Below are 54,779 nucleotides of genomic sequence, written 5' to 3'. Positions count from 1 at the left end.
CGTCAAGGTCGCGCGCGAGCACGTCGAGCCCGGCGTGCCGATGCTGGTGCTGGAAACCGCCTTGCCGGCCAAGTTCTCGGAAACCATCGAGGCCGCGCTGGGCCGTCCGGCCACGCCGCCGGGCAACCTGGCCAACCTGGAATCCTTGCCGCAGCGCGTCGAAGTCATGGACTGCGATGCCGCCGCCGTGCGCCGCTACATCGAGGCCCACGCCAAGGTGTAAAGGCAGCTTGCGGTTGTATGGGGTTGCAACCCCTCGCGGTGTGAGCCGCGAGGGGTTTTTTACTTTCACACGCATTTTGGCCACATGCCGTCACTTTTTCCCGGCGCGCATCCGATACAGTGAATCCACCATTCACACTCGGAGAACACGCCCATGAACCTGAAGACCATGACGTTGGCCCTGGTGGTGACCGGAGTTGGGGTGCTGGCCGGATGCTCGTCGCCCTCGGTCATTCAGCAACGGGACGGGACCTCGACCGTGACGCCCGACGCGCCGACCTACGACAAGAAGTCCGGCATGTACGAGTACGACAAGGACGGCAAGAAGGTCCAGATCAACAAGGACGATGTGAAGTCCATCGAAGAGGTCAAGTAACCCTTCGCCAAGCTGTTGACGAAAAAAAGCCCCGGCCTCGGCCGGGGCTTTTCGTTGGCGGCGCGGCTTACTTGCCCGCGTCCTCGGCGTGGTAGCGGCCCACGCGCTCGACTTCGTTCTTCGAGCCCAGGATCACGCTGACGCGCTGGTGCAGCTTGTCGGGCTGGATGTCCAGGATGCGCTCGGTGCCGTTGATCGAGGCGCCGCCGGCCTGCTCGATGAGGAAGCTCATCGGATTGGCTTCGTACATCAGGCGCAGCTTGCCGGCCTTGCCCGGCTCGCGCGCGTCCCAGGGATACATGAAGATGCCGCCGCGGGTCAGGATGCGATGCACGTCCGCCACCATCGAGGCGATCCAGCGCATGTTGTAGTCCTTGCCCAGGGGGCCGGTGGAGCCGGCCAGGCAATCGTCGATGTAGCGCTTGACCGGGGGAGCCCAGTGGCGCATGTTCGACATGTTGATGGCGAATTCCTTGGTGTCTTCCGGCACGCGGATGTTCTCGTGGGTCAGCACCCATGAACCCATTTCGCGGTCCAGCGTGAAGCCCACCACGCCGTTGCCGATGGTCAGCACCAGCATGGTCTGCGGGCCGTAGACGGCATAGCCGGCCACCACCTGCTTGTTGCCCGGCTGCAGGAAGTCGGCTTCACAGACCGGCGCGCCCGACACGTTGTGGGGGGCATGCAGCACCGAGAAGATGGTGCCGATCGACACGTTCACGTCGATGTTCGACGAGCCGTCCAGGGGATCGAACAGCAGCAGGTATTCGCCCTTGGGGTAGCGGTTCGGAATCAGGTGGATGGTCTCCATCTCTTCCGAGGCCATGGCCGCCAGATGGCCGCCCCATTCGTTGGCTTCGAGCAGGATTTCGTTGGACAGCACGTCCAGCTTCTTCTGCACTTCGCCCTGCACGTTCTCGCTTTCGAGGCTGCCAAGGACGCCGCCGAGCGCGCCCTTGCTGACCGCGTGGCTGATCGCCTTGCAGGCGCGCGCCACGACTTCGATGAGCAGCCGCACTTCGGGGGCCAGGGCCTGCGCGGAGCGTTGCTGCTCCACCAGGTATTGGGTAAGTGTTTTACGTTTCAAGAGGTTCTCCCTATGCTGCGAATTCTAAAGCCTTGGATACGATTTCCTGCACGTTGCGCGACAGCCCTTCGTGGGCGCGCACCCGTTGCAGGGCTTCCTGCATGGGGCCGCGCAGGGCGGGCACGTAGCGCGACCAGTTGTCCAGCGCGCGCGCCAGGCGCGCGGCGATCTCGGGGTTGAGGGCGTCCAGCGCCAGCACCTGGTCGGCCCAGAAGGCGTAGCCCGAGCCATCCGGGTGATGCATGCCGCGGGCGTTGTTCAGGCAGAACTGGAAAATCAGCGCGCGCGCCCGGTTCGGGGTGCGCAGCGTGAATGCCGGGTGCGTCATCAGGTCGCGCGCGGTCTGCACCGTGGTGTAGCGCGCCGCCGCCTGCAGCGCGAACCACTTGTCCACCACCAGCGCGTTGTCGCGCCACTTGTCGTAGAACGCGGCCAGCGCCTGTTGCGGGAACTCGCCCTGGCCGTAGTTGATCAGGGCCGACAGCGCCGCCATGCTGTCGGTCATGTTGCCGGCGTGTTCGTATTGCTGCTCGGCCAGGCGCTGCGCTTCGTGCTCGCCGGCGGCCATCAGGTGGCTGAGCGCCAGATTCTTCAGGGCGCGCTTGCCTGCCGGGACCGGCGCGGGGCTGTACTCGCCCGGCGTCTGGTTGGCGTCGAAGGCCTGGCGGAATTCCGCCGCCAGTTGCCGGCCCAGCTCGGCGCGCAGGAAGTCGCGCGCCACGGCCAGCGCCGGCGGGTCGACGGCCTGCATGCGCTCGGCCAGGGTCTTTTCCGACGGCAGCGCCAGGGCGCGGGCGCGGTAGGCGGCATCCAGCGCCGGGTCGGTCAGCAGCGCGCGCCAGGCGGCGATGAAGGCCGGGTCGGCGTGCAGCGTGCGGCCGGCCTGGCGCGCCTCGGCCAGCGCCAGGATCTGGCGGGTGGCCAGTTCCTGGCCGGCTTCCCAGCGTGCGAAGGGGTTGGTGTCGTGGGCCGACAGCAGCGCCAGTTCCTCGTCGGTCCAGTCGTAATCGACAATCACGGGCGCGGAAAAATCGCGCAGCAGCGACGGCACCGGCATCGCGTCGATGCCGTCGAAATGCCATTGCTGGGTCTGCGTGGTCAGTTCCAGCAGCGCCGTGTCGTGTTCCGCGCCGTCCAGGCGCAGGGGCAGGGCGCGGCCATCGCGGTCCAGCAGGCCGATGGCGAAGGGGATGTGGTACGGCGCCTTGACGAAACCGGCGGGGGCCTTTTTCTCGACGCCGACCGGCTGGCATTCCTGCGACAGCGTCACGGTGCAGCGGCGCGCGGTGGCGTCGTGCGTCAGCTTGACGGTCACGCGCGGCGTGCCGGCCTGGCGGTACCAGTTGCGGAACACCGAAAGATCGCGGCCCGGGTGCTGACGCGTGTAGACCGATTCCATGGCGGCGACGAAGTCGTCGCAGGTCACGGCCTGGCCGTCATGGCGGCGGAAATACTCGTCCATGCCGGCGCGGAAACCGGTCTCGCCCAGCAGCGTGTGCTGCATGCGGATGACCTCGGCGCCTTTCTCGTACACCGTGGCGGTATAGAAATTGCCGATTTCCTGGTAGCTGTCGGGGCGGATCGGGTGGGCCATCGGGCCCGCGTCCTCGGGGAACTGCGCCGCGCGCAGCGTGACCACGTCGTCGATGCGCTTGACCGCGCGGGCGCTGGCGGCGGCGGCCTCGTCCATGTCCTGCGCCATCATGTCGGCGCTGAACTCCTGGTCGCGGAATACCGTCAGGCCTTCCTTCAGGCTCAGCTGGAACCAGTCGCGGCAGGTGACGCGGTTGCCGGTCCAGTTGTGGAAATACTCGTGGCCGATGACCGATTCGATGCCCTCGTAATTGGCGTCCGTGGCGGTATCCGCGTCGGCCAGTACGTAGGCGGCATTGAAAATGTTCAGGCCCTTGTTCTCCATCGCGCCCATATTGAAATCATGGACGGCCACGACCATGAAACGGTCCAGGTCCAGTTCCAGGCCGAAACGGGTTTCGTCCCAGCGCAGCGCGCGCACCAGGGAATCCAGCGCCCATTCGGTCTTGGTCTCGGCGCCCGGGTCGCTATAGACCTGCAACAGCACGTCGCGGCCGCTGGCGGTCTTGACCGTGGTTTCGCGGTGGGTCAGGTTGCCGCCCACCAGGGCGAACAGATAGCAGGGCTTGGGGAACGGGTCTTCCCATTCGACCTCGTTGCGGCCGTCGGGCAGCTGGCGCGAGGCGACCAGGTTGCCGTTGGACAGCAGCACCGGGTAGACCGGCGCGGCGCGCAGGGTGACGCGGTAGCGCGACATGACGTCGGGGCGGTCGGCGAACCAGGTGATGCGGCGAAAGCCCTCGGCCTCGCACTGCGTGAAGAAATTGCCGCCCGAGACATAAAGGCCCATCAACGTCGAGTTGGCCGAGGGCTTGCAGCGGCTGACGATCTCGACGGTGGCTTCGGCGGGCAGGCCATACAGCGCCAGGCTGTGTTCGGACAGGTGGAAACGGTCGGCCGGCAGCGCCTGGCCATCCACCCCTACCGAGACGAGTTCCAGCTCTTCGCCGTCCAGCACCAGCGCGGCGTCGGCGCTGGCGTCGGCCTTGCGGCGGACCTGCATGACGCAGCGCACCTCGGTGCTGTCGGGCGCCAGGTCGAAGGCCAGGGAGACCTGCGGGATGTCGTAGGGGTAGGGCTGGTAATCCTTGCGGTATACGGTAACGGGCGTGTCTGTGCGCATGGGATTGCAGTCCTGTATGAACGAGAGTCCTATTGTAGTGTCAGGCCCGGCGGACGCAGGGACCGTGCGTGCCGGCCCCGGCGTAAACTTTCCGGGGCCCGCGCGGTCAAAGCTCAGTATGATGGGCGCCGTCGCGCAATGAGGAGTTGCAAATGTTCCGTTCTTCCCCGTTCAATACCGGCCGCTGGGCCGCCATCCTGGCTGTATTGGGGGCGCTGGTGCTGAGCGGATGCGCCTCCCCCACCGTGTCGGCGCGCGTCACCTCGTTCCAGCAGTGGCCGACAGGCGTCGAAGGCCAGACTTACCAATTCGTGCCGGCCGAACCGGCGCAAGCCAATAATCTCGAATACCAGTCATACCAGGACATGGTGCGCGCCGGCATCGGCGCCACCGGTCTGGTGGAAGCCCAGCCGGGCGCCAAGGCCCGCTTCGATGTCTCGTTCCGTTATGGCACGAGCCAGACGCAGGTCATGGTGCGGCGTCCGTATGACCCGTATTTCAACGGCGGCTACGGCTATGGCGGTTTCTACGGTCCGCGGCCGTGGGGCGGCTATTACGGCTATTGGGGGCCGGACTGGGTCGACGTGCCCATGGTGGTCCAGCGCAACACGCTCTCGCTGCAGATCCACGACAGCCAGCGCGGCGGGGCCGAGGTCTACCGTTCCAGCGCCTTCATACTCAGCGAACGGGACAACTTCGTGAGGATGATGCCGTATCTGGTGCGTGCAATATTTGACGGATTCCCGGGAAATAATGGCGCCGAGCGCGAAATCCAATTTCCGGTCCAGTAGTTTTTGCCACGACAAAAGACAGTCGTAAAATAAAAAGGCGCACCAAAATGGTGCGCCTTTTATTTTTTCTTACTGAATAATAGGTTTTATTCTTTGATAAGAAAACTGTCGCGCGTGGCGCCGGATGCTTCTTCGGCGGCGAGCCAGCGGGGGGCCTTGCCACGACCACTCCAGGTCTCCCCGGTTTGGGGATGACGGTATTTGGGGGCAACGGCGCGTTTGGCGGCGTTGGCCGGGCGGACAGCGGCGCCAGTCTTGCGGCGGCCGCTGGGCGTGGTGGCGCGGACGGGTTTGCCGGCGCCAAAGGCGGCGGCGATTTCTTCGGGGGTGATGTCGTACTCGCGCATCGACGTGATGATCGAGGCGATGACCGGTTTGCGGCGCTTGGTTTGGAGGACTTCAGCCTTCTTTTGGAGCTTGTTGATTTCCTTTTCGATCTTTGCTTGCAGAGCTGCGTAGGTTTCTCGGGCCATGTTTATTCCTGATTATGGAACTGCTTTAATCGCCGGCGGAGTTATGTTTATTTGTTGTGCTTCGCATAATACAGAAGTTGACGCCCCTCTGCCGCTGTCCTGGCCTAATTATTTTGTATCAAAACGGCCGGAAAGTCTTTAGGCTAGCGGGTTTGCGCTATGAACAAGTATTGGGAATGATATTCTCAAATTTGGGACTAAATGAAACAAAGGCCCCTTTGGTTCATGGGGCGGACGAATGCAACATCCCGTGTTGGAAAATGCACGGTTTTGTTTCATGAAGCGAGCGGATGCGCAGAAGTTGACCTCTTTTCAGGGCTTAGTAAGCTCGGCTTTTTGGTATGACGGAATGTTCCCGTTGCTAATGCGCGAGTTTCAACAGGTGGTAGGACGACTGGCTCCAACCCGCATGGCGCGGGGTTTCCAGGGGTATGCGGATTTTCATTCCCATCCATCGAGAACGGTATGCGCGCCCATTTGCGCGGGACATTTTTGTGCCATTTCCATTTTGTTGTCGAGTTGTATGACAAGTTCGACACATTGGTCTGGCAAGCGTGCCGGCCGCTCCGGCCGGCGAGCAATCGGCTCGGCGCCCGGGCAAAGGTTATTTTGCAAGAGGCGCCGCCGCAGTTTGGGACCGGTCCCCAATTGGTTAACTTGATAGACAATATTCGGCGGCCGCGACGCCGCCCCCGTGTCGGCGGTACGATAGAGCCTTGAGCGTCATGGCTGCCGCGTCCGTCGCGCCGGCGCCCCCGAACAGAGTCCTATGAAAATCATCGATCCCGCTATTGCATCCCTGGCCACCGCCAAATCGCTCCTGCTCGACCCGTGGGGGTTGACCGAGGCCGACATGGCGCGCGCCCTGGGCGAAATCTTCACGCACAAGGTCGACTACGCCGATCTGTATTTCCAGTACACCCGCAGCGAGGGCTGGAGCCTGGAAGAGGGCATCGTCAAGACCGGCAGTTTCTCGATCAGCCAGGGGGTCGGCGTGCGCGCCGTCAGCGGCGAGAAAACCGCGTTCGCCTATTCCGATTCGCTTTCGGCCGACGCCTTGCTGTCGTCGGCCCACGCGGTGCGCGGCATTGCCCGCCGCGGCGCCGGCAAGGTCAAGGTGGCGGCGCAGGTCGAAGCCGAAATGGGCCGCAGCCTGTATGCCGACATCGATCCGGTGGCGACCCTGAGCGCCCCCGAGAAAGTCGCGCTGCTCGAACGCGTCGAACGCATGGCGCGGGCCCGCGATCCGCACGTGATCCAGGTCATGGCCGGCCTGGGCGCCGAGTATGACGTGGTGCTGGTGGCCGGCAGCGATGGTCGCCTGGCCGCCGACGTGCGCCCGCTGGTGCGCCTGTCGCTGACCGTCATCGCCGAGCGCAATGGACGCCGCGAAATGGGCCATGCCGGCGGCGGCGGCCGCCTGGGGCTGGCGTATTTCACGGATGAAATGCTGCAAGGCTATGTCGAGCGCGCCGTGCACGAAGCCATGGTCAACCTGGAGGCGCGTCCGGCGCCCGCCGGCGAAATGACGGTGGTGCTGGGTTCGGGCTGGCCCGGCATCCTGCTGCACGAAGCCGTCGGCCATGGCCTGGAAGGCGATTTCAACCGCAAGGGCTCCAGCGTGTTCTCGGGCCGCATCGGCGAACGCGTCGCGTCCAAGGGCGTGACCGTGGTCGACGATGGCACCATTCCCGATCGCCGCGGCTCGCTCAATATCGACGACGAAGGCAACGCCACCCAGCGCAACGTGCTGATCGAAGACGGCATCCTGCGCGGCTACATGCAGGACACGCTGAACGCGCGCCTGATGAAGACCGCCGCCACCGGCAATGGCCGCCGCGAATCGTTCGCGCACCTGCCGATGCCGCGCATGACCAATACCTACATGCTGGCCGGCGACAAGGCGCCCGAGGAAATCATCTCGTCCGTCAAGCGCGGCTTGTATGCGGCCAATTTCGGCGGCGGCCAGGTCGACATCACCAACGGCAAGTTCGTGTTCTCGGCCTCCGAGGCCTACATGATCGAGGACGGCAAGATCACGTACCCGGTCAAGGGCGCCACGCTGATCGGCAACGGTCCCGACGCCATGACCCGCGTCAGCATGATCGGCGACGACCTGAAGCTGGATTCGGGCGTGGGCACCTGCGGCAAGGACGGCCAGAGCGTGCCGGTGGGCGTGGGCATGCCCACCGTTCGCATGGAAGGCCTGACCGTCGGCGGGACGGCCTGACCGGGCGCCAGGCGGCCGGCAGGGCCGCCACGCCGGGTTGCAAGCTGGCGTGACGGCCCGAAAAAATTGTGCTAGAGTCTTTTCCCATGAAATTCGCTTCCCCCGCCTTTTATTTTTATTTTTTTGGTTTTCTGAAGCCGCTGGCGGAGGAAGGGAAGCGCTCAATCTGAAGTTTGGAAAGAATCCCCCCCAAAAAAGCCGCCAGCGAACTGGCGGCTTTTTTTGTGCCGTCAGCTTGAGGAACACCCCGGGATGGATCCCGGTGGCGGGAAACCCAGGAGCAGTACCGTGTCACACAATACCGACGACCTTCGCATCCGAGAAATCAAAGAGCTGAATCCGCCCGCGCACGTCATGCGTGAGTTCGCGTGCACCAAGGAAGCTTCCGACACCGTGTTCGCCGCCCGCCAGTCGATGCATCGCATCCTGCATGGCATGGACGACCGCATGATCGTCGTGATCGGCCCGTGTTCGATCCACGACACCCGCGCCGCGATCGAATACGCCAAGCGCCTGAAGCCGGTGCGCGACCGCCTCAGCGCGGACCTGGAAATCGTGATGCGCGTGTATTTCGAGAAGCCCCGCACCACGGTCGGCTGGAAGGGGCTGATCAACGATCCGGACCTGGACGGCAGCTTCGACATCAACAAGGGCGTGCGCGTGGCGCGCGAGCTGCTGCTGGACATCAACAGCCTGGGATTGCCGGCGGGGTGCGAATTCCTGGACATGATTACGCCGCAATACATCGCGGACCTGGTCTCCTGGGGGGCGATCGGCGCGCGCACGACGGAAAGCCAGGTGCATCGCGAGCTGGCATCCGGCCTGTCGTGTCCGGTGGGTTTCAAGAATGGCACGGACGGCAACGTGAAGATCGCCGTGGACGCGATCAAGGCGGCGTCGCAGCCGCACCATTTCCTGTCGGTGACCAAGGGCGGGCATTCGGCCATCGTCTCGACCGCGGGCAATGAAGACTGTCACGTCATCCTGCGCGGCGGCAAGACGCCGAACTACGACGCCGTCAGCGTCGACGCGGCCTGCCAGGACATGTCCAAGGCCGGCCTGGCGCAACGCATCATGATCGACGCCAGCCACGCCAACAGCAGCAAGAAGCCCGAGAACCAGCCGCTGGTGATCGAGGACGTGGCGCGCCAGATGGAAGCCGGCGACGCGCGCCTGGTCGGCGTGATGGTCGAAAGCCATCTGCTGGGCGGCCGCCAGGACATGGTGCCGGGCGAGCCGCTGGTCTACGGCCAGAGCATCACCGACGGCTGCATCGACTGGGATGCCTCGGTTGCCGTGCTCGAGCGCCTGGCGCACGCCGTGCGTGAACGCCGCCGGGTCGCGCTGACCTCCGGCAAGTAAGCCGCGATTGCCGCAAGCCGTCCGTCCGGGCGGTTTGCGGCGCAGCAAGGCGGGCGGCGTAGAATAGTTGGATTCCCCCATCCGAGAACCCGCTGATCATGAACGCTCCCTTGCACGCTGAATCATTGCGCCGCGCGGTGCCGGCCGCCTGTCTCGAGGCCCTGCGCGCCCGCTTCGGCGACCGTTTCTCCGAATCCGCCGCGGTGCGCGAACACCACGGCCGCGATGAGTCGCCGTATCCGGCGATGCTGCCCGATGCCGTGGTCTTCGCCCAGAGCACCGAGGAAGTCGCCGAGGTCGCCAAGCTGTGCAACGAACACCGCGTGCCGCTGATTCCCTACGGCGCGGGTTCGTCGCTGGAAGGCCACATCCTGGCGATCCAGGGCGGCATCAGCCTGGACCTGTCGCAGATGAACAAGGTGCTGGCCGTCAACGCCGAAGACCTGACCGCCACGGTGCAGGCCGGCGTGCTGCGCAAGCAGCTCAACGAAGAGATCCGCAGCACCGGCCTGTTCTTCCCGATCGATCCGGGCGCCGACGCCAGCCTGGGCGGCATGGCCGCCACGCGGGCCTCCGGCACCAATGCCGTGCGCTACGGCACCATGCGCGAGAACGTCATGTCGCTGACCGTGGTCACCGCCGACGGCCGCATCGTGCGCACCGCCGGCCGCGCCCGCAAGTCGTCGGCCGGCTACGACCTGACCCGCATCTTCGTGGGCAGCGAAGGCACGCTGGGCATCATCACCGAAGTCACCGTGCGCCTGTACCCGCAGCCGGAGGCCGTGTCGGCCGCGGTCTGCAACTTCCCCACGCTCGACGCCGCGGTGCAGAGCGTGATCGAGATCATCCAGATGGGCGTGCCGGTGGCGCGCGTCGAGTTCATGGACGCGGCCAGCGTGCGCGCCGTCAACCTGCACAGCAAGCTGACGCTGCGCGAGACGCCGCTGCTGGTGTTTGAATTCCACGGCAGCCCGGCGGGCGTGCAGGAACAGGCCGAGACCGTGCAGGCCATCACCGCCGAACACGGCGGCATGGACTTCGAATGGGCCGAGCGCCCCGAGGACCGCAGCCGCCTGTGGACCGCGCGTCACAACGCCTACTTCGCCGGCCTGCAGCTGCGCCCGGGCTGCCGCGCCAGCACCACGGACGTCTGCGTGCCGATCTCGCGCCTGGCCGATTGCGTGCGCGACACGGTCGAGGAACTGGACCGCGCCAGCTTCCCGTACACCATCGTCGGCCACGTCGGCGATGGCAACTTCCATGTGCTGATGCTGCTGGACGCCGACAGCGAGCGCGAATGGCAGGAGTCCGAGACCATCAACCACAACCTGGTGCGCCGCGCCATCGCCGCCGACGGCACCTGCACCGGCGAGCACGGCGTCGGCCTGCACAAGATGCAGTTCATGGCCGAAGAGCATGGCGATGACGCGCTGGACCTGATGCGCAGCCTCAAGCACGCGTTCGATCCGAACAACATCCTCAACCCGGGCAAGATCGTGTCCTGGTAAGCCGTCCGCAGGGGCGCAATGACAAGGCCGGCGGGGCGACCCGCCGGCTTTTTTTTCGGCACCAGGAACAGGCCGGCCGGCGCGGCTGACAAGCATTCCCATCTCTTGGGAATGAGCCGGGGCGCGACCCGCCGCGCGCTTGTCCACGCCGCGTGAAGGGGCTTTACGGCTGGTTACGTCTGCGGCGCCGCGCGGCCGTTGGATGTACGCAGGATGCGGGTAAATCCCGGCCTGCGTCCAACCAGCGGTCGCGCTATTGTTGCGCTCATGAATTCACTGGTCGAAACCGGCCTGGCTCAAGCGCAGGCGCCTTATTCGTTGCAGCAACTCGTCGAGGCGTTGTCGGCCGCGCTGCCGTCGCATTGCGTGTTGTTCCGCGAAGAGGACACGCGGCCCTATGAGTGCGACGGCTTGTCCTTGTACCGGGCATTGCCGGCGGTGGTGGCGTTGCCGGAGACCGAGGAACAGGTGCAGGCGGTGATGCGCATCTGCAAGCGCCTGAATGCGCCGCTGGTGGCGCGCGGCGCGGGCACCGGCCTGTCGGGCGGCGCCATGCCGCACAGCCAGGGCGTGCTGCTGGGCCTGTCCAAATTCAATCGCATCAAGCACATCGACCTGGCCAGCGCGACCGCGGTGGTCGAGCCGGGCGTGCGCAACCTGGCGATTTCCGAAGCCGCCTCGCCCTACGGGCTGTACTACGCGCCGGATCCCTCCAGCCAGATCGCCTGTTCGATCGGCGGCAACGTCGCCGAGAATTCGGGCGGCGTGCATTGCCTGAAGTACGGACTGACGGTGCACAACGTGCTGCGGGTGCGCATGGTCACGATCGACGGCGACGTGGTCGAGCTCGGCTCCGAGGCGCCGGATGCGCCGGGGCTGGATCTGCTGTCGGTGTTCGTCGGGTCGGAAGGCATGCTGGGCGTGGTGACCGAAGTCACCGTCAAGCTGATCCCGAAGCCGGCCTGCGCCCAGGTGGTGATGGCCAGCTTCGCCAGCGTCGAAGCCGCCGGCAACGCGGTGACGCAGGTGATCGCCGACGGCATCATTCCCGCCGGGCTGGAGATGATGGACCGGCGCGCGACGCACATGGTCGAACCCTTCGTGCGCGCCGGCTACGACATGGACGCGCAGGCCATCCTGCTGTGCGAGTCGGATGGCACGCCCGAGGAAGTGGCGCACGAGATCGCGCGCATGGAAGCCATCTTCCGCGCGGCCGGCTCCACCCGCTGCCAGGTGTCGGCGTCGGAGGCCGAGCGGCTCAAATTCTGGGCGGGACGCAAGAACGCGTTTCCCGCCGCCGGGCGCGTGTCGCCCGATTACTACTGCATGGACGGCACGATTCCGCGCCGTCATCTCGCCCGGGTGCTGGGCGCCATCGAGCAAATGGAAGACGAGTTCGGCCTGCGTTGCGCCAACGTGTTCCATGCGGGCGATGGCAACCTGCATCCGTTGATCCTGTTCGATTCGAATAAACCGGACGAAGTGGAACGCGCCGAGAAATTCGGCGCGGCCATACTCGAACTGTGCGTGCAGGTAGGAGGAACCGTGACTGGAGAGCACGGTGTGGGAATGGAGAAAATAAATCAAATGTGCGTGCAATTCTCTCGCGAAGAACTCGACGCGTTCCTGGCGGTCAAGCGGGCATTCGATCCGCCATGCCTGCTCAATCCCGAAAAGGTCATACCTACGCTGGCCCGCTGCGCTGAATACGGCAAGATGCACGTACACGCGGGCGAGCTGCGCTTCCCGGATCTCGCACGCTTCTAGGACGTCCCTCTCATGGATTTCGTCCTGTCGGAATTGTGCGACCAGGTCATGACGGCTCGCGCCGGTCACAAGCCGCTGTTCGTCATGGGCGGCGGCAGCAAGGCGTTCTATGGCAACTACCGGCCGGTGACGCCGCAGGATGGCCATTGCCTGCTGGACATGACCCCGTATCGCGGCATCGTCAGCTATCACCCGTCCGAACTGGTGGTGACGGTCAGGGCCGGCACGCCGCTGGCCGAGCTGGAGGCGGCGCTGGCCGAGCATGGCCAGATGCTGGCCTTCGAGCCGCCGCATTTCTCGCCCGCCGCCACCGTCGGCGGCTGCGTGGCCGCGGGCCTGTCGGGGCCGCGCCGCATGAGCGCGGGCGCCTTGCGCGACTTCGTGCTGGGGGCGCAACTGCTGGATTCGGATGGCCGGGTGCTGTCGTTCGGCGGCGAGGTCATGAAGAACGTGGCCGGCTACGATGTCTCACGCCTGCTGGCCGGATCGCATGGCATCTTCGGCGCGATTCTCGAGGTTTCGCTCAAGGTCGTGCCCAGGCCGATGGAAGAACTGACGCTGGCGCTGCCGGCGACGCAGGCCCAGGCGCTGGCCAGCTTCGCGCTGTGGCGCGGCAAGCCGCTGCCGATCTCGGCCACCAGCTGGGCCGGGGCCGCTGACGAAGAGGGCCAGATGCACGTGCGCCTGTCGGGCGCGCCGCCGGCCATCGCCAGCGCGCGCCAGGTGATCGGCGGCGATCCGCTGGCGCCGGAGGCGGCGCAGGCCTGGTGGACCGGGCTGCGCGAACAGACCCATGCCTTCTTCGCGCCGGGCCGGCCGTTGTGGCGCCTGGCGTTGCCGCCCACCGCGGCCGCGCTCGGCAGCGGGCAGGCGCTGGTGGAGTGGGGCGGCGGCCAGCGCTGGCTGTCGGGGGCGCAGGACGCCGCCGAGTTGCGCGAGTTGGCGCAGCGGCTGGGCGGCCATGCCACGCTGTTCCGTCCGGCCGGCACGCGGCCGCCGGCCGATGGCGTGTTCCATCCGCTGTCGCCGGGCGTGGCGTTGATCACGCGCCGCCTCAAGCAAGAACTCGATCCGGCGGGGTTGTTCAATCCCGGCCGGCTGGTCCTGGAGCTATAGGCATCATGCAAACCAATCTGGCAGCCTGGGCCCGCGATACCGATCTGGGCAAAGAGGCCGATGCGATCCTGCGGCGCTGCGTGCATTGCGGCTTCTGCACGGCCACCTGTCCCACCTATCAGGTGCTGGGCGATGAACTCGACAGTCCACGCGGCCGCATCTACCTGATCAAGCAGGTGCTGGAGGGCGCCGAGCCGACCCAGTCGACCCAGCAGCATCTGGACCGCTGCCTGACCTGCCGCAATTGCGAGACCACCTGCCCGTCGGGCGTGGAATATGGGCATCTGGTGGACATTGGCCGCCAGATCGTCGAGGAGCGGGTGCCGCGGCCGTGGGCCGAGAAGGCCAAGCGCAAGATGCTGCGCCGGGCCATGCTGTCGCCGCTGTTCGGGCCGGCCATGCGCCTGGGGCAGGCGGTGCGCGGCGTCTTGCCGGAATCGCTCAGGCGCAAGGTGCCCGAGCGCCGTCCGGCCGGCGCGTTGCCGCAGGTGGAAGGCCACACGCGCCAGGTGCTGATGCTGGCCGGTTGCGTGCAGCCGTCGATGATGCCGTCGATCGACGCCGCCACCATCCGCGTGCTCAACGCCATCGGCATCGGCGCGCGCATCGCGCCCGGCGCGGGTTGCTGCGGCGCGGCCAGTTTTCACCTGGATGCGCAGGCGGCCGCGCTGGACCAGATGCGCGCCAACGTCGACGCGTGGTGGCCGCTGGTGCGCGATGGCGCGGTCGAGGCCATCGTCATGAACGCGTCGGGCTGTGGCGCCATGGTCAAGGAATACGCCCATCACCTGCGTCACGATCCGGCCTACGCGCAGCGTGCCGCGGACATCGTGGCGCTGGTCAAGGACGTGGCGGAAATCGTCGCGCCGCAGGCTGGGGAACTGCGCCAGCGGCTGGCGGACAAGCGGGTGCGGGCGGCGTTCCATCCGCCCTGCACGCTGCAGCACTGGCAGGGCTTGCGGCCCTTGTCGGAGCGGTTGCTGGCCGATCTGGGCTTCGAGCTGCGGCCGTTCGCCGAACAGCACCTGTGCTGCGGCTCGGCCGGCGCCTATTCGGTGCTCAATCCGGAGATTGCGCTGGCGCTGCGCGACCGCAAGCTGGGCGCCATCGCGCCGGCCGCGCCGGATGTGATCCTGTCGGCCAACATCGGTTGTATCGGCCACTTGCAGAGCGGCACCGGCACGCCGGTGCGGCACTGGATCGAAGTGGTGGACGAGCAGCTGGCCCGCGCCTAGGGCGGGCCGCGGCGTCGCGGGAATCGAATCCTCCGGAGCGCGTCGGGGAAAGACGCCGCGATGCGCGTGCATCGCGGCGCCGGCGCATCACTCCACGGCCTTGACCATGTCTTCCAGCACCTTCTTGGCGTCGCCGAAGACCATCATGGTGCGGTCCATGTAGAACAGTTCGTTGTCCAGGCCGGCGTAGCCGGAGGCCATCGAGCGCTTGTTCACGATCACGGTGCGGGCCTTGTAGGCTTCCAGGATCGGCATGCCGGCGATCGGCGACTTGGGATCGTTCTTGGCCGCCGGATTGACCACGTCGTTGGCGCCCAGCACCAGCACCACGTCGGTCTGGCCGAACTCGCTGTTGATGTCTTCCATTTCGAAGACCTGGTCGTAGGGCACCTCGGCCTCGGCCAGCAGCACGTTCATGTGGCCCGGCATGCGGCCCGCCACCGGGTGGATGGCGTACTTGACCGTCACGCCGCGCTCGGTGAGCTTTTCGGCCAGTTCCTTGAGCGCGTGCTGGGCGCGCGCCACCGCCAGGCCGTAGCCCGGCACGATGGTGACGCTTTCGGCGTTGGTCATCAGGAAGGCCGCGTCGTCGGGGCTGCCCGACTTGACGCTGCGCTGCTGGCCGCCGCCCGCCGCCGCGGCCTCGCCGGCCTGGCCGCCGAAGCCGCCCAGGATCACGTTGAAGAACGAGCGGTTCATCGCCTTGCACATGATGTACGAGAGGATGGCGCCGGACGAGCCCACCAGCGAGCCGGCGATGATCAGCATCGGGTTGTTCAGCGAGAAGCCGATGCCCGCCGCCGCCCAGCCCGAATAGCTGTTCAGCATCGACACCACCACCGGCATGTCGGCGCCGCCGATCGGGATGATGATCAGCACGCCCAGCACGAAGGCGATCAGCGTCATGATGATGAACGGCGTCCAGGCCTGCGTCAGCATGAACCACACGCCCATCGCCAGCATCAGCAACGCCAGCGCCAGGTTCAGCATGTGCTGGCCGGCGAACACCACCGGCGCCCCCTGGAACAGCCGGAACTTGTACTTGCCCGACAGCTTGCCGAAGGCGATCACCGAGCCCGAGAAGGTGATGGCGCCGACGAAGGTGCCGATGAACAGCTCGAAGCGGTTGCCGGTGGGGATCAGCGTGCCGGCGGCGACGATGCCAAAGGCGTGCGGCTCGGCCACCACGGCCACGGCGATGGCGACCGCCGCCAGGCCGATCATGCTGTGCATGAAGGCGACCAGCTCGGGCATCTTGGTCATTTCGACGCGCTTGGCCATCAGCGTGCCGATCGAGCCGCCGACCAGGAGGCCCAGCAGCACCCAGCCCAGCCCGATGCCGGCGGTGCCCGAGCGCGCCAGGCCGACGATGAGCGCGCCGGTGGTCAGCACCGCGATCGCCATGCCGGCCATGCCGAAGGCATTGCCCAGGCGCGAGGTGGTGGGATGCGACAGGCCCTTGAGCGCCTGGATGAAGCAGACCGACGCAACCAGGTAGAGCAGCGTGACGAGGTTCAGCGAGATCATTTCGCTTCCTCCTTGGCGGGCTTCTTGTCCTTTTTCTTGAACATCTCCAGCATGCGCCGCGTGACCAGGAAGCCGCCGAACACGTTGACCGCGGCCAGCGCCACGGCGAACACGCCCATGCCGCGCGCCAGTCCACCTTCGGTCAGCGCCGCCGCCAGCATGGCGCCGACGATGATGATGGCCGAGATCGCGTTGGTCACCGCCATCAGCGGGGTGTGCAGCGCGGGGGTGACGTTCCAGACCACGTGGTAGCCGACGTAGATGGCCAGCACGAAGATGATGAGATTCATCAGGGTGGGGTTGATCGCTTCCATGCTGTCAGCTCCTGCGCGTCACATTGCCGCCTTCGCACACCAGGCAGGCCGCCACGATTTCATCGTCGCGCTGGATCGCCAGCGCGCCGTCCGCATTGATGATGAGTTTCAGGAAGTCGAGGATGTTGCGGGCGTAGAGCGCCGACGCATCGGTCGCCACCAGGCCGGGCAGGTTGGTCAGCCCGATCAGGGTCACGCCGTGCTTCTCGACCACCTTGCCCTTCTCGGATAGCGGGCAGTTGCCGCCGCGCTCGACCGCCAGGTCCACCAGCACCGAGCCGGGCTTCATGGCCGCGACGGTCTCGGCCGACACCAGCGTCGGCGCCGGCCGGCCCGGGATGAGCGCGGTGGTGATGACGATGTCGGCCTGCTTGCAGCGTTCCGACACCAGCGCCGCCTGCCGCGCCATCCAGGCCGGCGGCATGGGGCGGGCGTAGCCGCCCACGCCCTGCGCGATCTCGCGTTCCTCGTCGGTCTCGAACGGCACGTCGATGAACTTGGCGCCGAGCGATTCGACCTGCTCGCGCGCGGCGGGCCGCACGTCGGAGGCCTCGACCACCGCGCCCAGGCGCTTGGCCGTGGCGATGGCCTGCAGGCCGGCGACGCCGGTGCCCAGCACCACGGCGCGCGCGGCCTTGAGCGTGCCGGCGGCGGTCATCATCATGGGGATCAGGCGGCCGTAGTGGTGGGCCGCCAGCAGCACGGCCTTGTAGCCGGCCAGGTTGGCCTGCGACGACAGCACGTCCAGGCTTTGCGCGCGGGTGATGCGGGGCGCGGCTTCCAGCGCGAAGCCGGTCAGGCCGGCGCCGGCCATCTGCGCGAGGCCCTCGGCGTCGAATGGATCGAGCATGCCGATGACCACGGCGCCGGCTTTCATCTGCGGCAGTTCGGCCGCGGACGGGGCGCGAACCTTCATGACCAGCTCCGCCCCCAGGGCCTCCTGGGCGCTGCCGAGCGTCGCGCCGGCGGCCTCGTAGGCTTCATCCAGATAGCGCGCCGCATTGCCTGCGCCACGCTCCACGACAACGGTGTGTTTGCCGCCTACGTACTTCTTGACGGTCTCCGGTGTTGCTGCGACACGGGTTTCCCCGTCTCGGGTTTCCCTTGGTATCCCGATGTGCATCGACGCCTCTCCTCAGAAGGTTCGCCGTAGTTATAACGGATATACGCCCGGGGGACGAGGGTTCGGGCCGCCCAAATGAAAAGCCCCATGGGGTTAACCATGGGGCACCGGCGCGCAGGCGTCCGGCGTCAGGCCGTCTGCGCGCGAGTCCAGTCGATCAGCGCGGCGGTCAGGTCGCGCAGGTCGGCCTTGAGGCGGCCGTAGTTGGCCGACGGACGCAGGCTGACTTCGTCCATGTAGAGCTTGCGGTTGATTTCGATCTGCAGGCTGTGGCGGCCTTCGTCGGGACGGCCGAAGGCGCGCACCAGTTCGACGCCCTTGTAGGGATCGTTCACGGTCACGTTGTAGCCGCGCTCGCGCAGCCACGCCGCGATGAATTCGCGGAAGGCCGGGTCGCTGGTGCTGCCGTCGCGGTCGCCCAGCACGAAGTCGGGGTGGACCAGGCCGGGGCGGTCGGTGGCGTAGGCGCCGGCGACGCTGGGCATGGAGTGGCAGTTGATGTGCCAGACCTTGCCGAACTTCTGGTGGGCGCTGTCGAGCACCTGGCCGAGCGCGGCGTGGTACGGCTTCCAGCAGGCCTCGATGCGGTGCGTCACTTCCTCGACGCTCAGCTTGCGGTCGTACAGCGGCGTGCCGTCGTCCAGCATGCGCCAGATCAGGCCCTTGCCCAGCTTGACCTTGGGCGAGGCGTTGACCGCGCCGGGCCAGGCCTGCTCCAGCAGCAGTTCGTCGATTTCGTCGGGGGCGCGATTGGCATCGATGTAGGCGCGCGGAAAGCTCGCGGCGATCATGGGCACGCCCATGTCGATGGCGTCGCCCCACAGATCGTCAACCCAGGTGTCCTCGGCGGTGCGCAGGGCGCCGAAATCCACGGCGGGCGCGAAGTCGGGCGGGTAGGCGGTGCCGCTGTGCGGAGAGTCCAGCACGAGGGGGGCCGAGGGCGCCGAGTTCGGATATTGCTGCGGAAGGTCGAGCCGATAGGACAGGGGTTGGGTAATTCGCATATAGGGGTCGTGCGTTCGTGAATCGGAGACCCCCGCGCGCCGCGCGGGCGCGGCGGGGGCCGAAGATCGCTCAGTCGATCTTCACGTTGGCTTCTTTGGCGATGCGCTTGTTCTTGGCGATTTCAGCGGCGATCTGCTTGGCGAAGGCTTCGGGGCTGTTGGCGGCCGGCTCGGCGCCCAGCGCTTCCAGGCGCGACTTGACGTCGGCTTCGGCGCTGACCTTCTGCACGGCGGCGTTCAGCTTGGCCAGGATCGGGGCCGGCAGCTTGGCCGGGGCGACCAGGCCGAACCACGAGGCGTCGTTGACGGCGGGCAGGCCGACTTCGGCGAAGGTGGGCACATTCGGCAGGCTGGCGACGCGCTTGGGCGAGGCGACGGCCATGGCGATCAGGCGGCCGGACTGGACGTGCGGCAGGGTGGAGGGCAGGTTGTCGTACATGACGTCGACCTGGCCGGCCAGCGCGTCGTTCAGCGCCGGGCCCACGCCACGGTAGGGCACGTGCATCAGGTCGGTGCCCGAGGCCATCTTGAACAGTTCGCCCATCATGTGCGAGACCGAGCCGTTGCCGGCCGAGGCATACGTCAGCTTGCCCGGCTGGCTCTTGGCCAGCTTGATGAACTCGGCCATGTCCTTGGCCTGCACCTTCGGGTTGATGGTCATGATGTTCGGGACGGCGGCCAGGTTCGAGACCGGCGTGAAGTCCTTCTCGCCATCGAACGGCAGGTTCGGGTAGATGGCCGGGTTGATGCCGTGCGTGCTGACGGTGGCGATGCCCAGGGTGTAGCCGTCCGGCGCGCTGCTGGCGACGAAGGCGCTGCCGATCGAGCCGCCGGCGCCGCCGCGGTTTTCCACCACGACGGTCTGGTTCAGTTCCTTGCCGAGCTTGTCGGCGAACAGGCGGCCGACGATGTCGGTGGTGCCGCCGGGCGGGAACGGCACGATCAGGCGGATCGGCTTGCTCGGGTAGGCGTCTTCGGCATGGGCGATGCTCGAGGTCAGCGGCGTGGCCAGGGTCGCGGCGGCGACACAGAGGCCTAGGACTACATTACGGCGTTGCATGAATTCCCCTATGAATTGGAACGCGGATGCGCAAAAGGCAGACGCAAACAGGAAGATTCTTTCGTGCAAGGCCGGTTTGCACAAACGAAAGTTTCTCCTTAAGCTATGACTTTTTTTCATGCCTCTTTTGCGGCGGGGTTTCTTTTTGTAACTTCGCGCTCCGGAAACCCCGGTATCGAGGCGCTATCCCATGAGACGGTTCTGTCCCTCGCTCACCGACCTGCAGGCGTTCGAAGTCGCCGCCAGGCACAGCAGCTTTACCCGCGCCGCCCAGGAACTGTGCGTCACGCAGGGCGCGGTCAGTAAGCAAGTGAAACACCTGGAGGAGTTCGTCGGCGTCGAACTATTCCTGCGCATCAGGCAAGGCCTGGTCCTGACCGAGGCCGGCCGCAGCTATCTGACCAAGGTGCAGGCGGGGCTGGGCCAGATCGAGGCCGCCACCGTCGAACTGATCGCGCACCAGGGGCAGGGCGGCACGCTCAACCTGACCTGTATGCCGACCTTCGGCGCGCGCTGGCTGATCCCGCGCCTGACGGCCTTCATGCGGCTGCGGCCCGACATCCACGTGGAATTCCTGCCGCACCGCCAGGGCTATGACTTTTCCTCGCCCGAACTGGACGCCGCCGTGCGTTTCGGCGAAGGCATCTGGCCGGGCAGCGGCGCCGACTACATCGTCGGCCGCGAGATCCTGCCGGTCTGCAGCCCGCGCCTGATTCCGGGCGGCTGTAGCGTGCCGGCGGACCTGCTGGCCTATCCCCTGCTGCACCACACCTCGGCCCTCGAAGGCTGGCGCGACTGGTTCGAGCAGGCCGGCTGCGACAGCCGGCGCAGCCTGGAAGGGGCGCGTTTCGACCAGTACGCGCTGCTGTCGCAGGCCGCCGCCGCCGGTTTCGGCGTGGCGCTGATCCCGCGCTGCCTGATCGAGGACGAACTGCGCGACGGCAAGCTGGCGGTGGCGATCCAGCTGCCGATCCGCGCGCGCATGGGCTACTACCTGTGCTACCCCGACCAGAAGGCCAACCTGCCGACGCTGCAGGCGTTCCGGACCTGGCTGATGGAGGTTTCGCGGGCGGCCGAGCCGCAGCCGCAGGACGCGGCCAGCCCACGGTAAAATGGCGCCATCATGAGTCAAATATCCACCAAGAAAGGCCGCGTTGTCGTCGGCATGTCCGGCGGGGTCGATTCTTCGGTCACCGCCTGGCTGCTCAAGCAGCAAGGCTACGAGGTCGTCGGCCTGTTCATGAAGAACTGGGAAGACGACGACGATTCCGAATACTGCTCCACCCGCCAGGACCTGCTGGACGCGGCCAGCGTGGCCGACCTGGTGGGCGTGGAATTCGAATACGTCAATTTCGCCGCCGAATACAAGGACCGGGTGTTCGCCGAATTCCTGCGCGAATACTCGGCCGGCCGCACGCCCAATCCGGACGTGCTGTGCAACGCCGAGATCAAGTTCAAGGCCTTCCTCGACCACGCCATGGCGCTCGGCGCCGAACATATCGCCACCGGCCACTACGCCCGCGTGCGCGAAGTGGCGGCCGAGGGCGGCGGCTCGCGCTTCGAGCTGCTCAAGGCGCTGGACGGTTCCAAGGACCAGAGCTATTTCCTGCACCGCCTGAACCAGGCGCAGCTGTCGCGCACCCTGTTCCCGCTGGGCGAGATCCACAAGACCGAAGTGCGCCGCATCGCGCACGAGATCGGCCTGCACAACGCGGCCAAGAAGGACTCCACCGGCATCTGCTTCATCGGCGAGCGGCCGTTCCGCGAGTTCCTCAACCGCTACCTGCCGACCGAGCCGGGCCCGATCCTGACGCCCGAGGGGCAGAAGGTCGGGCGCCACGAGGGCCTGTCGTTCTACACGCTGGGCCAGCGCAAGGGCCTGGGCGTGGGCGGCGTGAAGGGCCGCCAGCGCGAAGACGGCACGGCCGAGGCCTGGTACGTGGCGCGCAAGGACCTCGAGCGCAACGTGCTCTACGTGGTGCAGGGGCATGACCACCCCTGGCTGCTGTCCGGCTCGCTGCGGGCGCAGGACGTCAGCTGGGTCGCCGGGCACGCGCCCGCCGCGGGGGAATACGGCGCCAAGACGCGCTACCGCCAGGCCGATGCCGCCTGCCGCCTGGGGGACGCGACCAGCGCGGGCTTCACGCTCGACTTCAGCGAACCGCAATGGGCGGTCACGCCCGGGCAATCGGCGGTGCTTTACGATGGCGATATCTGCCTGGGCGGCGGCATCATCGTCTAGGCGCGCCGGCCCGCGACAGGCCGTCGCAATACCGATAGCAGTTCCAGCCAGGCCCCGCGGGCGTCGCGTTCGCGGGGCCTGGCTCATGAAAAACGGCGCACGCCGACAACGAGAGGAGAGGGATGTGGATGTAACGATGGTGATTTGCCTGCTGGCGCTGGGCGCGGTGGCGGGTTTCGCGGCGGGTCTGCTGGGCATCGGCGGCGGCATGCTGCTGGTGCCGTTCCTGACGATGCTGTTCGCCTGGAAGGGCATGCCGGCCGACCTGGTGGTGCATGCCGCCATCGCCACCTCGATGACCTCGATCCTGTTCACCTCGATCTCCAGCGTGCGCGCGCACCAGCAGAAGGGCACCATCAAGTGGCCGATCGTCTGGGCCATGGCGCCGGGCATCATCCTGGGTGGCCTGCTGTCGGGCGGCGCGGTGTTCGCGGCGCTCAGCACCCTGTGGCTGTCGCTGTTCTTCGCGCTGTTCGTGGGCTATTCCGGCTGGAACATGCTGCGCAACAAGAAGCCCAAGCCCAGCCGCCAGATGCCGGGCGTGGTCGGCACCAGCGCGGCCGGCGCCGGCATCGGCTTCCTGTCGGGGCTGGTGGGGGCGGGCGGCGGCTTCCTGTCGGTGCCGTTCATGGTCTGGTGCAACGTGGCGCTGCACAACGCGGTCTCGACCTCGGCGGCGCTGGGCTTTCCCATCGCGCTGGCCAACAGCATCGGCTACGTGGTGTCGGGCTTGAACGAAGGCGCGACCCGGCCCGGCATGCTGGGCTACATCTATTGGCCGGCGCTGCTGGTGCTGGTGTGCGTGAGCGTGCTGACGGCGCCGCTGGGCGCGCGCATGGCGCACCGCCTGCCGGTGCAGACCCTGAAGCGGGTGTTCGCCTGCCTGCTGTTCGCGCTGGCGGCCTACATGCTGTTCAAGGCCGGCCAGGCATTCTGGGCCTGAGCTGGACGTGAAACCGGCCGCGCGAGGCGGCCGGAACAGGTCGGGTTGGCGCCGAGGGGGCGTCAGGCCGTCTTGGGGATGGTATCCACGAACGACTGGCGCTGCGACAGCTTGTCGTACAGGCGCGCCAGGTTGGGGTGGTTGGCGCGCCAGTCCAGTTCGGCAAAGCGCAGGTCCAGGTAGCCCAGGCCACAGCCCACGGCGATATCGGCCAGGCTGTAGTTGATGCCCATGCAGTGGGCGTTGTCGCCCAGGCTCTTGTCCATGGCGTCCAGGCTGGCGTGGATCTTGCCGTATTGGCGCTCGATCCATTCCGGGCTGCGCTGCGCCTCGGGGCGCTGCTTTTCCTTGACGATGGTGACGCAGGCGTCCAGCAGGCCATCGGCGATGGCTTCCCAGCATTTGACGGCCGCGCGATCACGGCCCGGCTGCGGAATCAGGCGGGCGACGGGCGACAAGGTGTCCAGGTACTCGACGATGACGCGCGAGTCGAACAGGGCGCCGCCATCTTCCATGACCAGGCAGGGCACCTTGCCCAGCGGGTTGTACGTTTGGATCTGCGTGTCGGCGGACCAGACGTTTTCGAGTTCAAGCCGATAATCCAGCTTTTTCTCGGCCATGACGATACGCACCTTGCGCACGTATGGACTGGTAAGCGAGCCGATCAGTTTCATGGATTCACAAGCGGAGTCGGAAAGCGGCCGAAGTATAGCAGGCCGCATGACGGCCAAACCGTCCGCGGGACGGAATCCCGTCCAGTTTGCCACAATGTTGCGCGGCCCTGAATGATAAAATCGCCGGGTTTTCCCATCCGCAGCTTTTTCTTTCCCAGACCATGCAAATCGCCGACCAGCTTAGCCAACTTAACGCCCTTTCGCCACTGGATGGCCGATATGCCTCCCGCGGCGACGCGCTGCGCGGGCTGCTCTCCGAGGCCGGTTTCATGGCCCACCGCGTCGAGGTCGAGGTGGCCTGGCTGGTGGCCCTGTCCGACGCCGGCCTGCCGGAACTGCCCGCCTTCTCCCAGGAAGCCCGCGCCCGCCTGCAACAGCTGGTGCGCGACTTCTCCGAAGCCGATGCCGCCCGCATCAAGGACATCGAGCGCGTCACCAACCACGACGTCAAGGCCGTCGAGTACTGGCTCAAGGAAAAGGTCGCCGACCACGCCGAACTGGCGGCCGCGGCCGAATTCATCCATTTCGCCTGCACCTCCGAGGACATCAACAACACCTCGCACGCGCTGATGCTGTCGCGCGCCCGTAGCGAAGTGGTGCTGCCGCGCCTGCGTGAAATCGCCGCCAAGCTCAACGACATGGCCGTGGCCCAGGCCGACCAGCCGATGCTGTCGCGCACCCACGGCCAGCCGGCCAGCCCGACCACGCTGGGCAAGGAATTCGCCAACGTCGCGGCGCGCCTGAACCGCGCCATCGCCGCGGTCGAAGCGGTCGAGCCGCTGGCCAAGCTCAACGGCGCCACCGGCAACTACAACGCCCACCTGTCGGCCTACCCGGAAATCGACTGGCCCGCCTTCAGCCAGCGCGTGCTGGCCGGCCTGGGCCTGACCCAGAACCGCCACACCATCCAGATCGAACCGCATGACTGGATGTCGGCGCTGTTCGACGCCATCGTGCGCGCCAACATCATCGTGCTCGACCTGGACCGCGACATCTGGGGCTACGTGGCCCTGGGCTACTTCAAGCAGCGCCTGAAGGAAGGCGAGGTCGGTTCGTCGACCATGCCGCACAAGGTCAACCCGATCGACTTCGAGAACTCCGAAGGCAACCTGGGCCTGGCCAACGCCGTGCTGCGCCATCTGTCTGATAAATTGCCGATCTCCCGCTGGCAGCGCGACCTGACCGACTCCACGGTGCTGCGCAACCTGGGCGTGGGCCTGGGTTACTGCCTGGTGGCGTGGGACGCCTGCATGCGCGGCCTGGGCAAGCTGGAAGTCAACGTCGCCGCGATCGATGCCGACATCGACGCCTGCTGGGAAGTGCTGGCCGAGCCGGTGCAGACCGTCATGCGCCGCTATGGCCTGCCGCAGCCGTACGAACAGCTCAAAGCTTTGACGCGCGGCAAGGGCATCACCGAGGAAGCCCTGCGAGAATTCATCCAGGGCCTGGCCCTGCCGGACGAACCCAAGGCGCGCCTGCTGGCGATGACCCCGCGTTCGTATATCGGCCTGGCCGCGGACCTGGCCCGGGCGGTATAGTCGCCTTGCCGCGCGCCGGGCGCGCGGCATCCTTGTTGTATTTACGGGAGATTGCAATGAAGAAGTTGTCCACGCTCGCCGCGCTGGCCTGTATGACTGTCGGGTCGCTGCTGGCGACCTCGGCCCAGGCGCAGTTCGCCAAGCCGGAAGATGCCGTCAAGTACCGCCAGTCGGCGCTGACGCTGATGGCCTCGCACTTTGGCCGCATGACGCCGGTGATCAAGGGCCAGGCGCCTTACGACGCGGCCCAGATCAAGGCCAACGTCGAAGTGCTCAAGACGCTGTCGGCCCTGCCGTGGACGGCTTTCGGCGCGGGTACGGAAGGCGGCGACGCCCGTCCGGAAATCTGGAGCGACGCGGCCGGCTTCAAGCAGAAGCAGCAGGCGTTCCAGGACAACATCGTCAAGCTGTCGGCCGCCGCCGACGCCGGCGACCTCGACAAGCTGCGCGCCGCCTTTGGCGACGTGGGCGCCAGCTGCAAGGCCTGCCACGACGCCTACCGCAAGAAGAAATAAGCCGCTCGCGCGCCCCCGCGGCGCCGCATGCAAAAAGCCCCTCGGTCGAGGGGCTTTTCTTTTGGCGCGCCGTTCGGATATCGCGCTTTGCGCGCCGGTCGGCGCGATGCGCGCGCGGGAAGGCTACGAGAACGACATGTCCGCGGCGATCTCCAGCGAGCGGATCCACAGCACCAGGCCGGTGACGCACGCCCCCAGGATCAGGGCGCGCAGCCAGATCGCGAACCCGTCCTGGGTCGGCGGCGTGCCGGCCGGGACGTCTTTCGGATCGACGTTGCCGGTGATGATGGCGCGCACCAGCCGCTTGCGCCGCACCAGCGCATACCAGGCCACGGCCAACAGGTGCAGAGCGATCAGGCCGATGATGACCCATTCATTGAGCTTGTGCCACGAGGTGAGCAGGCTGGCGGTGGACTCGCTGACGTGGCCGAACAGCGGGCCCTGCGTCATGATGTCGTCGGTGGTGAACAGGCCGCTGACTGCCTGGAAACCGATCACCAGCAGCAGCGCCAGCACCGACAGCGCGCCCAGCGGGTTGTGGCCGGCGGGCGCGGCCGCGCCCTTGAGATACTTGGCTACCGCGCGCGGACCGCGCACGAATTGCGCGAAGCGCGCATAGCGGGGGCCGACAAAGCCCCACAGCAGGCGGAAGATGATCAGGCCCAGCGCGGTACAGCCGAAGCGCACGTGCCAGTCCATGTACAGCCCGCCCAGCTTGACGCTGACGAAGGCGCCGACGATACAGACGACGAGCGCCCAGTGGAAGAGGCGGGTGGGGAGGTCCCAGATGCGGATGGCAAGCCGGTTGTTTTGCATGATGGTCGCGCGTTGACTGCGTTGCCTGCGACTGTATCACGCACAAATGACGCCGCCGCGGCACGGCCGCGGCGGGTTTGCGCTGTGTCAGCGAGCGGCGCGACGCACCGGTTCGATGCGGTGCACGTGCTCGTGACGGAAGCGGATGCGCTGGCCGGGCGCCTTTTGCGCGGCTGCTCCGCACGGCACGACTTCGGTGGTGTACGTGGTCGTGCCGTCGATCGGCGCGTTGAAGATCACGGCGGCACGGATGGCCGGGCCGTGGGCCGGTTGCAGATAAACGATGTCGCCGATGTGGATCGGCATGTTGTCCAGCTTGGTATGCGCCGGACGTCGGATCAGGTCCGAGGTCGTGAAACGAGTATTCATGGTGTTGTTCTCTTTCAAGTTCTTGTTATGGGAATTGCCGTGTAGTGCATGACACTAACGTGCATGACACTAACGCATCTCCGTTACCGGCATTTTGCGCATTCTCATGGTTTGCTTGCGCGCCGCGCCGGTGGCGGAGGTACTGACCGCGGGCATGCGCCTGCGGCTTGCTGCCGGGCCGCGTCGGTCAGGGACGGACGGCGGTCCAGGCGGGCGGTGGCGTTGGGTCGCCGCCGCGAATGGGGTGCTGCGGGGTTACCGCGGCTTGGGGCTACCGCGGCTATCGGGCTGCGGATGAAGGTTTCCCGATCAGGCCGGACTGGGCGGAAAGATCAGAAAACGGCAGTGTGTGTCGTAAGACGAACCCTGGGTGGGGGATGGCCTTGCCATCCATCATGATGGCATCAATCAGGTCTGCGTTGTTAGGGTTGTCTGTCGCAGAACCGGGTGACGCCCATCGGGTGAAACCGGACCCAGGAAGGGTATTTTGCAAGCGTCTGGCAAGTGGGCCAGATGGGCAAAAACATGAGCCATTTACCGGCTCAACTGCTAATGATATAGCTAGTGCCGTGATTTTGCAAGAGTTTTTTTGGTGCAGGGGCGTGTCGCGCCGGGACGGGGCAGGGGGAGGCGTGCGCCGGCAGGCCTCCGGATGCCCGTCAGTGGCTGGTGGGGCCGGCCGCCTGGCGCTGGGCCTCGATGATCAGGCCTTCCAGGCGCGGCGACATCCGCAAGGCGACCTGGGCGGCGGTCGAGCCGTCCGGGCGGGTGTCGGTCTCCAGGGCCAGTTCGACGCGTTCGTCATCGAAGGCTTCGGGGGCGGCTTCGATCTCGACATAGCGTTCGAGCAGCGCGTCCACGGCTTTCTGCGCGTCGGCCAGCGCCTCCTGGTTCAGGTGGCCGGGGCGCAGGTACTGGTTGGCCACGCGCGCCAGGTCGCTCATGAAATACAGCAGCGCGGCGGCGCCGCGGCAGTCGGGCTGGGCAAAGCCCCAGGTGTCGGGGGAAACGTCTTGAGTCATTCCGTGGGATGGCTGGGAGGGTGGGCGGCCCGGGCGGGCCGGTAAACCGACATTCTAGGGGGTAACGGCGGGGGATGCCGTCCGGCTGGTGCATACTTGGCGCCCCATGATTCGACACGCCCAATCCGCCGACCTGGCCTTCCTGCCCGATATCGAGCGCTCCGCCGCCCAGCGCTTTCTTGGCACGCCCATGGCCTGGGCCGCCACCGGCGAGACCCTGCCGCCAGCGGCGCTGGCACATGCGGCGCAGGCCGGACTGCTGTGGGTCGCGGTGGACGACGGCGACCGGCCCGTGGGGTTCGCGTTGGCGCAGCCGATGGAGGGCGACCTCTTTCTGGCGGAGATGTCGGTCGCCAGCCCGTGGCAGGGCCGCGGCCTGGGCGGCGGCCTGCTGCGCGCGCTGGTCGCGCAGGCGCGGGAGGCGGCGGTCTACGACGCGGTCGTCCTGACGACCGACCGGGAGCTGCCCTGGAATGGCCCGTTCTACCAGCGGCACGGCTTTGTCGAAGTGCCAGCGGGGCAATTGACGCCGGCATTGCGCGCGCGGCTGCGGGAGGAGGCGGCAGGGGGATTCGATCCCGCCCGCCGCTGCGCGATGCGTCTCGCGTGGTCGGTCTGAGCGCGACGACCGGCCTGTGTCATATCGCTTCGACGGCAACAAAATCCGCCCGCCGGCGGCACGCGGCGGACGCTTCGGGATAATCTGGCCGGGGGCGCCGGCTGCATGGCGGGCCGGTTGCCGCGCCGCAACGGACTACGCAAGGAGGAAGGGCATGGCAATGCTGCGGATCTGCCTGGCCACCCTGGCGGCGGCCACGGTGCTGGCGCTGGCGGCGTGCGGCAATCGCGAGCCGCAGGAGCGGGCGGCCTTCATCGGCCTGCTGCAGCAACGTATCGCGGCGGGCGCGCTGGCGCCGATCGGCGCGCTGAGCGAGGCCGAGTCGGACGCCATTGGCCGTTATCGCGACGCCTATGCGGTCATCACGGATTTCCAGGACGCCCTGGCCAAGGCCGCGGCGCCGCTGCGTCCGGTGCTGGCGGCCGAGCGCATCCAGTCTGTTGATGACATCGTGCGGCGACGCCAGGCCCTGGTCGACGCACGCGCGACGTTGGCTGAGAGCGCCCGCCGGTTGCAGTCCGCGCAGGCCCGCGCCGACAAGGCGCGCGGTGCGATGGAACTGGCGCCGGATCTCGCGCCGGTCTATGACGGCGTGTACGACGAGGCCGTCACGGCGCCGGTGGCCGAGTTGATGGATGCCGCGGGCAAGATGGACACGGTGGCGCGCGACGCCCTGGGCGTGGCCGACTTCGTGGCTGCCCATGCCGGCGATATCGCTTTGGAGGACGGTCAGGCCAAGGTCGCCACGCCGTCGCTGCAGCAGCAACTGAACCAGCGGTTGGAGGCGCTGAATGCGCAGGCCGGAGCGTTGGAGCAGGCCCGCGCCGTGGTGGCGCGACAAGCTCCGTAGCACAGGCCCATCGACAAGCCCTTAGTACAATGCGGGTCTCGCGGCGCATGCCGCGCCTTGGACGGAACATGAGCCAATCCTCAAGCTTGCATTACCGGACTTTCCTGCTCCTCCTGGTGGTGGTCTCCATCGCGTTCGGCTGGTTGCTGTGGCCGTTCTACGGCGCGGTGTTCTGGGGCGCCATCCTGGCCATCCTGTTCGCGCCGCTGCAGCGGCGCCTGGTGCCGCGCATCGGCGGACGGCGCAATCTGGCGGCCCTGATCACGCTGGCGCTGGTGCTGCTGCTGGTGATCCTGCCGCTGGTGGTCATCAGCGGGTCGTTGGTGAGCGAGGGCGCGAACCTCTACCAGAGCATCAAGTCCGGGCAGATCAACTTCGGCGCCTACTTCCAGCAGGCCATGGAGGCGCTGCCGCCTTCGGTGCACGACCTGCTGGCGCGGTTCGACCTGGCCGACATTCCCAGCCTGCAGGAAAAGCTCAGCGCGGGCGCGATGCAGGTAAGCCAGTTCCTGGCGACCCAGGCGCTCAGCATCGGGCAGGACACGTTCCAGTTCGTGATCAGCTTCGGCATCATGCTGTACCTGCTGTTCTTCCTGCTGCGCGACGGCCCGCAATTGGGCCTGCGCATCAAGCGCGCCATGCCGCTCAGCGACACGCACAAGCATCACCTGTTCCGCAAGTTCACGACGGTGGTGCGCGCCACGGTCAAGGGCAATATCGCGGTGGCGGCATCGCAGGGCGCGCTGGGGGGCATCATCTTCTCCATCCTGGGCATCCAGGGCGCGCTGCTGTGGGGCGTCATCATGGGCTTCCTGTCGCTGTTGCCGGCGGTGGGGGCGGGGCTGATCTGGGCGCCGGTGGCGATCTATTTCCTGTTGACGGGCGCGACCATCAAGGGCGCGGTGCTGATCGCCTTCGGCGTGCTGGTGATCGGCATGGTCGACAACGTGCTGCGGCCGATCCTGGTGGGCAAGGACACCAAGATGCCCGACTACGTGGTGCTGATCTCGACGCTGGGCGGCATGGCGCTGTTCGGCCTGAACGGCTTCGTCATCGGGCCGCTGATCGCCGCGCTGTTCATGGCCTGCTGGGACCTGTTCTCGCCCCCCGCCGAGGCCGCCGCCGAGCCGGCCGAGCCGCCGCCTCCGTCCTCGCCCGAGAAGGCGGATTGAAGGCGTTGCATCCGGTCAAGCCGCCGTCAGCGCGGCCGGTGTAAGGTGGTGATGGCGTCGGTCTTCGCGGGCCGGCGCCACGCGTCAATGGCGCTGCCGGCCGCACGCCGGCAGCGCGCCTTTCCCTCTCTTACCTGGAGCACGTCGGATATGGACTGGAAACTGCACAAGTCGGGCTGGATCGAAGAACGCAACTTCGACATCGAACTGGCCGAAACCCCCGAGGGCTACCACGCCCGAGTCCGCGTCTTCGGCTTTCCCGTGCTGGAAGACACCAAGCACGTGTTCCCGAACGAGGCGCTGGCGGAAAAGGGCGCGCTGACCCTGCTCAAGAGCCAGTTCGCCGGCACGCCGGACCTGGAAGAAAAGCCGTAACCGTCATGCCAGCGGCGGCCGGCGCGACGCGCGCGGGCTGCCCCTGGAGCATGCCCGCGCCGCGCCGTTCAGCGTAGCGGCAGGCGCCGCCCGCCCACGATCAGGTCGCGGTCCTGGCGCGGCTCGGTATGCACCTGGCCTTGCGCCAGCGCGCCGCCGATATCGACGTCAGGATCGCCTTCCGCCCTGCGATGGGTCTTGGAGGCGAGCACGCGCCAGGTGTTTTCATCCAGCCGCTGATAGCTCAGGAACGTCTGGTAGCCTTCCGTGCTGGCGTTCGCGCGCGGCGGCACGTACAGGACCAGGTCATCCGCACCGGGGCCGGTGATGTCCGCATGGATCAGCCAGCAACGCGCGCCGTTCAAGGCGGGATCGGCGGGGGAGGCGGCCGCGGCCTGTTCGGCGTTCACGCATCGATCCAGTTCGAACGGGCTTTGCGCCGCGGCATAGCGCCACCACGCGTCCGGCGCCGGACTGCCCGCGGGATAGACCTGCAGGCTGTCCGGCTTGACCAGCGAGGCGGCCAGGCCGGACTTGCGCGGGCCCCAGTCGTAATACTGGCCCTTCAGCGCATCGGCGGCGGCGACCGCGATCCGGGGCGATTGCGCCTGGGCGGCGCCGGCGGCCAGCTTGTGCATCGCCTGCCGGCCGTATTCACCGCGATCCTTCGCGGCCGAGAGATAGCTGAAGTCCTCGGGAGGAACGTGACCGTCGATCAGGCGTTGCACCTGGCTGTTGATCTCGATGCGCTCGGGGCTCAGGACTGGCGTGCTCACCAGGGCCAGCACGACCAACGCGCAGAACGCCGCGGCGATGTTGGTGCCGCCCAGGATCGTGTGAAAGCGCCGCGCCGCCAACGCCGCCCAGGCATAGCCCAGCGCGTAGAGCGTCAGCAGGATCGCGGCGTACAGGCCCCAGATGCGCGGAATGGTCCAGCCGTACTGCTCGATGCGCACCACCAGCCCGTACAACGCCACCAGCGCCAGCGGCAGCAGGCCGATCGCCGCCACGCGCAGCACCGTGCGCAGGCGCGGGCCGAAGGGCGGGGCCTGCGGGCTGTCCTGCCAGGCGGAGTTGATGAGCTTGATCCATAGCGCGCTGAAGGCGATCAGCGCCCCGGCGGACAGGGCGCCGGCCTGCAGGTCCAGCGTCAACCGGGCCGCCAGCGCCAGTGCGAAAGCGATGCCGACCAGCGCGACCAGCGGCAGCAGCCACGCGGTGAGCGTGAGCCACGAGCGTTGCAGCGTGTCCGCCAGCTGCGGGCGGCGGTGCACGCCCACCAGGCAGACCGCCAGCACCAGCGGCATGACGCCGAGCACGAAACGGGTGGATTTGACGACCCGGCCGACCGCGGTGATGCCGATCATGCCGAACATGGCGCTGGCGGCCCAGAACAGCAGCCAGACCGCCAGGGCGAGGCCGCCGGCCAGCGCCAGCTTGACGGTGTTGCGCCAGGCCGCGCGGAACACGGCGGGATAGTCCCAGCCGGGCCGGGACGGGTCGAGCGCCTGGATCAGCGGCAGCAGCATGAAGCCGCTGGCGGCGGTGATCAGCGTCGCCAGGGACCGGGAGCCGCTGTCGGTATAGGGCAGGGGCTGCGAGCCCAGCAGCGCGACCAGCCCGTACGCGTGCAGCGCGGGCAGCGCCAGGCCGTAGGCCGCCAGCGCCAGCAGCCAGCGCCTGCCCGCGCGCATGCCGGCCAGCATGGCGCCGGCCAGCGGCACCAGCCAGATCCACTGGATCGCGAACAGGGTGGCGAACAGGTTGTGCCATGGCCACACGCGGTTCAGCAGCGCGGCATGCAGCGCCAAGGCCAGCAGCGCGCCGAGCGCGCCATAGACCAGGATGGTTTTTTCGGGGGCCGACAGGCGGGAAGGGGTTGCCATGGGGGTTAGAAGTCCTCGCTGCGCCAGACCTTCAGCACGCGGCCGAAGACCTCGAAATCCATGCCTTCGGTGATGTCCCAGGCGTCGTACTTGGTGTTCTCGGATTTGGCCCTGACCACCAGGCCAGTGGCGGTGGGAATGCGTTGCAGCCGCTTGATGAAGCCTTCGCTGCCGACGCGGAAGAAGTAGATGGCGTCGTATTCGACGGCCTGCACGCCGCGGTCGACGATCAGGGGATCGCCGGGGTTGAACATGGGGCGCATGGAATCGCCGAACCCCGTGACGATGCACAGGTTCTTCGAGGCGGAGAAACCCCGCACGTTCTTCTGCAGCCACTCCGGGCTGACGTTCCAGCTCTGGATGACGCCGGGCTGGTCGCGCAGTTCCAGGCCATTGCCCATTGCGCCGCCGGTGTCGAACTGGGCGATGAGGACGTTGCCGTGATCCGGCCTGCCCAGCCGCGCGGGGTGGAAGGAGACGAGCCGGCCCGCGGGTTCGTCGGCCATGACGTCGGGCGAGAGTTCGCGCCACAGGTCGGGGTGGGGCAGGTCCATCCAGTGGGCGGGCTGGCCCAGGCCGGCGGCCAGCTTGGCGGCCAGCGCGTCGCCGACCCGGCGTGGGTTCTTGTCGCGCCTGCCCTGGAACCCTTGAAGGATCTGGTCGAGGTATTTGCGACTGACGCCGGCGCGTTCGGCCAGGCGGTCGACGCCCCCCGCTTCGTGCACGGCGTACTTGAGGTTGTTCAGTCGTATCGAGCGGATGTCCATGGTAGCGATAGTAGCAACCCGCTACCGCAAAGTACAGTAGCGATTCGCTGTTGATTTTTTGGTAGCGACTCGCTACCATGACTTTCATCCCGGAGATAGTCGGGCCGACCGCAAGCCCCTGTCCAGGCGGCTTGCGGCTTGTACGGATCCGGCGGGGCTCGCCGCCGCGGCCGTGGCGATTTGGGGGTGACCGGCAAATGTGACCCGCCAATCGCTGCCCTGGTAGCGATTCCTGCGCCGCCGACGTTCCCGGGAATACGACGAACGGCAAGCTTGCATCAAGGAAAAAAAAGCATGAACAAGCGTCTTGGCGGGGAGGCATCCCGATGAAATATGCAACCGAAGTGCTGGACCTCATGGCGGCGGCGCCGGGGCGTCCGTGGCGCATGGCGGAACTGGTGCGCGGCGCGTCCGGCGCCCGCGAACTGACGCGGCGCGAACGCAACGCAATGCGACAGGCGATCCTGCGCGTGCTCGAAACCCTGCACGAGGGCGGCCAGGTGGCCCGCATCGAGCATGCGCGCAACTCGCTGACCTACGTCTGGGGCGAAGTGCGACGCGAGGGGGATTGCCTGCACGCCTGATGGGGCGGCAGAATGCATCCATGTCGTCGCGCCACCCGCCGACGATCCGTCCAGGCGCCGATGCGCTGGAACGCTGAAGAAAAAGGCCCGCCCACCGCGGGCCTTTTTTATGAGAGGGTACGTTCGTGCGAAGGCGCCATTCATGACGCGGCGTGACGCGGGGCCGAGCCAGGCAGACACCAGGCACATACCAGGCAGACATCTGGCAGACGCCAGGCACATCTGGCACAAGCCAGGCTCACGCGAAACACCCGCCGGATAACGGTGCAACGCGGTGCGACATGCCGGGATTGCTTGGGCGGCAGGTGTTGCGCCACAATTCGTTCATGGCGTCGCGGTTCACGCCGACGGACTTTCCGGTTGGCAGCAAGCCCGCAACAAGCAACAAGCAAGCAGCAACAAGCAAGCAGCAACAAGCAAGCTGCAACAAGCAAGCTGCAACAAGCAAGCTGCAACAAGCAAGCAGCAACAAGCAACAAACAAGCAGCAAGCAAACCAGGCCCGCCGACAGCGGGCCTTATTTATGAGAGGGTACGTGTGCCCGGCCACCGCCGGAAGGCGGATGAATCGCCGGATACGCGTCCCTCGCGTTCTTTGCAGTTCCCCGAGACAGGCTCGCCACAGGCGGGCCTTTTTCATTTGCGCGCCCCGCGTTCTCTTCGAGAGCGCGGGGCGTTTTGCTTGGCGCCGCCCGCAAGGCGGGGCCCAGCGGCCTGCCGCCTCGCCGTTCCTTCCATGACCGGGCCTTTCTCCCGCCCGCGGTGACCTGGAATGGCTTGAGGCGGCAGCCCGGTGGGCGACAGCCGGAATCCGCCGCAACCCGGCCGCACGCATTACGCAACGCGGCACCGCGCCGATGGCGCAGCAAAGTCGGCGTTCCGCCTCCAGGCCTCTGGATTCCCCCAAACCCGCCCTCGGGCATCTCAACACGACAAAGGAGCGACGCATGGCGAATAGTTCGGCCACCGGCGGCTACCTGGCGCCGATCGCCATTTCTCCGCCCCTGGAGGATGCCGAGCTCGAGGCGCTGTTGCATGGGTTCATCGCCGGCGTGTCCGGCCTGCCCGCAGACATGGTTCGCACACACTGGCCCGCGGCCGGCGTGGAACCGCCCGCGCAAACCGATACCTGGTGCCTGATGGACATCCGGTCGCAAACCGCGGACGCCGGTCCGGTCGTTGCCCACGACCCGACCGGGGAAGGATCTGATTCATACGTTCGGCACGAAGACATCGAGGTGCTTTGCTCGATGTACGGACCGCGCGCGCTGCGCCATGCGGCGTTGCTGCGCGATGGCGCCGCCGTGCCGCAGAACCGCGAGCCCTTGCTGACGCAAGGCATGGCGGTCGGCGGCGCGGGGCCGATCCTGGCCAGGCATGAACTGGTGAATCAGCAGTGGATACGGCAGTTCGACATGACCCTGCACTTCACGCGGCGGGTCACGCGCAGCTATCCGGTCCTGAATCTCCTGTCGGCGCAAGTCACGACGCATGCCGCGTCGCTGTCCCCGACGGACAACATCAACCACCTTGAAGATTAAGGGATTTACCATGGCTAATGGATTGCCGGTATCACGCCTGATCAACGTCACGATCAACATGTCGCCGCTCGCGGCGCAAGGCGCGAGCCTGAACACCGCGCTGCTGCTGGGCTCGTCCGCGGTCATCGACACCGGCGAGCGCATGCGCTCCTATGGCGGCATCGACGCCGTCGCCGCCGACTTCGGCACCAGCGCGCCCGAGTACCGCGCGGCCCTGCTGTACTTCCAGCAGACGCCCCAGCCCTCGCAGCTGTACATCGGCCGCTGGGCCAAGGGCGCGACCTCGGCCACGCTGCGCGGCGCCGTGCTGTCGGCCGCCGAGAAGCAGATGTCGGCCTGGACCGCGGTGACCGCGGGCGCCTTCACGCTGACCGTCGACGGCACCGCCAAGACGGTCAATGGCCTGGACTTCTCCGGCGCCACCAACCTGAACGGCGTCGCCACGATCATCTCGACGGCCCTGGCCTCGGCATCGGTGCTGTGGAACGGCTCGCAGTTCGTCGTGACCTCGAACACCTCGGGCGCCACGTCGACGCTGGGCTACGCCTCGGCCGCCGGCGCCGGCACCGACATCTCGTCGATGCTGGGCCTGACCGCGGCCAAGGCCTCGGCGCCCGTGGCCGGCGTCGTTGCCGAGTCCCCGGTGGACGCCGTGTCGCTGTTCCTGGACCGCTTCGCCAACAAGTTCCTGGGCCTGGCCTTCGCCGACGCCGATATCACCAGCGCGCAGCACCTGGCCGTGGCCGCCCTGATCGAGGCCGACCAGCGCCACCTGTATGGCGTGTCGACCCAGGCGCCGCAGGTGCTGGACCCGACCAACCACGACGACATCGCCAGCCAGTTGAAGGCGCTGAAGTACAAGTACTCGATCGTGCAGTTCTCCAGCGCCAATCCGTACGCGGTGGCCTCGCTGCTGGGCCGCATGCTGACGGTGAACTTCAACGCCAACAACACCACCATCACGCTGATGTACAAGCAGGAGCCCGGCATCGTCGCCGAGACCCTGAGCAGCAGCCAGGCCGACACGCTGGCGGCCAAGAACTGCAACGTGTTCGTCAATTACGACAACGACACGGCCATCATCCAGTACGGCGTGACGCCCAGCGGCATCTTCATCGACTCGGTCTACAACGCAATCTGGTTCCGCAACCGCGTCCAGACCGACGTCTACAACCTGCTGTACACCAGCCCGACCAAGGTGCCGCAGACCGACGCCGGCAACCAGCTGATCGCCTCGGTGATCGAGGCTGCGTGCGAGGCCGCCGTCAACAACGGCTACCTGGCCCCGGGCGTGTGGAACTCGGCCGGCTTCGGCGCTCTCAAGCAGGGCGACACGCTGGCCAAGGGCTACTACGTCTACGCGCCGGCGATCGCCACCCAGTCGCAGGCCGACCGCGAAGTGCGCAAGGCCGTCCCGTTCCAGGTCGCCGCCAAGGAAGCCGGCGCCATCCACACCGTCGACGTTCTGGTCACGGTCAACCGCTAAACAGGAGTAGCAGATGTCTACCTATTCGTTCGCTGATATCAGCGCCAGTCTCGTGGGCCCGGGCGGGGTGATTTCGCTGGGTTCCGGCTCGGGCGTGGCCGATGAAGGCATCGCCATCGCCGCCAAGGCCGAGAAAAGCGCCATGACGGTGGGCGCCGACGGCGAAGTCATGCACACGCTGCGCGCCGACAAGAGCGGCACCGTCACGCTGAGCTACCTGAAGACCTCGCCGGTCAACGCGCAGCTGCAGGCCCTGTACGACGCCCAGTCGCTGGACAGCCGCCTGTGGGGCAAGAACCTGATCACCATCACCAACCCGGCCACGGGCGACGTGACGGCGTGCCGTTCCTGCGCCTTCAGCAAGAAGCCCGATCTGACCTACAAGAAGGACGGCGACGTGGTGAAGTGGACGTTCGACGCCGCGAAGATCGACACGATCCTGGGGATCTACTAAGCCATGTCACAGGAACTTGATCTGAACGGCCACCGGTACTCCATCGGGAAACTGAGCGCCAAGCAACAGTTCCACGTGTCGCGCCGCATCGCTCCGATCGTTCCTACGCTGATCCCCGTGTTCGTCCGCCTCGCGGCGGGCGGGCGCGGGATCACCGAGGATCCGGGCGGCATGGCCGATGTCCTGCAACCGCTGGCCGACGGCCTGGCGGCGATGAAGGACGAGGACGCCGACTATGTGCTGGACACCTGCATGCAGGCGGTCCAACGCAAGCAGGAACATGGCTGGACCGCCATCTGGTCGGCCAGCCAGCGCGTGCCGATGTTCCAGGACATCGACCTGTCGGTGATGCTGCCGCTGGCGGTGCGCGTCATCGTGGCAAGCCTCGGGCCTTTTATTCAAGGGCTGCTTACCAGCCAGACCGGCAGCCCCGAGGCGACACAGGCTGGCTGAAGAGCCTGCCCGGTGGCGAGGACTGGTTGCTGGCGCCGGTCCTCGAGGGGCTCTGCCAATACGAGTCCCTCAAGGACGGCACCCTGGACCTGGCCGACATCGCGCTCCTGAACGACGCGCTGTCGGTCCGGGCAGACAACAAGGCGGAAGCGTACCGCCGCCACATGGCAGAAAAAAATGGCTAATACAACCGTGCCCATCAGCCTGTCGGGGTTGATGGGCCCATTCAAACTCGACAAGGACGACCTGAAGGACCTCAAGCAGGCGATCGGCGACTCGCGCAAGCAGAGCCTGGCCGACGCGCTGGCGGTGTTCGCGGGCCGCGCGAAGAGCGTCGTCGACTTCGCCGAGAACAAGATCGCCCAGTTCGAGCAAGGCTATTTCGCCGCCAAGCTGGGCGGCACCTCGGGCCGGGACATGCGGGCGTTGGAGACAGTCGCGCAGGGCTTCGGCGTTTCCGTCGAAGCGATGCGCAGCAGTACCCAGGCGCTGCACCGCAACGTGCGCGACGATCCCAAGATCGCCGCGCTGCTGGAACAGCTGCACATCTCGTCGAGTGATGGCGCGGGCGCCCAGCGCAACAGCGCCGACCTGATGCTGGAGCTGAGCGACGCGCTCAAGCGCATGGATCCGGCGCAGGCCCGGGCGACGGGCGAGAGCCTGGGGCTGGACCCGGGCGTCATGGAGGCTCTGCGCGATCCCGAGTTCGGGCAGCGCCTGTCGGTGCAGCGCGATGCCCAGGAGAACAGCACGGTCGAGGCGGCCGGTGAACGCGCGCACCAGCTGATGGGCACCATCCGTGAATTGAGCGGCTCCGTCAACGCGATGTTCGCGCAGGCGCTCCTGACGATGGGCCCGAAACTGCAGGAGACGCTCGACGGCATTTCGGCCTGGTTCAAGGAGAACGGCCAGACGGCCGGCAAGCGGCTGGGCGAGGTCGGCAATTTCGTGTTGTCGATCATGTCGTTGCTGGGGCCGGTGATCAGCCTGATCACCTGGCTCGACGACCTGACCGGGGGCTTGAGTTCGCAGCTCCTGGTGCTGGTCGGCGGCTTCCTGATGCTGGGCGGCGGCGGCGTGGTGGGGGCCTTGATGGGCCTGGTCTCGCGACTGGGCGGCATGCGCTCGATCATCAGCGGACTGGGTACTCGGCTGGCCGCGCTGCCTGGCCAAATCAGCGGTTTCGTGAGCCGGGCCTGGACCGCGACCAGCAATTTCGTGGGCGGCGTGTTCGGCAGAATGACCTCGATGGGGCGGACGGCCGTCACCCAGATGAGCAACATGGCCGGCGCGGTCTGGTCCTGGATGGGCAATATGGCCGCGCGCGGTGGTGCGCTGGTGGTCGACAGCGTCAAGGCGGCCGGCGCCTCCGCGTTGCAATGGGGGCAGTCACTGTGGGCCTCCGCCAGTTCGTGGATCGGCCGCATCGTCGACGGCGCCAAGAGCCTGGCCCGCGGCGTGGCGATATCGCCGGTGGCGGTGGGGGTGGGACTGGGCCTGTATCCCAGCACGCTTGGGGACGGCACGCTGAAGTCGCTGCAAGGCGACGGGCGTTTCGGCCTCGGGCAAGCGGAGCCGGGCTTCAACGGGGCCGGCGGCAGTTGGCAACCGCCTCCCATGGACGGCGCCCGGATCGAGCCGTGGCGGGACTACCACTCCGGCTTCGCGCTTGGCGAAGCGGGGGGCGCCGCGCTGGCGCCGCCGGCCGCCGCCGCGCCGGTGTCGGTCAATGCCACCACCACCATCTACGTCAACGGGTCGGCCGATCCCGGCGCGACCGGAGCGGCCGTGGCCAATCAACAGAGCCGGGTCAACGCCGACCTGACGCGCAACCTGCAGGGGTCCTATGACTGACACGAATTTCACGGGCACCGACATGGTGGGCCTGCTGTCGAAGAAGATCGGCGACATCGTGGTGCAGGCGACCATCACCGAGTCGCACGAAGATACGCTGAAGATCACCAGCCATCCGGTGGAGTCGGGCCCCTATGGCCGCTCGGCGATCAGCGACCATGCCTTCAAGCTGCCGCTGTCGCTGACCATGAAGTGCGCCTGGAGCAACGCCTCGTACGAGGCGTTGCGCGGCGCCCGGGCCAGGGACGTGGCCAATGGCAAGGCGGCCGCCGACGATTACGCCACCGCGATCTATTCGCAGCTGCTCAGTCTGCAGGAGTCGCGCGAGCCGGTGGATGTGATCACCAGCCGGCGCCGCTACAGCAGCATGCTGATCGAGAAAATCGCGGTCGAGAACAGCCGGGAGACCTCCGGCGCCGTGTTCGCGACCGTGACGCTGCGCGAAGTGATCGTGGCGCAGACCCGCAGCACGTCGCTGCCGCCCTACGCGCACCAGAAAGAGAAGGAAAAGACCGCGGACAAGCAGAACCTGGGCGTGAAAGCGTCCCGGCCCGCGGCCGCGCCCAACGGCGGCTCGCTGCATTGGAACTAGGAGATCCGCATGAACTACTTCGAGATACCTCTGTCGCCGATCCCGCAGGTGTTCGCCATCTCGCTGGGCGGTGACGATTACCGGCTGACGTTGCAGTATCGCGACGGCTGGATACTGGACGTGGCCGATGACCTCGGCCAGCCGCTGGTGTCCGGCATTCCGCTGGTGACGGGCCTGAACCTGCTGGGGCAGTACCGGCACCTGGGCTTCGCCGGCGGCCTGCGCGTGACGGGGGCGGAGTCGCCCGACGACGCGCCGACGGCCACCGACCTGGGCCGTGGCGCCAAGCTCTATTGGGTGGCGGACTGACATGGCCGAGACGACCACAATGGAGCCGATCGCCGTATACGGCGATCCGGTCGATGACGATGAGGGCGTGCGCCAGTGGGGCCGGAAGGTCTCGCTGATCGTCGGCGACGAGGAAGCGCTGGATCTGTCGGCGCTGAGCTTCAGCTTCGGCATCAAGCGCAACGACGTCAAGTCGCCCAACACCGCCACCATCAAGGTGATGAACGCCAGCCGCGAAACGGCCAGCCTGGTGCAGCGCGAATTCACCCGCGTGGTGTTGCAGGCAGGCTATGAAGGCAACTATGGCGTGATCTTCCATGGCAACGTGGTGCGCGCCAAATGGGGCGGTTCGGGTGACACCGAGACCGTGCTGGAAATCACCGCGGCCGACGGCGACAAGGCCTACAACTTCGCGGTGGTCAATGCCACCGTGCCCAAGGGCAGCTCCCGCGCCGACAAGGTGAAACTGCTGTGCTCGGCCATGAATCCCTACGGCGTGCGCCAGGGTTACGTGCCCGACCTGGGCGGCAAGAAGTCGATCCGCGGGGCGGTCATGTCCGGCATGGTGCGCGACTACCTGCAGGATGTCTGCGGCAGCGCGAACACGCTGTGGAGCATCCAGGACGGCAAGGTGGTGGTGGTCCCCGAAACCGCCTATGTGCCGGGCTCGGTGCCCGTGCTGTCCCACGACAGCGGCCTGGTGGGCATGCCGGAGCAGACCGAGAAGGGCATCAAGCTGCGGATGCTGCTCAATCCCAGCATCCGCGTGGGAGGGCTGGTCAACCTGGACAACAGCCGGATCGCCGAGTATGGCTTCCAGGCCCGTTCCGAGGGCAAGGACGCGAACGAGATCGATCGCACCGAGCAGCGCCGCATCAGCGGCGATGGCTACTACTACGTGATGGAAGTCGAGCACCGAGGCAATACGCGCGACGACGAGTGGTACACGGAGGTCCTTTGCCTGGCCACCGACGCCACCCTGTTTCCCGGCGACCTGGGACGGGCCGGCGCCGAGGGCGACGCGGCCAAGCCCGCCGCCGTCGTCAAGTAGCGCGCGGTCCGGCCCTATCTCTGCAGGAAGATTCATGAACCGACTTGAGACTTTGAACGATCCGCAAGCCGCGATCGGCGCGGCGCTGCATGGCGCGCTGGCGCAGACCTGGACCGCCATGCCGGCGATCATCGGCGCCTTCGATCCGGTGGCGATGACGTGCACGGCGCAGCCCGCCATCCGGGCGCGGGTCAAGACGCCCGAGGGCCGGCAGCACAGCCTGGAGTTGCCCTTGCTGGTGGATTGCCCGGTGTATTTCCCCTCGGGCGGCAACTGCACGTTGACCTTTCCGGTCAAGGCGGGCGATGAGTGCCTGGTGGTGTTTGCCTCGCGCTGCATCGACGCCTGGTGGCAGTCGGGCAAGGTGCAGGACCAGACCGAGATGCGCATGCATGACCTGTCCGACGGCTTCGTCTACGTGGGCGTGCGCTCGCAACCCCGCGTGCTGCCCGCGGTCAGCACCAGCGCGACCCAGCTGCGCAGCGACGATGGCTCGACTTTCCTGGAACTGGATCCGGCAGCCGGCAAGGTGAAGATCGTGGCGCCGGGCGGCTTCGACGTGGTTGCGCCGGTGTCCGAGTTTTCCGGACAGGTGCTGGTGAACGGCCTGCTCAGCTATCTGGCGGGGCTGGTGGGCAGCGGCGGCCAGGGCAATACCGCCCAGATCACCGGCGTGCTGAACGTGATCGGCCAGATCCTGGCCAACGGCAAGCGGGTCGACGATACCCATACCCATACCGCGCAGGGCGCCAATGCGGTGACCACGCCACCCAACTGAGGATTCCTATGCGTTACCGAAAACTGGACGCCGATGGCGACTATTCGTTCGGCTCGGCGCGGGCCGATTTCCACCGCGATACGGCGCAGGCCGTGGCCCAGGCCGTCAAGACCCGGCTGATGCTGGCGCGCGGAGAGTGGTTCCTGGACGTGACCGAAGGCACGCCCTGGAACGGCGAAGTGCTGGGCAAGCAGCCCCGCGCCAGCTACGACTGGGCCATCCGCCAGCGCATCCTGGGCACGGCAGGCGTAACCGACCTGGCCGAGTATTCGAGCCGGCTCGACCCGCAAACCCGCGGCTTGAGCGTGACGGCATCCATTTCAACCCTTTATGGCACGGCCACTGTGCAGGCGGCATTATGACGATTCTTTCCACAGCCCCGGTCATCGACGCCGCGGGCATCCGTGCGCCGAGCTATGGCGAGGTGCTGCAGTATTTCAAGGAGCAGTACCGCGGCATCTACGGCGCCGATACCTACCTGGAGGCGGACAGCCAGGACGGTCAGTTGCTGGCCGTTTTTGCCCTGGCCATCCATGAAGCCAACTCGGCGGCGATCAGCGTCTACAACGCGTTCTCGCCGGCCACCGCCGCCAACGCGGCGCTGTCGAGCAACGTCAAGATCAACGGCCTGGTCCGCGGCGCCGCGACGCGTTCGTCGGTGGACCTGCGCATCGTGGGGCAGGGCGGCGTCACCATCGTCGATGGCGTGGCGATGGATGCCAACCGCGGCCGCTGGCAACTGCCGGCCAGCGTGACGATTCCGCCTGGCGGCGAGATCACCGTCACCGCCCAGAGCCAGGCGCTGGGCGCCGTGACCGCAGCGGCCGGCAGCATCAACCAGATCGGCACGCCGACGCTGGGCTGGCAGTCCGTGGTCAACCCGGCGGCGGCAACGCCAGGCGCGCCGGTCGAGAGCGATGCCGCGTTGCGGGTGCGCCAGGCCGTCTCGGTGGCCCTGCCGTCGCGCAGCGTGCTGGAGGGCACCATTGGGGCCGTCGCGTCGGTGCCTGGCGTGTTGCGCCACGCCGCCTTCGAGAACGACGGCGCGGTGGCGGACGCCCACGGCCTGCCGCCGCACAGCATCGCGCTGGTGGTCGATGGCGGCGACGCGGCGCTGATCGCGCAGGCCATTGCCGCCAAGAAGACGCCGGGGACCGGCACGCACGGGACCACCACGGTGGTCGTGACGGACATCTACGGCATCGCGCATCGCATCCGGTTCTTCCGGCCCACGATCGTGCCGGTGGCGGTCGACGTGCAGCTGCGGGCCTTGCCGGGCTACACCACGGCCATCGGCGTGGCGGTGCAGCGGGCGGTCGCGGACTACATCAATGGTGTCGCGATCGGCGGCGGCGCCAGTGCGTCGGTGGAGTGGGCCGACGCCATTTCGGCGGCCAATGGCGTGGCCGGCAATGGCACGTTCAAGATTTCCGGGCTGACGCTGCGCGGTCCCGCCGGCAGCGGCGCGCCTGACGTGTCGCTGGCCTTCAACGAGGCCGCCGCCGCGACGCCGGACGACATCAAACTCACGGTGACCTGATATGGCCAATACCGACGATTATCTCGGGCGGCTGTCGGCCTATTACCGCTCCAAGCCCAAGTTCAATGCGACCGTCGCCGCGCTGTGCGGGGCGGCGGCCGGACTGCGAGAGCTGTACGGCGCCATGCCGGCGGCCTTCGATCTGGATCTGGCCGTCGGCGTCCAGCTGGACGCCGTGGGGCGCTGGGTAGGGCTGGACCGGAAGGTCCGGACGCCCATTTCGAATATCTACTTCTCGCACGACGTCGACGGCCTGGGTTTCGACCAGGGCGTGTGGCAGGGCCCGTTCGATCCGGACAGCGGCCTGACCGAGCTGGACGACGAGACCTATCGGCTGTTGTTGCGCGCCAAGATCGGGGCCAACCACTGGGACGGCACGCTGGAGGCATCGGCGGCGATCCTGGATCGCATTTTCGGTGGCGGCACGCATGTGTTCATCCAGGACAACGGCGACATGTCGGTGGATATCGGCGTCGCCGGTACGCCGCCGTCCGCGCTGTTCCTGGCGCTACTTACCGGCGGGTACATCCCGCTCAAGCCGGAAGGCGTGCGCGTCAGTTACTACGTCATCCCCTCGGCTGAGGGGCCTTTGTTCGGTTTTGACGTTCAAAACCAATACATCTCCGGGTTCGACGGCGGACTCTGGGGCTCGCTTTTTGCCGGTTGAATAAGGACATTTCGTGGCTATCAATCAAATTCTTCCCTTCGGCACCGTTTCCGGCGCCAACGTGCTCGCTCCCGCCGACTACCAGGCGCTGGCCGCCAGGCTGGGCGGCTTCTCGGCCGGCACGGCCAAATCGAAGGAACTCAACACCGTCTGGCGCCAGGCCTCGTTCGTGGCCGCCATGATCGGCCAGTACATCGCCGACAAGGCCGGCCAGGACGTGCTGGACAACGGCGACCTGGCGGCGCTGCAGGCCAAGTTCGTGGCCGCGCTGGCGGCGTCGCCGGCGCTGACCGGGACGCCGACCGCGCCCACGCCGGCGGCGGGCGACAAAAGTACCCGGCTGGCCACCACCGCGTTCGTCGCGGGCAACTTCCCCAGGATCTACTCGATTACCGCGTTGCCGACGCAGGATGTCGGGCCGATCATCGTCTCGGAATGCGCGGAAGTGTGGACCTGGGTGTCGGGGCAGTATTTCACCGGCTACCGCTCGCCGTTGTGCGGCCGTCCCCTGGACGGCCATACCTCGCTGCCGCTGGCCAGCGAAGTCGATGCCATCGGCGGCCTGCTGTCGAAGACCGACTACGCCGCCCTGTGGGGGTATGCGCAGGAGCAGGGGCTGGTGAAAACCGAGGCTGTGTGGTCGGCGAATCGCGGCAGTCACTGGTTTTCGGACTATTCGGCGACGCAATTCCGGGTGCCCGATCTGCGCGATATGTTCCGGCGTTTTACGGGAACTGACGCTGACACTGCAAATGCGCGGGTGATGGGTAGCCGGCAGGCCGACACGTTCCGGCGCCACTCCCATCGGTTCCAGACTTCCACGGTGACGGGTGCCAGCAACGGCGAGGCCTTGGCGGTGCATCGCAGTGTGATGAGCGCAACAAACATCGTCTGGAACAACGCGGGTTCCACGATTGATGATGCTGGTGGCAACGAGACCCGCCCCGTGAACACTGCCTACCAACCGCGCATCCATTCCTGACGTCTGCCTCACTGCAAATGCGAGAGTTATCGGTACGCGACAATCAGGTAGCGCCATCGCAGTGAACGGCGGTCCAACCGGACTGTCGTCGATTGCTGACTACTCGACCACCGGTGCCGCCTTCTGGGGGCTTGAACCCACGACGGTGGTGTCCGGCATGAAGATCAGCAGCGCACCGGGCACCGCTGGTGTTCCCACCTCCGGTAACGTGGCCCGGGTTCGGCCGATGAACACGGCCTATTACCCGCGGATTCATGCTTGAAATCAGGCATGAATCTGGGGCAGAAAAGCGACATTCGATGGGCGTGTTTCCTTGGCGATACGGGGTGCTCCTTGCCCCGCTTCTCGAAGACTGCCCGAGGCATAGTTGATCGATATCCCGGATGCGGGGTTGGTGGATAGGGATACGGACAAAGAGCCACTGCCGGAGGTTGTGCCGGTGAAGGGATCCCAAAGCTCATGACCATGCCCTTGCAAGGCGTCTGCCTGGCGAGAGGCATGTGCCCGCGCATTAACAGTGAAAAGGGCATCAGGTATGGACGCGCGGGTGGTAAGCGGTGTTGACAGGGCGAGTCTCCGCACCACCGGCGCCATCGGTCGTCATCCCAGAGCCGTCGAGCAAGGCCCAGGCTTGTGTGCCTGTGACCGCCTCAACACGGTTCGGGCTGATGCGATTGGAGATGCCATGACTGTGTTGCTGATACGCCGCCCCCTGCCGGCTACCCATCACCCGCGCATTTGCAGTGAGGCAGACGTCAGGAATGGATGCGCGGTTGGTAGGCAGTGTTCACGGGGCGGGTCTCGTTGCCACCAGCATCATCAATCGTGGAACCCGCGTTGTTCCAGACGATGTTTGTTGCGCTCATCACACTGCGATGCACCGCCAAGGCCTCGCCGTTGCTGGCACCCGTCACCGTGGAAGTCTGGAACCGATGGGAGTGGCGCCGGAACGTGTCGGCCTGCCGGCTACCCATCACCCGCGCATTTGCAGTGCAAATTTCATTCAAAAGGACAAGCAATATGCAAAAAGACGTATTCCAGACCGACAACGACGGTCTGTATCTCTATCAATCTGTCGCCAACGAGTTGGCGCTCACGCCCGGCACGTTCAATATCCCTTACGGCGCGTACGAAGATGCGCCGCCCGCGCCGTCCGTCGGTAAATGGGCCCTGCGTCAGGGAGAAATCTGGACCATGGTCGACGACCATCGCACCACGCCGCTCTGGGTGGTGGCTACGGGACTGCCGTATTCGATCGGCGCCGAGCATGACGGCGCCGACGGCAAGGTCAGCTATCCGGGCTGGGGCACGTTGCCGGCCTGGTTGACGTTGGTGGAGCCGCCGCCGGTCGAGCAGACCGCGACGACGTAGGCGTCAGGCGGCCAGGGGCAGCGCCTCCAGGCCGGCCTCGCGCTCGCGCCGCATTTCCTCAAGCTGGCGGCGGCCCAGCGGGCTGCGCGCCAGCTTCTGGGCCAATTCGCGTCCATGCGGGTGGTAGTAGCGCAGCAGCATGCGCGTGTCGACGTTGCCGTTGACCTTGGCCAATTCGTGGATCTGGAACACGGTGGCGAGCTGCGAGGTGCCTTCGTGGCGCAGGTCATGGAATCGCAAGTCGCGGAAGTAGGCCGCGTTGGGTCGCCGGCCGTAGCGCCGGCACATCTGCTCGTACCCCAGTCTCGCGCGGCGACGCGCGCGGATGAAGGCGCGGGTGACCGAGCCGGGCTGCATGGTGAAGATGCGGCCTCGCATTGGTTTGCCGGTGACCCAGCGACGCAGCGCCTCGCGAGCGCGAGGCGTCAGCGGCACGTCGCGGGCGCGGCCGTTCTTGGTGTGGGGCAAATGCACCACGCCGTGCATCAGATCCAGGTGTTCGCGCTGGATGCCAACCACTTCAGACCGGCGCATGCCGGTTTCCTTCGCCACCGTCAGGATGGTCGGCAATTCCGTCGAGCGGGTGGCGCGGATGATCCATTCAAGCTCCTTGCTTGGACAGTCGTCATCCGACACGCCGCGCAAGGTGATGCGGTCAAACAGCCGGCGGTCGCGCGCGTCGTCGACCGCCGGCCGCCGCACCAGCTGGACGGGATTGGCCAATTGGTCGAAGCCCCAATCCTTGCGAATCACCGTGTAGACGTGCGACAGGAATGCCATGCGTCGCACCACGGTGGCCGGCGCCCGGTCCTTGAGCCATTCGTCGCGCAATTCCGTCAGGTCGGAACTGCGGATGCGATCGACCGGGCGGATGGCCAGGCGCGTGGCGCGCCAGATGCGGGCAATCGACTGTTCCGAGGCATGGCCCTTCTTGGTGGCGGAAACCTCGACCAGGTAGCGGGAGAGCGCTTCGGCGAGGGTCGGGGCGGCTTTGCGGCGGGGCTGGCGGCGGGTCCAGGGTTTCATGGCGATTCAGACTGGGAGATAAGACCAATAGACAACGCAATAGTAACGATGGATACAGGCGGCGCCTGGAACCAACGGACGACAGTGTCGCCCGGATTTCATTTTTCTCATCCGGCGCGCCCCTGCGGCGCCCGTGATGCTCACGGGAGGCAGCAATGCGCACCGTCGACAGGAGCGGTGTAACCATGGAACCGGCATCTACGGGATTGGGCGGTTGGGCCGCCCTGAAAATTGCGCTGGCTTTCGGCATGCCGGCCGCGATGGCGGCGTTGATCGGCATGTTGCTGATGCCGCCGCGCACGCCGCGCGAATTCGTCGCGCGCACCGCCTGCACGGTGGTCAGCTCATTTCTGTTCGGGCCTTTGCTGGCGATCGGCATGATCGCCTGGATGCCCGACCTGATGTCCTCGGCCTACTGGATGGCGCAACGCACCGGCCTGGGCGAGGACGGGCTGCTGGCCATGTTCTATGTGCTCGGCCCGTGCATGTTGCTGGCGGGGCTGCCGGCCTGGTGGGTGCTGGGCGCCTACCTGCGCCTGACCGCCAAGCTGCAGAACCAGGACCTGGTGGATTGGGCGGTCGAGATCCGCCGCAAGACGCTGGGCATGGAAACCCAGACAGACAAGGAGGGCAGGCATGATGCTTGACCAGATCATGGACGACGCGCTGCGGCCGGCGATGGCGCTGTTGCCCGCTCGCATGAACACGCCCGCGGCGGATTGCATGCTGCTGGCCATCGGCCTGCAGGAAAGCCGCTTCGTGCATCGGCGCCAGATCGGCGGGCCCGCCCGCGGTTTCTGGCAATTCGAGAAGGGCACCCGCGCCAGCCGCGGCGGCGTGTGGGGCGTGTTCCTGCACGCGGCCAGCAGGGATCACCTGGCCACGCTGTGCAAGGCGCGCAGCGTGGCGGGCGATCCGGATGCGATCTATGCGGCGCTGGAGTACGACGACGTGCTGGCCGCCGGCGTCGCGCGGCTGCTGCTCTGGACCGATCCGAAGGCGCTGCCGCCGGTCGGCGACACGCAGGCGGCCTGGGCGCTGTATCTGCGCACCTGGCGGCCGGGCAAGCCCAAGCCGGACAGCTGGGGCGGCCTTTACCAGCAGGCCGTGACGGCCATCCGGACGCGGACCGACAGGAGCATGGCGCATGTTGCAACAGTGGATTAAGCGGGGCCTCGGCTTGATGGCGGCAGTGCTGGCGGCCCTGGCCGCCGTCGCCGGGGTGTATTGGCGGGGGCGGGCCATGGGCCGGGCGCAGGAACGCTCGGACAGTGAGGCCCGCCTCCAGGCGCGGGCGGGACAGGCCCGCAAGGAGGCCAGGGATGTGCAGGAAAAAGTGGCTCGCAGCGATGACGATGCCGTGGCTGATCGGCTCAAGTCTGACTGGGTGCGGATCGCTCCCCCCGCGGACCGGGATTGAATATTGTGACCATGCCCGGCCGGTATATTTCAATTCCGCCGCCGAGGTCGACGCGACGCCGGCGGCAATACGCCGGCAGGTGCTCGAGCATAATGAAATGATTTCCCGGCTTTGTTTTTGAGGTAAATTGGGGACGCGATTTTTTCCACCGTCGGCGCGCCTATTTGCCGGCGCCGTCGGGTCGATGGATGGTTTGCTGCGGTCTGGTTCTGCAATAATTTCTGGTTTTCCGTCCCTTCGGGCCGCCGGCCCGGATGACTGTTCCAGGAGAGGCGCGATGGGTCAGAGGGTGCAGTGTCGGCAAGCGTTTTGCCCCGTGCAAATGCGCGGCAGGGAAAAATAATATGGCAGACGGCGAAAGCCTGGTCGCCGCGCGGGTCCGCCCGAAGCTCCGGTATTCGATGCGAACCGGATTGCTGGTGCTGGTGTTCGCCTGTATTACACCGGCGCTGGTGGTGTCTTCGATCGCCGTTTACGAAAGCTACCTGATCCAGAAAGAGCGGATATTCCGCGATACGATTTTCCTGGCCCGCAATCTGACCGCCATTCTCGACCGGGAAATGACCGGCGTCGAAGCCGGTTTGCAGATGCTGGCGTCGTCCCCGGACCTGGTGGGCGGCGACCTGGCGGGGTTCCACCAGCGCGCCCGCGAAGCCATCAAATTCCAGATCGTCGACAGCTATGTGCTGACCGACAAGGAAGGCCACCAGGTGGTCAATACCATGGTGCCCTACGGCACGCCCCTGCCGCCTTCCGGGGTGTCGCAGGAGCTGGCCCGGGTGTTCCGCGCGCGCGAGCCGGTCCTGAGCAGCCTGTTCACCGGTGCGCTCAGCGGCGTGCCGACCATCGCGCTGGGAGTGCCGGTGGTGCGCGGCGACGAAGTCATCTACAGCCTCAACGTCGGCCTGTCGCCCGACCGCATCGGCAACGTGCTGGGACGGCGCGGGCTGCCGGACGGCTGGGTGGCGGCGGTGCTGGACAAGAACGGCACCATCATCGCCCGTACGCGCGACACCGAGAAATTCGTTGGCCAGAAGGCCGTGCCGACGCTGGCGCGGGCGGTGCAGCTGGAGAACGAGGGCTCGCTGGAATCGACCACCAAGGAAGGCACGCCGGTCTACACCGCGTTCAGCCGTTCCGGCCTGACCGGCTGGACGGTGGCGGCGGGCGCGCCGATGACGCTGGTGACGACCGACCTGTACCGCTCCATCGCCTGGCTGGCGCTGGGCACGCTGGCGGCGTTCGGGCTGGGGCTGTGGCTGGCCTTGCGGCTGGCCAACCGCCTGACGTCGGCGGTGCAGGGGCTGGTCGGCCCGGCGCTGGCGCTGGGCGAAGGCCGCACCGTCGAACTGCCCGGCACGCGCGTCAAGGAGGCCGAGGAGGTCGGCACGGCGCTGCTGCAGGCTTCACGCATGCTGGCGCACGCGCAGCACCTGGCGCATTACGATCCCCTGACCGGGTTGTGCAACCGGGTGCTGTTCGGCGAGCTGGTGTTGCGCGAGCTGGCGGTGGCGCAGCGCAGCGGCGAGACCTTCGCCATCCTGGCGATCGACCTGGACGGTTTCAAGGCGGTCAACGACCTGCATGGGCATGCCGCCGGCGATACCGTTCTGAAGGAAGCCGCCGATCGCATGGCCCACGCCATCCGTGTCTCGGACGTGGCGGCGCGGCTGGGGGGCGACGAGTTCGCCGTGCTGCTGCTTGGCGCCAACCAGGAAAACGCGCAGGCGGTGGCCGAGTCCCTGGTCGAGAGCCTCTCGTTGCCGTACCCCAAGATCCGCGTCGCGGTCTCGGCCAGCGTCGGCATTGCCGTCTATCCGCAGTCGGGCGTCACCATGCTGCAGTTGCTGGAGCGTGCCGACGTCGCCCTGTACCGGGCCAAGGGCCTGGGCAAGCGGCGGGTGGCGTCCGACGAGCGTTGAGGCGGCCGCGACGGGCGCATCAGGCGTCGTGGCGGGGCGCGGCGGCGGGCGGCAGGGCGGTCAGCACCTCGCCCGATTTCAGGCGGTAGCGCCGTTCGCCCAGCGCGATCACGCGCTCCCCTTCCGTGGTCCTGAGAATGTAGCCGGTCGTGATGGGCGTCCCCGCGCGCCGGTCGGCGTGCGAGAACACTTCGATCCGGTAGAGCCGGCCGGATGCCGTGGTGGCGAGCACGTCGCTCAGCCTGCGTACAGAGATGGTCATGCGGCGAGATCTCCTTCTTGTTGATCTTCGGTCGGTCGCGCCGCGCCGGCCTGCAATTCCCGTGCCGGCCCTGCCGCGGCGGTTTCCCTGTTTTCGCTACACTGCGTCGTTCTGGCGCGCGCCCCGGCGCGGCGCCCTGGATGGACATCGGGAAATCGGAAAAAAGTAATGCAATCTGCTCCCAGCCGGAACACGGCGACTTTCATGGGATTGATGGCCGTGGTGCTGTGGGGCACCGTCGTCGGCCTGATTCGCAGCGTCAGCGAGAGCTTCGGGCCGATCGGCGGCGCGGCCCTGATCTATACGGTCGGTTCGGGTTTCCTCGTCCTGTTGCTCGGATGGCCCCGCGTGCGTTCATTCCCGCGCGCCTACCTGGTTTCCGGCAGCCTGCTGTTCGTGGCCTATGAAATCTGCCTGTCGCTGTCGCTGGGATTCGCCGCCAATCGCGGCCAGGCGATCGAGCTGGGCATCGTCAACTACCTGTGGCCGTGCTTCACCGTCATCCTGGCGATCCTGATCAACGGCCAGCGCGCCAGCGCCTGGGTCGTGCCCGGCATCGCGCTGTCGCTGTGCGGCATCGTCTGGGTGGTCGGCGGCGACGGCGGCGTTTCCTGGGCGCGCGTGGCGGCCAATGTCTCCAGCAATCCCCTCAGTTACGGCCTGGCGTTCAGCGGCGCCGTCATCTGGGCCGTCTATTGCAACGTCACGAAACGCTATGCCGATGGCAAGAACGGCGTGGCCCTGTTCTTCATGCTGACCGCGGCCGTGCTCTGGATCAAATACGGGTTCAGCGCCGAGCCGGCGCTGCCGTTCGCCTGGCCCGCCGTGCTCGAACTGTGCGTGACGGGCGGCGCCATGGCCGCGGGCTACGCGCTCTGGAACGTGGGCATTCTCAACGGCAATCTGACCTTGCTGGCCACGGCGTCCTACTTCACGCCAGTGTTGTCGACTTTTTTTGCGGCCGTATGGCTGTCCACGCGCTTGACCATGACATTCTGGCAAGGCGTGGCGATGGTCACCGCCGGTTCGCTGATCTGCTGGGCGGCGACGCGCGGCAGGCCGGCCCGGGGCGGGTAGCCCCTGGGTGGCCTTCTGGCGCATCGGATGACGGGGATCCGGGAGGACCCGTCAGCTCAATCCAGGGCGATGGTCTGCGCCACGGCGTAGCCGAGCGGAATGAGCAACAGGGAAGCGAACAGGGAACTGACGATGGCCGCCGATATCTTCAGCCAGGGCTCGGGCCCCGCGCTTTGTATCGTTTGAACCACCAACGCGACGATACCCACAACCATCAAACAGCTGATTACCACTGCTACGTAAGTCATGATGTCTCCGTCCTCGCCTGATTAAAGGGATGCGGCGCCGCTACTGCGGTCTGTCACTTCGTCGCTACGTTTAGTCTGATTGTGCGCCTGTATGGCAGGGTGTGGCGCTAGGGTTTTCCTGGCTCTGGCGGGCGCTGTGGCGTTTTCGCCGCGCACCTTGCAGCATGAAATCGGTGTGCGGCGCAGCATTTTTCGAGGCCCGCCGCGCCCGCGCTTTGCGCTACGATGGCGGCGTCCACCCACTCTCCAGATCGCGAAATGCCGCAACGACTCCGCCCGGGCACGCGCGCCACACTGCAGGTCAGGCAGCTGCTGCCGGGCGAATTCGCCTGGATCATCACCTTGCTGGACCCCGACACCGGCAATGTGCGCAGCACCAATTATTCCGAACGGCGCTATGCCAGCCAGGACGAGGCCTCCGCCGCCGGCAAGGCCGCCGTGGTGGAATTCCTGGGCAACAGCGATCCGAACGGGGTGGAACCCGCCAGGGACGGCAAGCCGTCCAAGTCCTGACCCGCGCCGGCCATGCCCGCAAGCCCTCGTCCGAGGGCTTTTTTGCGTCGGGCCGATGGCGGTCGGCATGCCGGGCACGGCAGTTGCTGGGCAGCGGACCAGCGCGATAGACGCGCCGAGGAGATCCGCCATGTTCCCATCCGACCACCGCCCGCCGGGCGCGCCCGACGACGTGCCGCCCGATGATCCGCCGCTGCCCGGCCATCCGGCCCGGCCCGACGACCCGCGACCCAATCCCAACCATGCGCCCGATGATCCGGGCGAGCCCGACGTCGTCCCGCCGCCGCCCGATCCGCGCGCGCCGGGCACGATCGACCTGGCCTGAGCGCCACCGAATCCCATCCCACACCCAAGGAGGCTTGCATGCGTTCGATCCTGTTATGGCTGCTGGGGGTACCCATTCCCATCATCATCCTGCTGGCGCTGTTCTGGCATTGAGCCAGTCCGGTCCCGCGCCACGGCGCGCAATGTGAACGAGGAATCACCATGGAAAATGCACTCTCGGCCAACCGGCCCTACGACGGCGTGCCGCCGGTGCGGGAATCGGCGGTGTCCGCCGTGTCCTGGGCGGCGGTGTTCGCCGGCGCCGTCATCGCCGCGGCCTTGTCGCTGGCGCTGTTCGCGGGCGGCTCCGGCCTGGGCTTCCTGTCGGTCTCGCCCTGGAGCGGGGAAGGCGTCTCCGCGCCCGCGGCAGGCATCGGCCTGATCGTCTGGATGCTGTTCACGCAGATCGTGGCCTATGGCGTCGGCGGTTATGTCGCCGGCCGGCTGCGCACCAAATGGGCCGACGTGCACGGCGACGAGGTCTATTTCCGCGACACCGCGCACGGCTTTCTGGTGTGGGCGCTGAGCGCGGTCGTGAGCGCCGCGCTGTTGGGCTCGGCGATCGCCACGCTGGCATCGGGCGCGGCCAAGGCCGGCGCTTCCATCGCGGCCGGGGCGGGCGCGGCGGTGACCGCGAGCGCCGCTGCC

General features: G+C 66.9%; 59 protein-coding genes and 1 pseudogene (1 of these 60 running past the window's edge). 43 read left to right on the top strand and 17 right to left on the bottom strand.

Features of this window, described 5'->3' with window-relative positions:
* Positions 1-223: the 3' end of a threonine synthase gene (gene thrC / locus H0523_RS19550; protein ID WP_054433321.1), read on the top strand. 1,187 nt of this gene lie to the left of the window's left edge; only the last 223 of its 1,410 coding nucleotides appear in the window; its start codon lies off the left edge, out of view; it ends in the stop codon at positions 221-223.
* Positions 224-376: 153 nt separating this feature from the next.
* The gene (locus H0523_RS19545; protein WP_054433320.1) at positions 377-598 is read left to right on the top strand and encodes a YgdI/YgdR family lipoprotein; all 222 of its coding nucleotides are present in this window, start codon (positions 377-379) and stop codon (positions 596-598) included.
* Positions 599-665: 67 nt separating this feature from the next.
* Here H0523_RS19545 and H0523_RS19540 read toward each other — a convergent pair whose 3' ends face one another.
* Together H0523_RS19540 and pepN are read right to left on the bottom strand one after the other, a co-directional pair.
* Positions 666-1,685 (bottom strand): class 1 fructose-bisphosphatase, encoded by a 1,020-nt coding sequence (locus H0523_RS19540; RefSeq protein ID WP_054433319.1) that lies wholly within the window; start codon positions 1,683-1,685, stop codon positions 666-668.
* A gap of 10 nt (positions 1,686-1,695) precedes the next feature.
* Entirely contained in the window at positions 1,696-4,401 is a 2,706-nt protein-coding gene (gene pepN / locus H0523_RS19535) for an aminopeptidase N (RefSeq protein WP_054433318.1), read from the bottom strand.
* 152 nt (positions 4,402-4,553) lie between these two features.
* Between pepN and H0523_RS19530 the strand changes: the two genes are divergently transcribed.
* A complete protein-coding gene (locus H0523_RS19530) occupies positions 4,554-5,192 on the top strand; it encodes a DUF4136 domain-containing protein (protein ID WP_054433317.1) in 639 nt (212 codons plus the stop codon).
* An 86-nt stretch (positions 5,193-5,278) separates the two neighbouring features.
* Here H0523_RS19530 and H0523_RS19525 read toward each other — a convergent pair whose 3' ends face one another.
* Positions 5,279-5,665 (bottom strand): H-NS histone family protein, encoded by a 387-nt coding sequence (locus tag H0523_RS19525; RefSeq protein ID WP_054433316.1) that lies wholly within the window; start codon positions 5,663-5,665, stop codon positions 5,279-5,281.
* Positions 5,666-6,434: 769 nt separating this feature from the next.
* On the opposite strand from H0523_RS19525, the gene tldD reads away from it, so the two are divergent.
* The 6 genes from tldD (at position 6,435) to glcF (ending at position 14,883) form a co-directional block, all read left to right on the top strand.
* On the top strand, positions 6,435-7,895 hold the full coding sequence (tldD, locus tag H0523_RS19520; RefSeq protein ID WP_054433315.1) for a metalloprotease TldD: 1,461 nt from the start codon (positions 6,435-6,437) through the stop codon (positions 7,893-7,895).
* 288 nt (positions 7,896-8,183) lie between these two features.
* A complete protein-coding gene (aroG, locus tag H0523_RS19515) occupies positions 8,184-9,257 on the top strand; it encodes a 3-deoxy-7-phosphoheptulonate synthase AroG (protein ID WP_156350389.1) in 1,074 nt (357 codons plus the stop codon).
* A 98-nt stretch (positions 9,258-9,355) separates the two neighbouring features.
* The gene (locus tag H0523_RS19510; RefSeq protein ID WP_054433313.1) at positions 9,356-10,765 is read left to right on the top strand and encodes an FAD-binding oxidoreductase; all 1,410 of its coding nucleotides are present in this window, start codon (positions 9,356-9,358) and stop codon (positions 10,763-10,765) included.
* A 267-nt stretch (positions 10,766-11,032) separates the two neighbouring features.
* On the top strand, positions 11,033-12,532 hold the full coding sequence (locus H0523_RS19505; protein WP_054433312.1) for an FAD-linked oxidase C-terminal domain-containing protein: 1,500 nt from the start codon (positions 11,033-11,035) through the stop codon (positions 12,530-12,532).
* A gap of 12 nt (positions 12,533-12,544) precedes the next feature.
* Entirely contained in the window at positions 12,545-13,648 is a 1,104-nt protein-coding gene (gene glcE / locus H0523_RS19500) for a glycolate oxidase subunit GlcE (protein WP_054433311.1), read from the top strand.
* Positions 13,649-13,653: 5 nt separating this feature from the next.
* The gene (gene glcF, locus H0523_RS19495) at positions 13,654-14,883 is read left to right on the top strand and encodes a glycolate oxidase subunit GlcF (RefSeq protein WP_054433310.1); all 1,230 of its coding nucleotides are present in this window, start codon (positions 13,654-13,656) and stop codon (positions 14,881-14,883) included.
* Positions 14,884-14,970: 87 nt separating this feature from the next.
* Here glcF and H0523_RS19490 read toward each other — a convergent pair whose 3' ends face one another.
* The 5 genes from H0523_RS19490 to H0523_RS19470 all read right to left on the bottom strand — a co-directional run bounded on the left by H0523_RS19490 (position 14,971) and on the right by H0523_RS19470 (position 19,911).
* The gene (locus H0523_RS19490; RefSeq protein WP_006393789.1) at positions 14,971-16,410 is read right to left on the bottom strand and encodes an NAD(P)(+) transhydrogenase (Re/Si-specific) subunit beta; all 1,440 of its coding nucleotides are present in this window, start codon (positions 16,408-16,410) and stop codon (positions 14,971-14,973) included.
* A complete protein-coding gene (locus tag H0523_RS19485; protein ID WP_006393790.1) occupies positions 16,407-16,724 on the bottom strand; it encodes an NAD(P) transhydrogenase subunit alpha part 2 in 318 nt (105 codons plus the stop codon). The genes H0523_RS19490 and H0523_RS19485 overlap by 4 nt, the downstream gene beginning before the upstream one ends.
* A gap of 4 nt (positions 16,725-16,728) precedes the next feature.
* Positions 16,729-17,847, bottom strand: coding sequence for a Re/Si-specific NAD(P)(+) transhydrogenase subunit alpha (locus tag H0523_RS19480; RefSeq protein ID WP_054433309.1), 1,119 nt, complete (start codon positions 17,845-17,847; stop codon positions 16,729-16,731).
* A 128-nt stretch (positions 17,848-17,975) separates the two neighbouring features.
* Positions 17,976-18,851: an N-formylglutamate amidohydrolase gene (locus H0523_RS19475; protein ID WP_054433308.1), complete on the bottom strand. Its 876-nt coding sequence runs from the start codon at positions 18,849-18,851 to the stop codon at positions 17,976-17,978.
* A gap of 70 nt (positions 18,852-18,921) precedes the next feature.
* Complete coding sequence (locus H0523_RS19470; protein WP_054433307.1) at positions 18,922-19,911, bottom strand: Bug family tripartite tricarboxylate transporter substrate binding protein; 990 nt, start codon at positions 19,909-19,911, stop codon at positions 18,922-18,924.
* Between the two features lie 190 nt (positions 19,912-20,101).
* Here H0523_RS19470 and gcvA point away from each other — a divergent pair, with 190 nt between their 5' ends.
* From gcvA to H0523_RS19455, 3 genes are all read left to right on the top strand, one after another.
* Positions 20,102-21,022, top strand: coding sequence for a transcriptional regulator GcvA (gene gcvA, locus H0523_RS19465; protein ID WP_054433306.1), 921 nt, complete (start codon positions 20,102-20,104; stop codon positions 21,020-21,022).
* A 12-nt stretch (positions 21,023-21,034) separates the two neighbouring features.
* Entirely contained in the window at positions 21,035-22,153 is a 1,119-nt protein-coding gene (gene mnmA / locus H0523_RS19460) for a tRNA 2-thiouridine(34) synthase MnmA (RefSeq protein ID WP_054433305.1), read from the top strand.
* A 124-nt stretch (positions 22,154-22,277) separates the two neighbouring features.
* Positions 22,278-23,096, top strand: coding sequence for a sulfite exporter TauE/SafE family protein (locus H0523_RS19455; protein WP_054433304.1), 819 nt, complete (start codon positions 22,278-22,280; stop codon positions 23,094-23,096).
* A gap of 62 nt (positions 23,097-23,158) precedes the next feature.
* On the opposite strand, the gene H0523_RS19450 is transcribed toward H0523_RS19455, so the two are convergent.
* Positions 23,159-23,770: a glutathione S-transferase gene (locus H0523_RS19450; protein ID WP_049072515.1), complete on the bottom strand. Its 612-nt coding sequence runs from the start codon at positions 23,768-23,770 to the stop codon at positions 23,159-23,161.
* 161 nt (positions 23,771-23,931) lie between these two features.
* Here H0523_RS19450 and purB point away from each other — a divergent pair, with 161 nt between their 5' ends.
* Positions 23,932-25,308, top strand: coding sequence for an adenylosuccinate lyase (gene purB / locus H0523_RS19445; RefSeq protein ID WP_054433303.1), 1,377 nt, complete (start codon positions 23,932-23,934; stop codon positions 25,306-25,308).
* Between the two features lie 56 nt (positions 25,309-25,364).
* On the top strand, positions 25,365-25,823 hold the full coding sequence (locus H0523_RS19440; protein ID WP_006393799.1) for a c-type cytochrome: 459 nt from the start codon (positions 25,365-25,367) through the stop codon (positions 25,821-25,823).
* Positions 25,824-25,946: 123 nt separating this feature from the next.
* On the opposite strand, the gene H0523_RS19435 is transcribed toward H0523_RS19440, so the two are convergent.
* The 3 genes from H0523_RS19435 to H0523_RS19425 all read right to left on the bottom strand — a co-directional run bounded on the left by H0523_RS19435 (position 25,947) and on the right by H0523_RS19425 (position 28,030).
* Complete coding sequence (locus H0523_RS19435; protein ID WP_054433302.1) at positions 25,947-26,639, bottom strand: cytochrome b/b6 domain-containing protein; 693 nt, start codon at positions 26,637-26,639, stop codon at positions 25,947-25,949.
* Positions 26,640-26,726: 87 nt separating this feature from the next.
* Positions 26,727-27,008: a hypothetical protein gene (locus H0523_RS19430; protein ID WP_006393801.1), complete on the bottom strand. Its 282-nt coding sequence runs from the start codon at positions 27,006-27,008 to the stop codon at positions 26,727-26,729.
* Positions 27,009-27,667: 659 nt separating this feature from the next.
* The gene (locus tag H0523_RS19425) at positions 27,668-28,030 is read right to left on the bottom strand and encodes a hypothetical protein (protein WP_054433301.1); all 363 of its coding nucleotides are present in this window, start codon (positions 28,028-28,030) and stop codon (positions 27,668-27,670) included.
* A gap of 106 nt (positions 28,031-28,136) precedes the next feature.
* On the opposite strand from H0523_RS19425, the gene H0523_RS19420 reads away from it, so the two are divergent.
* The 4 genes from H0523_RS19420 to H0523_RS19405 all read left to right on the top strand — a co-directional run bounded on the left by H0523_RS19420 (position 28,137) and on the right by H0523_RS19405 (position 31,046).
* A complete protein-coding gene (locus H0523_RS19420; protein ID WP_054433300.1) occupies positions 28,137-28,649 on the top strand; it encodes a GNAT family N-acetyltransferase in 513 nt (170 codons plus the stop codon).
* Between the two features lie 154 nt (positions 28,650-28,803).
* Positions 28,804-29,499 carry a DUF3053 family protein gene (locus H0523_RS19415; protein ID WP_054433299.1) on the top strand — a complete coding sequence of 232 codons (696 nt, stop codon included), beginning with the start codon at positions 28,804-28,806 and terminating at the stop codon, positions 29,497-29,499.
* Between the two features lie 68 nt (positions 29,500-29,567).
* The gene (locus tag H0523_RS19410) at positions 29,568-30,671 is read left to right on the top strand and encodes an AI-2E family transporter (protein WP_054433298.1); all 1,104 of its coding nucleotides are present in this window, start codon (positions 29,568-29,570) and stop codon (positions 30,669-30,671) included.
* 150 nt (positions 30,672-30,821) lie between these two features.
* Positions 30,822-31,046, top strand: coding sequence for a hypothetical protein (locus tag H0523_RS19405; RefSeq protein ID WP_054433297.1), 225 nt, complete (start codon positions 30,822-30,824; stop codon positions 31,044-31,046).
* A 68-nt stretch (positions 31,047-31,114) separates the two neighbouring features.
* Here the strand turns inward: H0523_RS19405 and H0523_RS19400 are convergent, their stop codons facing one another.
* A complete protein-coding gene (locus H0523_RS19400; protein ID WP_054433296.1) occupies positions 31,115-32,932 on the bottom strand; it encodes a DUF4153 domain-containing protein in 1,818 nt (605 codons plus the stop codon).
* A gap of 5 nt (positions 32,933-32,937) precedes the next feature.
* The gene (locus H0523_RS19395; RefSeq protein ID WP_054433295.1) at positions 32,938-33,699 is read right to left on the bottom strand and encodes a S24 family peptidase; all 762 of its coding nucleotides are present in this window, start codon (positions 33,697-33,699) and stop codon (positions 32,938-32,940) included.
* Between the two features lie 326 nt (positions 33,700-34,025).
* Between H0523_RS19395 and H0523_RS19390 the strand changes: the two genes are divergently transcribed.
* The 17 genes from H0523_RS19390 (at position 34,026) to H0523_RS19310 (ending at position 47,339) form a co-directional block, all read left to right on the top strand.
* Positions 34,026-34,283, top strand: coding sequence for a hypothetical protein (locus H0523_RS19390; protein WP_006393809.1), 258 nt, complete (start codon positions 34,026-34,028; stop codon positions 34,281-34,283).
* Positions 34,284-34,564: 281 nt separating this feature from the next.
* On the top strand, positions 34,565-34,810 hold the full coding sequence (locus tag H0523_RS19385) for a hypothetical protein (RefSeq protein WP_180180128.1): 246 nt from the start codon (positions 34,565-34,567) through the stop codon (positions 34,808-34,810).
* Between the two features lie 419 nt (positions 34,811-35,229).
* Entirely contained in the window at positions 35,230-35,823 is a 594-nt protein-coding gene (locus H0523_RS19380; RefSeq protein WP_054433294.1) for a phage neck terminator protein, read from the top strand.
* Between the two features lie 10 nt (positions 35,824-35,833).
* A complete protein-coding gene (locus H0523_RS19375) occupies positions 35,834-37,309 on the top strand; it encodes a DUF3383 domain-containing protein (protein WP_054433293.1) in 1,476 nt (491 codons plus the stop codon).
* Between the two features lie 13 nt (positions 37,310-37,322).
* Positions 37,323-37,763 carry a tail tube family protein gene (locus H0523_RS19370; RefSeq protein WP_054433292.1) on the top strand — a complete coding sequence of 147 codons (441 nt, stop codon included), beginning with the start codon at positions 37,323-37,325 and terminating at the stop codon, positions 37,761-37,763.
* A gap of 3 nt (positions 37,764-37,766) precedes the next feature.
* Complete coding sequence (locus H0523_RS19365; protein ID WP_054433291.1) at positions 37,767-38,216, top strand: phage tail assembly chaperone; 450 nt, start codon at positions 37,767-37,769, stop codon at positions 38,214-38,216.
* Positions 38,217-38,242: 26 nt separating this feature from the next.
* Positions 38,243-38,401, top strand: coding sequence for a DUF6889 family protein (locus H0523_RS19360; RefSeq protein ID WP_180180126.1), 159 nt, complete (start codon positions 38,243-38,245; stop codon positions 38,399-38,401).
* On the top strand, positions 38,394-40,070 hold the full coding sequence (locus H0523_RS19355; RefSeq protein WP_054433289.1) for a phage tail tape measure protein: 1,677 nt from the start codon (positions 38,394-38,396) through the stop codon (positions 40,068-40,070). Before H0523_RS19360 ends, H0523_RS19355 begins: the two co-directional genes overlap by 8 nt.
* Positions 40,063-40,662 carry a phage baseplate protein gene (locus H0523_RS19350; RefSeq protein ID WP_054433288.1) on the top strand — a complete coding sequence of 200 codons (600 nt, stop codon included), beginning with the start codon at positions 40,063-40,065 and terminating at the stop codon, positions 40,660-40,662. Before H0523_RS19355 ends, H0523_RS19350 begins: the two co-directional genes overlap by 8 nt.
* A gap of 9 nt (positions 40,663-40,671) precedes the next feature.
* On the top strand, positions 40,672-40,971 hold the full coding sequence (locus H0523_RS19345) for a phage baseplate plug family protein (RefSeq protein ID WP_054433287.1): 300 nt from the start codon (positions 40,672-40,674) through the stop codon (positions 40,969-40,971).
* Between the two features lies 1 nt (position 40,972).
* The gene (locus H0523_RS19340) at positions 40,973-42,001 is read left to right on the top strand and encodes a phage protein (RefSeq protein ID WP_231689799.1); all 1,029 of its coding nucleotides are present in this window, start codon (positions 40,973-40,975) and stop codon (positions 41,999-42,001) included.
* Positions 42,002-42,035: 34 nt separating this feature from the next.
* Positions 42,036-42,779 carry a Gp138 family membrane-puncturing spike protein gene (locus H0523_RS19335; RefSeq protein ID WP_054433286.1) on the top strand — a complete coding sequence of 248 codons (744 nt, stop codon included), beginning with the start codon at positions 42,036-42,038 and terminating at the stop codon, positions 42,777-42,779.
* A gap of 8 nt (positions 42,780-42,787) precedes the next feature.
* Positions 42,788-43,141 carry a contractile injection system sheath initiator gene (locus H0523_RS19330; protein WP_054417648.1) on the top strand — a complete coding sequence of 118 codons (354 nt, stop codon included), beginning with the start codon at positions 42,788-42,790 and terminating at the stop codon, positions 43,139-43,141.
* On the top strand, positions 43,138-44,319 hold the full coding sequence (locus H0523_RS19325) for a baseplate J/gp47 family protein (protein WP_054433285.1): 1,182 nt from the start codon (positions 43,138-43,140) through the stop codon (positions 44,317-44,319). Before H0523_RS19330 ends, H0523_RS19325 begins: the two co-directional genes overlap by 4 nt.
* Before the next feature lies 1 nt (position 44,320).
* Entirely contained in the window at positions 44,321-44,986 is a 666-nt protein-coding gene (locus H0523_RS19320; RefSeq protein ID WP_054433284.1) for a DUF2612 domain-containing protein, read from the top strand.
* Positions 44,987-44,999: 13 nt separating this feature from the next.
* A complete protein-coding gene (locus H0523_RS19315) occupies positions 45,000-45,968 on the top strand; it encodes a hypothetical protein (protein WP_180180127.1) in 969 nt (322 codons plus the stop codon).
* A gap of 837 nt (positions 45,969-46,805) precedes the next feature.
* Complete coding sequence (locus H0523_RS19310) at positions 46,806-47,339, top strand: hypothetical protein (RefSeq protein WP_238925127.1); 534 nt, start codon at positions 46,806-46,808, stop codon at positions 47,337-47,339.
* Between the two features lie 3 nt (positions 47,340-47,342).
* Here H0523_RS19310 and H0523_RS19305 read toward each other — a convergent pair whose 3' ends face one another.
* Positions 47,343-48,365, bottom strand: a complete 1,023-nt coding sequence (locus H0523_RS19305; RefSeq protein ID WP_054433259.1) for a tyrosine-type recombinase/integrase — start codon at positions 48,363-48,365, stop codon at positions 47,343-47,345.
* 185 nt (positions 48,366-48,550) lie between these two features.
* Here H0523_RS19305 and H0523_RS19300 point away from each other — a divergent pair, with 185 nt between their 5' ends.
* The 4 genes from H0523_RS19300 to H0523_RS19285 all read left to right on the top strand — a co-directional run bounded on the left by H0523_RS19300 (position 48,551) and on the right by H0523_RS19285 (position 51,707).
* Positions 48,551-49,012 (top strand): hypothetical protein, encoded by a 462-nt coding sequence (locus H0523_RS19300; protein WP_054433260.1) that lies wholly within the window; start codon positions 48,551-48,553, stop codon positions 49,010-49,012.
* On the top strand, positions 49,002-49,532 hold the full coding sequence (locus tag H0523_RS19295) for a hypothetical protein (protein WP_054433261.1): 531 nt from the start codon (positions 49,002-49,004) through the stop codon (positions 49,530-49,532). Before H0523_RS19300 ends, H0523_RS19295 begins: the two co-directional genes overlap by 11 nt.
* Entirely contained in the window at positions 49,513-49,785 is a 273-nt protein-coding gene (locus H0523_RS19290) for a hypothetical protein (RefSeq protein WP_054433262.1), read from the top strand. The genes H0523_RS19295 and H0523_RS19290 overlap by 20 nt, the downstream gene beginning before the upstream one ends.
* A gap of 344 nt (positions 49,786-50,129) precedes the next feature.
* Positions 50,130-51,707 (top strand): diguanylate cyclase, encoded by a 1,578-nt coding sequence (locus H0523_RS19285; protein ID WP_054433263.1) that lies wholly within the window; start codon positions 50,130-50,132, stop codon positions 51,705-51,707.
* 19 nt (positions 51,708-51,726) lie between these two features.
* On the opposite strand, the gene H0523_RS19280 is transcribed toward H0523_RS19285, so the two are convergent.
* The gene (locus H0523_RS19280) at positions 51,727-51,969 is read right to left on the bottom strand and encodes a hypothetical protein (RefSeq protein WP_054433264.1); all 243 of its coding nucleotides are present in this window, start codon (positions 51,967-51,969) and stop codon (positions 51,727-51,729) included.
* Positions 51,970-52,137: 168 nt separating this feature from the next.
* On the opposite strand from H0523_RS19280, the gene yddG reads away from it, so the two are divergent.
* Entirely contained in the window at positions 52,138-53,046 is a 909-nt protein-coding gene (gene yddG, locus H0523_RS19275; protein ID WP_054433265.1) for an aromatic amino acid DMT transporter YddG, read from the top strand.
* 56 nt (positions 53,047-53,102) lie between these two features.
* On the opposite strand, the gene H0523_RS19270 is transcribed toward yddG, so the two are convergent.
* A complete protein-coding gene (locus tag H0523_RS19270) occupies positions 53,103-53,294 on the bottom strand; it encodes a hypothetical protein (RefSeq protein WP_054433266.1) in 192 nt (63 codons plus the stop codon).
* 258 nt (positions 53,295-53,552) lie between these two features.
* Between H0523_RS19270 and H0523_RS19265 the strand changes: the two genes are divergently transcribed.
* From H0523_RS19265 to H0523_RS19255, 3 genes and pseudogenes are all read left to right on the top strand, one after another.
* Positions 53,553-53,807, top strand: a complete 255-nt coding sequence (locus H0523_RS19265; protein WP_054433267.1) for a hypothetical protein — start codon at positions 53,553-53,555, stop codon at positions 53,805-53,807.
* Between the two features lie 130 nt (positions 53,808-53,937).
* Positions 53,938-54,132, top strand: a complete 195-nt coding sequence (locus H0523_RS19260; RefSeq protein WP_054433268.1) for a hypothetical protein — start codon at positions 53,938-53,940, stop codon at positions 54,130-54,132.
* Between the two features lie 161 nt (positions 54,133-54,293).
* A pseudogene (locus H0523_RS19255) lies at positions 54,294-54,779 on the top strand (hypothetical protein); the annotation flags it as partial.

Origin of the sequence: Achromobacter insuavis (genome assembly GCF_902859645.1) — a bacterium.
Taxonomy (GTDB): domain Bacteria; phylum Pseudomonadota; class Gammaproteobacteria; order Burkholderiales; family Burkholderiaceae_B; genus Achromobacter; species Achromobacter insuavis.
Note: the sequence above shows the minus strand (reverse complement) of the source record. Positions and strands in the feature narration are given on the sequence as shown.

Coding starts and splice junctions, on each gene's coding strand:
- H0523_RS19530 (WP_054433317.1), top strand. CDS start 4,554: ATGTTCCGTTCTTCCCCGTTCAATACCGGCCGCTGGGCCGCCATCCTG.
- H0523_RS19415 (WP_054433299.1), top strand. CDS start 28,804: ATGGCAATGCTGCGGATCTGCCTGGCCACCCTGGCGGCGGCCACGGTG.
- H0523_RS19265 (WP_054433267.1), top strand. CDS start 53,553: ATGCCGCAACGACTCCGCCCGGGCACGCGCGCCACACTGCAGGTCAGG.
- H0523_RS19390 (WP_006393809.1), top strand. CDS start 34,026: ATGAAATATGCAACCGAAGTGCTGGACCTCATGGCGGCGGCGCCGGGG.
- H0523_RS19335 (WP_054433286.1), top strand. CDS start 42,036: ATGAACCGACTTGAGACTTTGAACGATCCGCAAGCCGCGATCGGCGCG.
- H0523_RS19480 (WP_054433309.1), bottom strand. CDS start 17,847: ATGCACATCGGGATACCAAGGGAAACCCGAGACGGGGAAACCCGTGTC.
- pepN (WP_054433318.1), bottom strand. CDS start 4,401: ATGCGCACAGACACGCCCGTTACCGTATACCGCAAGGATTACCAGCCC.
- glcE (WP_054433311.1), top strand. CDS start 12,545: ATGGATTTCGTCCTGTCGGAATTGTGCGACCAGGTCATGACGGCTCGC.
- yddG (WP_054433265.1), top strand. CDS start 52,138: ATGCAATCTGCTCCCAGCCGGAACACGGCGACTTTCATGGGATTGATG.
- H0523_RS19295 (WP_054433261.1), top strand. CDS start 49,002: ATGATGCTTGACCAGATCATGGACGACGCGCTGCGGCCGGCGATGGCG.
- H0523_RS19525 (WP_054433316.1), bottom strand. CDS start 5,665: ATGGCCCGAGAAACCTACGCAGCTCTGCAAGCAAAGATCGAAAAGGAA.
- H0523_RS19370 (WP_054433292.1), top strand. CDS start 37,323: ATGTCTACCTATTCGTTCGCTGATATCAGCGCCAGTCTCGTGGGCCCG.
- H0523_RS19285 (WP_054433263.1), top strand. CDS start 50,130: ATGGCAGACGGCGAAAGCCTGGTCGCCGCGCGGGTCCGCCCGAAGCTC.
- H0523_RS19340 (WP_231689799.1), top strand. CDS start 40,973: ATGGCCGAGACGACCACAATGGAGCCGATCGCCGTATACGGCGATCCG.
- mnmA (WP_054433305.1), top strand. CDS start 21,035: ATGAGTCAAATATCCACCAAGAAAGGCCGCGTTGTCGTCGGCATGTCC.
- H0523_RS19320 (WP_054433284.1), top strand. CDS start 44,321: ATGGCCAATACCGACGATTATCTCGGGCGGCTGTCGGCCTATTACCGC.
- glcF (WP_054433310.1), top strand. CDS start 13,654: ATGCAAACCAATCTGGCAGCCTGGGCCCGCGATACCGATCTGGGCAAA.
- H0523_RS19345 (WP_054433287.1), top strand. CDS start 40,672: ATGAACTACTTCGAGATACCTCTGTCGCCGATCCCGCAGGTGTTCGCC.
- H0523_RS19395 (WP_054433295.1), bottom strand. CDS start 33,699: ATGGACATCCGCTCGATACGACTGAACAACCTCAAGTACGCCGTGCAC.
- H0523_RS19350 (WP_054433288.1), top strand. CDS start 40,063: ATGACTGACACGAATTTCACGGGCACCGACATGGTGGGCCTGCTGTCG.
- H0523_RS19330 (WP_054417648.1), top strand. CDS start 42,788: ATGCGTTACCGAAAACTGGACGCCGATGGCGACTATTCGTTCGGCTCG.
- H0523_RS19405 (WP_054433297.1), top strand. CDS start 30,822: ATGGACTGGAAACTGCACAAGTCGGGCTGGATCGAAGAACGCAACTTC.
- H0523_RS19400 (WP_054433296.1), bottom strand. CDS start 32,932: ATGGCAACCCCTTCCCGCCTGTCGGCCCCCGAAAAAACCATCCTGGTC.
- H0523_RS19355 (WP_054433289.1), top strand. CDS start 38,394: ATGGCTAATACAACCGTGCCCATCAGCCTGTCGGGGTTGATGGGCCCA.
- H0523_RS19425 (WP_054433301.1), bottom strand. CDS start 28,030: ATGACTCAAGACGTTTCCCCCGACACCTGGGGCTTTGCCCAGCCCGAC.
- H0523_RS19430 (WP_006393801.1), bottom strand. CDS start 27,008: ATGAATACTCGTTTCACGACCTCGGACCTGATCCGACGTCCGGCGCAT.
- H0523_RS19270 (WP_054433266.1), bottom strand. CDS start 53,294: ATGACTTACGTAGCAGTGGTAATCAGCTGTTTGATGGTTGTGGGTATC.
- H0523_RS19280 (WP_054433264.1), bottom strand. CDS start 51,969: ATGACCATCTCTGTACGCAGGCTGAGCGACGTGCTCGCCACCACGGCA.
- H0523_RS19305 (WP_054433259.1), bottom strand. CDS start 48,365: ATGAAACCCTGGACCCGCCGCCAGCCCCGCCGCAAAGCCGCCCCGACC.
- gcvA (WP_054433306.1), top strand. CDS start 20,102: ATGAGACGGTTCTGTCCCTCGCTCACCGACCTGCAGGCGTTCGAAGTC.
- H0523_RS19450 (WP_049072515.1), bottom strand. CDS start 23,770: ATGAAACTGATCGGCTCGCTTACCAGTCCATACGTGCGCAAGGTGCGT.
- H0523_RS19490 (WP_006393789.1), bottom strand. CDS start 16,410: ATGATCTCGCTGAACCTCGTCACGCTGCTCTACCTGGTTGCGTCGGTC.
- tldD (WP_054433315.1), top strand. CDS start 6,435: ATGAAAATCATCGATCCCGCTATTGCATCCCTGGCCACCGCCAAATCG.
- H0523_RS19385 (WP_180180128.1), top strand. CDS start 34,565: ATGCCGGGATTGCTTGGGCGGCAGGTGTTGCGCCACAATTCGTTCATG.
- H0523_RS19380 (WP_054433294.1), top strand. CDS start 35,230: ATGGCGAATAGTTCGGCCACCGGCGGCTACCTGGCGCCGATCGCCATT.
- H0523_RS19485 (WP_006393790.1), bottom strand. CDS start 16,724: ATGGAAGCGATCAACCCCACCCTGATGAATCTCATCATCTTCGTGCTG.
- H0523_RS19435 (WP_054433302.1), bottom strand. CDS start 26,639: ATGCAAAACAACCGGCTTGCCATCCGCATCTGGGACCTCCCCACCCGC.
- H0523_RS19290 (WP_054433262.1), top strand. CDS start 49,513: ATGTTGCAACAGTGGATTAAGCGGGGCCTCGGCTTGATGGCGGCAGTG.
- H0523_RS19420 (WP_054433300.1), top strand. CDS start 28,137: ATGATTCGACACGCCCAATCCGCCGACCTGGCCTTCCTGCCCGATATC.
- H0523_RS19470 (WP_054433307.1), bottom strand. CDS start 19,911: ATGCAACGCCGTAATGTAGTCCTAGGCCTCTGTGTCGCCGCCGCGACC.
- H0523_RS19545 (WP_054433320.1), top strand. CDS start 377: ATGAACCTGAAGACCATGACGTTGGCCCTGGTGGTGACCGGAGTTGGG.
- H0523_RS19325 (WP_054433285.1), top strand. CDS start 43,138: ATGACGATTCTTTCCACAGCCCCGGTCATCGACGCCGCGGGCATCCGT.
- purB (WP_054433303.1), top strand. CDS start 23,932: ATGCAAATCGCCGACCAGCTTAGCCAACTTAACGCCCTTTCGCCACTG.
- H0523_RS19300 (WP_054433260.1), top strand. CDS start 48,551: ATGGAACCGGCATCTACGGGATTGGGCGGTTGGGCCGCCCTGAAAATT.
- H0523_RS19365 (WP_054433291.1), top strand. CDS start 37,767: ATGTCACAGGAACTTGATCTGAACGGCCACCGGTACTCCATCGGGAAA.
- H0523_RS19260 (WP_054433268.1), top strand. CDS start 53,938: ATGTTCCCATCCGACCACCGCCCGCCGGGCGCGCCCGACGACGTGCCG.
- H0523_RS19510 (WP_054433313.1), top strand. CDS start 9,356: ATGAACGCTCCCTTGCACGCTGAATCATTGCGCCGCGCGGTGCCGGCC.
- H0523_RS19410 (WP_054433298.1), top strand. CDS start 29,568: ATGAGCCAATCCTCAAGCTTGCATTACCGGACTTTCCTGCTCCTCCTG.
- H0523_RS19440 (WP_006393799.1), top strand. CDS start 25,365: ATGAAGAAGTTGTCCACGCTCGCCGCGCTGGCCTGTATGACTGTCGGG.
- H0523_RS19505 (WP_054433312.1), top strand. CDS start 11,033: ATGAATTCACTGGTCGAAACCGGCCTGGCTCAAGCGCAGGCGCCTTAT.
- H0523_RS19475 (WP_054433308.1), bottom strand. CDS start 18,851: ATGCGAATTACCCAACCCCTGTCCTATCGGCTCGACCTTCCGCAGCAA.
- H0523_RS19375 (WP_054433293.1), top strand. CDS start 35,834: ATGGCTAATGGATTGCCGGTATCACGCCTGATCAACGTCACGATCAAC.